60 protein-coding genes, 1 pseudogene, 1 riboswitch and 1 other annotated feature (1 of these 63 running past the window's edge) are annotated in these 57,671 nt (G+C 39.5%); of the genes and pseudogenes, 8 read left to right on the top strand and 53 right to left on the bottom strand.

The genetic code is table 11. The features are described 5' to 3' along the window. From pyrR to MLE14_RS09655, 36 genes are all read right to left on the bottom strand, one after another. Nucleotides 1-45, bottom strand: the start of a protein-coding gene (gene pyrR / locus MLE14_RS09830; RefSeq protein ID WP_243298196.1) for a bifunctional pyr operon transcriptional regulator/uracil phosphoribosyltransferase PyrR. It extends 495 nt beyond the left edge of the window; the window shows 45 of its 540 coding nt (coding positions 1-45); the start codon lies at nt 43-45; the stop codon falls past the left edge of the window. A gap of 210 nt (nt 46-255) precedes the next feature. Continuing rightward, nucleotides 256-1,167, bottom strand: coding sequence for an RluA family pseudouridine synthase (locus tag MLE14_RS09825; protein ID WP_243298195.1), 912 nt, complete (start codon nt 1,165-1,167; stop codon nt 256-258). After that, nucleotides 1,136-1,636, bottom strand: coding sequence for a signal peptidase II (lspA, locus tag MLE14_RS09820; RefSeq protein WP_243298194.1), 501 nt, complete (start codon nt 1,634-1,636; stop codon nt 1,136-1,138). The genes MLE14_RS09825 and lspA overlap by 32 nt, the downstream gene beginning before the upstream one ends. Nucleotides 1,637-1,742: 106 nt before the next feature. After that, nucleotides 1,743-4,499: an isoleucine--tRNA ligase gene (gene ileS, locus MLE14_RS09815; protein WP_243298193.1), complete on the bottom strand. Its 2,757-nt coding sequence runs from the start codon at nt 4,497-4,499 to the stop codon at nt 1,743-1,745. Between the two features lie 116 nt (nt 4,500-4,615). Then, nucleotides 4,616-4,836: a binding site (T-box leader), on the bottom strand. Nucleotides 4,837-4,897: 61 nt separating this feature from the next. Next, a complete protein-coding gene (locus tag MLE14_RS09810) occupies nt 4,898-5,398 on the bottom strand; it encodes a DivIVA domain-containing protein (RefSeq protein WP_243298192.1) in 501 nt (166 codons plus the stop codon). 158 nt (nt 5,399-5,556) lie between these two features. After that, entirely contained in the window at nt 5,557-6,339 is a 783-nt protein-coding gene (locus tag MLE14_RS09805) for a YlmH family RNA-binding protein (RefSeq protein ID WP_243298191.1), read from the bottom strand. Nucleotides 6,340-6,406: 67 nt separating this feature from the next. After that, a complete protein-coding gene (locus tag MLE14_RS09800) occupies nt 6,407-6,667 on the bottom strand; it encodes a YggT family protein (RefSeq protein WP_243298190.1) in 261 nt (86 codons plus the stop codon). After that, a complete protein-coding gene (locus MLE14_RS09795) occupies nt 6,668-7,117 on the bottom strand; it encodes a cell division protein SepF (protein WP_243298189.1) in 450 nt (149 codons plus the stop codon). Beyond that, nucleotides 7,114-7,806 carry a YggS family pyridoxal phosphate-dependent enzyme gene (locus MLE14_RS09790; protein ID WP_243298188.1) on the bottom strand — a complete coding sequence of 231 codons (693 nt, stop codon included), beginning with the start codon at nt 7,804-7,806 and terminating at the stop codon, nt 7,114-7,116. Before MLE14_RS09790 ends, MLE14_RS09795 begins: the two co-directional genes overlap by 4 nt. Before the next feature lie 7 nt (nt 7,807-7,813). Beyond that, complete coding sequence (gene pgeF, locus MLE14_RS09785) at nt 7,814-8,632, bottom strand: peptidoglycan editing factor PgeF (RefSeq protein ID WP_243298187.1); 819 nt, start codon at nt 8,630-8,632, stop codon at nt 7,814-7,816. Between the two features lie 70 nt (nt 8,633-8,702). After that, nucleotides 8,703-8,969 (bottom strand): YlmC/YmxH family sporulation protein, encoded by a 267-nt coding sequence (locus MLE14_RS09780; protein ID WP_243298186.1) that lies wholly within the window; start codon nt 8,967-8,969, stop codon nt 8,703-8,705. A gap of 253 nt (nt 8,970-9,222) precedes the next feature. Then, nucleotides 9,223-10,002 (bottom strand): RNA polymerase sporulation sigma factor SigG, encoded by a 780-nt coding sequence (gene sigG, locus MLE14_RS09775; RefSeq protein ID WP_097159505.1) that lies wholly within the window; start codon nt 10,000-10,002, stop codon nt 9,223-9,225. Between the two features lie 164 nt (nt 10,003-10,166). Beyond that, entirely contained in the window at nt 10,167-10,883 is a 717-nt protein-coding gene (sigE, locus tag MLE14_RS09770) for an RNA polymerase sporulation sigma factor SigE (RefSeq protein ID WP_243298185.1), read from the bottom strand. 137 nt (nt 10,884-11,020) lie between these two features. After that, the gene (gene spoIIGA / locus MLE14_RS09765; RefSeq protein ID WP_279326438.1) at nt 11,021-11,932 is read right to left on the bottom strand and encodes a sigma-E processing peptidase SpoIIGA; all 912 of its coding nucleotides are present in this window, start codon (nt 11,930-11,932) and stop codon (nt 11,021-11,023) included. A 282-nt stretch (nt 11,933-12,214) separates the two neighbouring features. Further along, nucleotides 12,215-13,360: a cell division protein FtsZ gene (gene ftsZ / locus MLE14_RS09760; RefSeq protein WP_243298183.1), complete on the bottom strand. Its 1,146-nt coding sequence runs from the start codon at nt 13,358-13,360 to the stop codon at nt 12,215-12,217. A 40-nt stretch (nt 13,361-13,400) separates the two neighbouring features. After that, nucleotides 13,401-14,684 carry a cell division protein FtsA gene (ftsA, locus tag MLE14_RS09755; RefSeq protein ID WP_243298182.1) on the bottom strand — a complete coding sequence of 428 codons (1,284 nt, stop codon included), beginning with the start codon at nt 14,682-14,684 and terminating at the stop codon, nt 13,401-13,403. A 111-nt stretch (nt 14,685-14,795) separates the two neighbouring features. Next, nucleotides 14,796-15,158 (bottom strand): small basic family protein, encoded by a 363-nt coding sequence (locus MLE14_RS09750; RefSeq protein WP_243298181.1) that lies wholly within the window; start codon nt 15,156-15,158, stop codon nt 14,796-14,798. 14 nt (nt 15,159-15,172) lie between these two features. Then, nucleotides 15,173-15,883, bottom strand: a complete 711-nt coding sequence (locus MLE14_RS09745; RefSeq protein ID WP_243298180.1) for a DUF881 domain-containing protein — start codon at nt 15,881-15,883, stop codon at nt 15,173-15,175. A 50-nt stretch (nt 15,884-15,933) separates the two neighbouring features. Further along, the gene (locus tag MLE14_RS09740; RefSeq protein ID WP_243298179.1) at nt 15,934-16,641 is read right to left on the bottom strand and encodes a DUF881 domain-containing protein; all 708 of its coding nucleotides are present in this window, start codon (nt 16,639-16,641) and stop codon (nt 15,934-15,936) included. Continuing rightward, nucleotides 16,613-17,449: a cell division protein FtsQ/DivIB gene (locus tag MLE14_RS09735; RefSeq protein WP_243298178.1), complete on the bottom strand. Its 837-nt coding sequence runs from the start codon at nt 17,447-17,449 to the stop codon at nt 16,613-16,615. Before MLE14_RS09735 ends, MLE14_RS09740 begins: the two co-directional genes overlap by 29 nt. A gap of 226 nt (nt 17,450-17,675) precedes the next feature. Then, nucleotides 17,676-18,584, bottom strand: a complete 909-nt coding sequence (murB, locus tag MLE14_RS09730) for a UDP-N-acetylmuramate dehydrogenase (RefSeq protein ID WP_390628598.1) — start codon at nt 18,582-18,584, stop codon at nt 17,676-17,678. A gap of 355 nt (nt 18,585-18,939) precedes the next feature. Further along, the gene (gene spoVE, locus MLE14_RS09725) at nt 18,940-20,043 is read right to left on the bottom strand and encodes a stage V sporulation protein E (RefSeq protein ID WP_243298176.1); all 1,104 of its coding nucleotides are present in this window, start codon (nt 20,041-20,043) and stop codon (nt 18,940-18,942) included. A gap of 49 nt (nt 20,044-20,092) precedes the next feature. Further along, a complete protein-coding gene (gene murD / locus MLE14_RS09720; protein WP_243298175.1) occupies nt 20,093-21,445 on the bottom strand; it encodes a UDP-N-acetylmuramoyl-L-alanine--D-glutamate ligase in 1,353 nt (450 codons plus the stop codon). Beyond that, nucleotides 21,442-22,419, bottom strand: a complete 978-nt coding sequence (gene mraY / locus MLE14_RS09715; RefSeq protein ID WP_243298174.1) for a phospho-N-acetylmuramoyl-pentapeptide-transferase — start codon at nt 22,417-22,419, stop codon at nt 21,442-21,444. The genes murD and mraY overlap by 4 nt, the downstream gene beginning before the upstream one ends. A 124-nt stretch (nt 22,420-22,543) precedes the next feature. Further along, entirely contained in the window at nt 22,544-24,007 is a 1,464-nt protein-coding gene (locus MLE14_RS09710; RefSeq protein ID WP_243298173.1) for a UDP-N-acetylmuramoyl-L-alanyl-D-glutamate--2,6-diaminopimelate ligase, read from the bottom strand. A gap of 233 nt (nt 24,008-24,240) precedes the next feature. Then, on the bottom strand, nt 24,241-26,163 hold the full coding sequence (locus MLE14_RS09705; protein ID WP_243298172.1) for a stage V sporulation protein D: 1,923 nt from the start codon (nt 26,161-26,163) through the stop codon (nt 24,241-24,243). 297 nt (nt 26,164-26,460) lie between these two features. Beyond that, a complete protein-coding gene (locus MLE14_RS09700) occupies nt 26,461-28,737 on the bottom strand; it encodes a penicillin-binding protein (protein WP_243298171.1) in 2,277 nt (758 codons plus the stop codon). A 2-nt stretch (nt 28,738-28,739) separates the two neighbouring features. Then, nucleotides 28,740-29,105, bottom strand: a complete 366-nt coding sequence (gene ftsL / locus MLE14_RS09695; protein ID WP_243298170.1) for a cell division protein FtsL — start codon at nt 29,103-29,105, stop codon at nt 28,740-28,742. 19 nt (nt 29,106-29,124) lie between these two features. Beyond that, on the bottom strand, nt 29,125-30,060 hold the full coding sequence (gene rsmH, locus MLE14_RS09690; protein ID WP_243298169.1) for a 16S rRNA (cytosine(1402)-N(4))-methyltransferase RsmH: 936 nt from the start codon (nt 30,058-30,060) through the stop codon (nt 29,125-29,127). Between the two features lie 46 nt (nt 30,061-30,106). Further along, on the bottom strand, nt 30,107-30,538 hold the full coding sequence (gene mraZ, locus MLE14_RS09685; RefSeq protein ID WP_243298168.1) for a division/cell wall cluster transcriptional repressor MraZ: 432 nt from the start codon (nt 30,536-30,538) through the stop codon (nt 30,107-30,109). 255 nt (nt 30,539-30,793) lie between these two features. Then, nucleotides 30,794-32,422, bottom strand: a complete 1,629-nt coding sequence (bshC, locus tag MLE14_RS09680) for a bacillithiol biosynthesis cysteine-adding enzyme BshC (RefSeq protein WP_243298167.1) — start codon at nt 32,420-32,422, stop codon at nt 30,794-30,796. A gap of 111 nt (nt 32,423-32,533) precedes the next feature. Next, nucleotides 32,534-32,923 (bottom strand): DUF3397 domain-containing protein, encoded by a 390-nt coding sequence (locus tag MLE14_RS09675; protein ID WP_243298166.1) that lies wholly within the window; start codon nt 32,921-32,923, stop codon nt 32,534-32,536. Next, entirely contained in the window at nt 32,920-33,801 is an 882-nt protein-coding gene (locus tag MLE14_RS09670) for a 2-dehydropantoate 2-reductase (protein ID WP_243298165.1), read from the bottom strand. The genes MLE14_RS09675 and MLE14_RS09670 overlap by 4 nt, the downstream gene beginning before the upstream one ends. Nucleotides 33,802-34,018: 217 nt before the next feature. Next, nucleotides 34,019-35,527 carry an acyl-CoA carboxylase subunit beta gene (locus MLE14_RS09665; RefSeq protein ID WP_390628616.1) on the bottom strand — a complete coding sequence of 503 codons (1,509 nt, stop codon included), beginning with the start codon at nt 35,525-35,527 and terminating at the stop codon, nt 34,019-34,021. Nucleotides 35,528-35,611: 84 nt separating this feature from the next. Continuing rightward, complete coding sequence (locus MLE14_RS09660; RefSeq protein ID WP_243298163.1) at nt 35,612-35,821, bottom strand: biotin/lipoyl-containing protein; 210 nt, start codon at nt 35,819-35,821, stop codon at nt 35,612-35,614. A gap of 20 nt (nt 35,822-35,841) precedes the next feature. Beyond that, on the bottom strand, nt 35,842-37,185 hold the full coding sequence (locus MLE14_RS09655) for an acetyl-CoA carboxylase biotin carboxylase subunit (protein WP_243298162.1): 1,344 nt from the start codon (nt 37,183-37,185) through the stop codon (nt 35,842-35,844). A gap of 212 nt (nt 37,186-37,397) precedes the next feature. Between MLE14_RS09655 and MLE14_RS09650 the strand changes: the two genes are divergently transcribed. After that, nucleotides 37,398-37,862 carry an N-acetyltransferase gene (locus tag MLE14_RS09650; RefSeq protein ID WP_243298161.1) on the top strand — a complete coding sequence of 155 codons (465 nt, stop codon included), beginning with the start codon at nt 37,398-37,400 and terminating at the stop codon, nt 37,860-37,862. Between the two features lie 63 nt (nt 37,863-37,925). On the opposite strand, the gene MLE14_RS09645 is transcribed toward MLE14_RS09650, so the two are convergent. From MLE14_RS09645 to MLE14_RS09630, 4 genes are all read right to left on the bottom strand, one after another. Then, nucleotides 37,926-38,477, bottom strand: a complete 552-nt coding sequence (locus tag MLE14_RS09645) for an RsfA family transcriptional regulator (protein ID WP_243298160.1) — start codon at nt 38,475-38,477, stop codon at nt 37,926-37,928. Nucleotides 38,478-38,585: 108 nt separating this feature from the next. Continuing rightward, nucleotides 38,586-39,359 carry an enoyl-CoA hydratase/isomerase family protein gene (locus MLE14_RS09640; RefSeq protein WP_243298159.1) on the bottom strand — a complete coding sequence of 258 codons (774 nt, stop codon included), beginning with the start codon at nt 39,357-39,359 and terminating at the stop codon, nt 38,586-38,588. 458 nt (nt 39,360-39,817) lie between these two features. Next, the gene (rpmF, locus tag MLE14_RS09635; protein WP_097159476.1) at nt 39,818-39,991 is read right to left on the bottom strand and encodes a 50S ribosomal protein L32; all 174 of its coding nucleotides are present in this window, start codon (nt 39,989-39,991) and stop codon (nt 39,818-39,820) included. Nucleotides 39,992-40,023: 32 nt separating this feature from the next. Further along, entirely contained in the window at nt 40,024-40,557 is a 534-nt protein-coding gene (locus MLE14_RS09630; protein WP_243298158.1) for a YceD family protein, read from the bottom strand. A 501-nt stretch (nt 40,558-41,058) separates the two neighbouring features. Continuing rightward, nucleotides 41,059-41,169: riboswitch (SAM riboswitch) on the top strand. 172 nt (nt 41,170-41,341) lie between these two features. On the opposite strand from MLE14_RS09630, the gene MLE14_RS09625 reads away from it, so the two are divergent. The 4 genes from MLE14_RS09625 to MLE14_RS09610 all read left to right on the top strand — a co-directional run bounded on the left by MLE14_RS09625 (nt 41,342) and on the right by MLE14_RS09610 (nt 46,309). Then, the gene (locus MLE14_RS09625) at nt 41,342-41,791 is read left to right on the top strand and encodes an OsmC family protein (protein ID WP_243298157.1); all 450 of its coding nucleotides are present in this window, start codon (nt 41,342-41,344) and stop codon (nt 41,789-41,791) included. A gap of 106 nt (nt 41,792-41,897) precedes the next feature. Continuing rightward, nucleotides 41,898-43,280, top strand: a complete 1,383-nt coding sequence (locus MLE14_RS09620; protein ID WP_243298156.1) for an LLM class flavin-dependent oxidoreductase — start codon at nt 41,898-41,900, stop codon at nt 43,278-43,280. A gap of 82 nt (nt 43,281-43,362) precedes the next feature. Then, nucleotides 43,363-44,883: a sodium:solute symporter family protein gene (locus MLE14_RS09615; protein WP_243298155.1), complete on the top strand. Its 1,521-nt coding sequence runs from the start codon at nt 43,363-43,365 to the stop codon at nt 44,881-44,883. 202 nt (nt 44,884-45,085) lie between these two features. Further along, on the top strand, nt 45,086-46,309 hold the full coding sequence (locus tag MLE14_RS09610) for a nucleotidyltransferase (protein WP_243298154.1): 1,224 nt from the start codon (nt 45,086-45,088) through the stop codon (nt 46,307-46,309). A gap of 10 nt (nt 46,310-46,319) precedes the next feature. On the opposite strand, the gene MLE14_RS09605 is transcribed toward MLE14_RS09610, so the two are convergent. Beyond that, a complete protein-coding gene (locus tag MLE14_RS09605) occupies nt 46,320-47,342 on the bottom strand; it encodes a SepM family pheromone-processing serine protease (RefSeq protein WP_243298153.1) in 1,023 nt (340 codons plus the stop codon). After that, a complete protein-coding gene (locus MLE14_RS09600) occupies nt 47,339-48,127 on the bottom strand; it encodes a patatin-like phospholipase family protein (protein WP_243298152.1) in 789 nt (262 codons plus the stop codon). Before MLE14_RS09600 ends, MLE14_RS09605 begins: the two co-directional genes overlap by 4 nt. Nucleotides 48,128-48,257: 130 nt before the next feature. Here MLE14_RS09600 and ylbJ point away from each other — a divergent pair, with 130 nt between their 5' ends. Continuing rightward, a complete protein-coding gene (ylbJ, locus tag MLE14_RS09595) occupies nt 48,258-49,514 on the top strand; it encodes a sporulation integral membrane protein YlbJ (protein WP_243298151.1) in 1,257 nt (418 codons plus the stop codon). Between the two features lie 61 nt (nt 49,515-49,575). Here the strand turns inward: ylbJ and coaD are convergent, their stop codons facing one another. The 4 genes from coaD to MLE14_RS09580 form a co-directional block, all read right to left on the bottom strand. Continuing rightward, nucleotides 49,576-50,058, bottom strand: a complete 483-nt coding sequence (gene coaD, locus MLE14_RS09590) for a pantetheine-phosphate adenylyltransferase (protein WP_243298150.1) — start codon at nt 50,056-50,058, stop codon at nt 49,576-49,578. Between the two features lie 10 nt (nt 50,059-50,068). Beyond that, entirely contained in the window at nt 50,069-50,623 is a 555-nt protein-coding gene (rsmD, locus tag MLE14_RS09585; RefSeq protein ID WP_243298149.1) for a 16S rRNA (guanine(966)-N(2))-methyltransferase RsmD, read from the bottom strand. Nucleotides 50,624-50,709: 86 nt separating this feature from the next. Then, nucleotides 50,710-50,835 (bottom strand): hypothetical protein, encoded by a 126-nt coding sequence (locus MLE14_RS22450; protein WP_279326369.1) that lies wholly within the window; start codon nt 50,833-50,835, stop codon nt 50,710-50,712. A gap of 123 nt (nt 50,836-50,958) precedes the next feature. After that, nucleotides 50,959-52,359 carry a hypothetical protein gene (locus MLE14_RS09580; RefSeq protein WP_243298148.1) on the bottom strand — a complete coding sequence of 467 codons (1,401 nt, stop codon included), beginning with the start codon at nt 52,357-52,359 and terminating at the stop codon, nt 50,959-50,961. Between the two features lie 116 nt (nt 52,360-52,475). Here MLE14_RS09580 and MLE14_RS09575 point away from each other — a divergent pair, with 116 nt between their 5' ends. Further along, nucleotides 52,476-52,868: a DUF7147 family protein gene (locus tag MLE14_RS09575; RefSeq protein ID WP_243298147.1), complete on the top strand. Its 393-nt coding sequence runs from the start codon at nt 52,476-52,478 to the stop codon at nt 52,866-52,868. A 64-nt stretch (nt 52,869-52,932) separates the two neighbouring features. Here MLE14_RS09575 and MLE14_RS09570 read toward each other — a convergent pair whose 3' ends face one another. From MLE14_RS09570 to MLE14_RS09545, 6 genes are all read right to left on the bottom strand, one after another. Then, nucleotides 52,933-53,208, bottom strand: a complete 276-nt coding sequence (locus MLE14_RS09570; RefSeq protein ID WP_243298146.1) for a YlbG family protein — start codon at nt 53,206-53,208, stop codon at nt 52,933-52,935. A gap of 186 nt (nt 53,209-53,394) precedes the next feature. Continuing rightward, a complete protein-coding gene (locus tag MLE14_RS09565; RefSeq protein WP_243298145.1) occupies nt 53,395-53,841 on the bottom strand; it encodes a YlbF family regulator in 447 nt (148 codons plus the stop codon). 541 nt (nt 53,842-54,382) lie between these two features. Beyond that, nucleotides 54,383-54,628 carry a YlbE-like family protein gene (locus tag MLE14_RS09560; RefSeq protein ID WP_243298144.1) on the bottom strand — a complete coding sequence of 82 codons (246 nt, stop codon included), beginning with the start codon at nt 54,626-54,628 and terminating at the stop codon, nt 54,383-54,385. Nucleotides 54,629-54,645: 17 nt separating this feature from the next. Beyond that, nucleotides 54,646-55,053 (bottom strand): YlbD family protein, encoded by a 408-nt coding sequence (locus MLE14_RS09555; RefSeq protein WP_313897745.1) that lies wholly within the window; start codon nt 55,051-55,053, stop codon nt 54,646-54,648. 92 nt (nt 55,054-55,145) lie between these two features. Next, a complete protein-coding gene (locus tag MLE14_RS09550; RefSeq protein WP_243298142.1) occupies nt 55,146-56,048 on the bottom strand; it encodes a CAP domain-containing protein in 903 nt (300 codons plus the stop codon). A gap of 353 nt (nt 56,049-56,401) precedes the next feature. Beyond that, nucleotides 56,402-56,839, bottom strand: a complete 438-nt coding sequence (locus MLE14_RS09545) for a CBS domain-containing protein (protein ID WP_243298141.1) — start codon at nt 56,837-56,839, stop codon at nt 56,402-56,404. 192 nt (nt 56,840-57,031) lie between these two features. Between MLE14_RS09545 and MLE14_RS09540 the strand changes: the two genes are divergently transcribed. Then, the gene (locus MLE14_RS09540) at nt 57,032-57,391 is read left to right on the top strand and encodes a YugN family protein (RefSeq protein WP_243298140.1); all 360 of its coding nucleotides are present in this window, start codon (nt 57,032-57,034) and stop codon (nt 57,389-57,391) included. 109 nt (nt 57,392-57,500) lie between these two features. Here the strand turns inward: MLE14_RS09540 and MLE14_RS09535 are convergent. After that, a pseudogene (locus tag MLE14_RS09535) lies at nt 57,501-57,671 on the bottom strand (group II intron reverse transcriptase/maturase); the annotation flags it as partial.

Below are 57,671 nucleotides of genomic sequence, written 5' to 3'. Positions count from 1 at the left end.
TGCTCGGTTAATTGCTTGCGCATCCATCACTTGTGCTTTTTCCATACTGAGATGTCCTCCTTGTCAGCTTAATTAATGAGAGGTACGAAAAAACCTCTCACTCCGGGAAAGTGAGAGGTTTGGATAGACGATTGGTGCTTATACGTGCGCCAATACTCGCAGAATTTGTCCTATTCCGTTACCTTCTCAGTCTCACGGGACTGTCTTTAAAGGTCTTAAACACTATACAAAGCATATCTATCTTTACGTTTTTTGTCAATCATTTTTTCTGAGATAGTCGATTAGTTTCTCGAATTCATCCGGGAGTGGTGCACTAAATTCAAGGTATTCCCCAGTGCGGGGATGAGTAAACCCAAGGACTTGGGCATGTAATGCCTGTCCCTCAATATCTAACGTCTTTTTCGGTCCATACTTTGGGTCTCCGGCTAACGGATAGCCAATATACTTCATATGAACACGGATTTGATGCGTTCTTCCTGTTTCAAGCTCGCATTCTACAAACGTATAGTTTCTGAATCTTTCCTTAACTCGAAAGTGAGTTACGGCATGTTTTCCGTTATCAACAACTGTCATCTTTTGCCGGTCTTTTGGATCTCTTCCCAACGGGGCATCAATCGTTCCGACATCATGGGGAATCACACCATGAACAATGGCTAAATACTTTCTTGTTACAGTTTTTTCTTGAAGCTGTTTAACTAGCCTCTCATGGGCTAAATCATTTTTTGCAACCATTAGCAATCCTGATGTATCCATATCAATCCGATGAACAATCCCTGGCCGTAAAACTCCGTTTATCCCTGATAGATCCTTGCAGTGATATAGGAGTCCGTTGACCAATGTCCCCCGTGTATGTCCTGGTGCAGGATGTACGACCATTCCGCGAGGTTTATTGACGACTAAAACATCTGCATCCTCATAATAGATATTTAGGTCCATTGGTTCCGGTTCAACATCTAATTCTTCTGCTTCCGGTATCTCTATCGTAATCGAATCGCCAGAGGCAACTTTATAATTTCTCTTTACAGTATCCCCGTTGACTTTTACTGCCCCTGATGTGATCCAGTTTTGTATTTGACTTCGGGACCATTCTTCATTAAGAGCAGATAGAACTTTGTCAATCCTCTCCCCTGCTGTATCACTCTGTATGCTGTACTCCATCGTTTCCATCAATTGATTTCTCCTTTTTAGCCATTCGCTCCTCGATAAACATCCAAATCATCAATAAAATCACACCAATTACTAAGCTTGAGTCGGCAATATTAAAGATTGGAAAGTCATAGCCAAAAATATACACATCTATAAAATCTACTACTTCCTTTCGAAACACACGATCAATGAAATTGCCAATTGCTCCCCCTAGCATAAGAGCCAGGGCGACACTTGCCATTATTTTGCCCTTTGCCCATTTTTGCATGTAATAAACAATCCCAATAATGACAACGACTGTAATGATGTAAAAGAACCACATTTGCCCTTGAAGAATGCCCCAGGCCGCTCCTTGATTGCGATGGGATGTTATATAAAGGAAATTTGGAATCACTTCAATACTTTCGCCCAGTTCCATTTGTTTGACAATGATCCACTTCGTCCATTGATCTAACAATATAATGAGCACGGCAAGCAGGTAATAGATCACAAACTTTACCTCCGATTTAAATTTTATGTATAGATTTTAGCATACTTTGAATCCTTTGGAAAAAGTAAAAGGGCTCCCCCAAGGAAGGGAAGGAGCCGATTATGACTTAATAATAATCTCTAACAACAGTGGCACAACGATAACATAGAGTTGGATGTTCGTGGTCGCCTCCCACATCAGTGGTCACATTCCAGCACCGCTCACACGTTTCTCCTTCTGCTTTTTCTACAAGTACTGTTGCCACATCTAATTTTAACGCTTCATTTGCTGCTTCACTCTCGTCCTTTACTGTAACCTGAGAAACAATGAATAATTGTTTTAAATCTTCTTGAATCGAATCAAGCAGAGATTTCGTTTCATCCGTAACATACAGGGTCACGTGAGCCGCTAATGATTTACCGATTATTTTTGCATTCCTTGCTTCTTCTAAAGCTTTCAATACATCATCTCTTACTTCAAGGAACGCATTCCATTTTTGCTCGATGCCTTCACTGTTATCAATAGCCATTTCCTCAGGCATGTCAGTTAGCTGAACACTTACTTCCTCAACCCCTGGGATATATGACCAAACTTCATCAGTCGTATGAACAAGAATTGGCGCCATGAGCTTAGTTAAGGCTAAAAGGCTGTCGTAAATAACGGTTTGCATAGCACGGCGATCGAGACTGTCCGGCCCTTCTACATATAAAATATCTTTACCATAATCTAAATAGAAGGCACTTAAATCAAGAGTAAAGAAGTTATTAACCGCATGGTAAATCGTAGCATACTCGTAATTTTCGTAAGCGTTGCGTACGGTTTTAATCAGCTTATTGAGCTTAACAAGCATAAATCGATCTACGTCACGCAGGTTTTCAAGGGCAACACGGTCTTTGTCAGGGTTAAAATCAGCGAGATTCCCTAACATGAAACGGAAGGTATTGCGAATTTTTCGGTAAACCTCTGACACCTGTTTAAAGTTATCCATAAATACTTTGACATCTGATTTATAGTCAACGGATGCAACCCAAAGCCTTAAAATGTCTGCTCCGAACTGCTTGTTGATTTGGTCTGGGACAATGACATTTCCCAGTGACTTGGACATCTTTCTGCCCTTTTCATCAACCGTAAATCCATTCGATAGAACAGACTTATATGGTGCCCGGCCATTCACCGCTACACTTATAATTAAACTAGAGTTAAACCAGCCGCGGTATTGGTCAGAACCTTCTAAATAAATATCAGCCGGATACTCAGCATCTTCGCGAACTGCAAGCACCGCATAATGAGAAGAACCTGAATCAAACCACACGTCCATGATGTCAGTTTCTTTTGTAAACTTGCCATTTGGACTGGATGGATGGGTAAATCCTTCAGGCAGCAAATCTTTCGCATCTCTTTCAAACCAAATATTCGAGCCGTGCTCTTTAAATAGGTTCGAAACATGTTCAATCGTTTCATCTGTAATAATTGGATCCCCGTTTTCCGCATAAAATACCGGGATTGGCACTCCCCATACTCGCTGACGGGAAATACACCAATCTCCTCTGTCGCGGATCATGTTGTAAAGTCTTGTTTCTCCCCATTGAGTCGCCCAATTTACATTTTGGATCTCTTTTAATAATGTTTCACGGATTGGCTCAATAGACGCAAACCATTGCGGCGTTGCCCGGAAAATCGTTGGCTTTTTCGAGCGCCAGTCATGCGGGTAAGAGTGCGTAATAAATGTAAGCTTTAATAGCGCTCCCACTTCATTTAATTTTTCCGTAATGACTTTATTAGCATCATCATAAAATAATCCTTCAAATCCAGGAGCCTCACTAGTGAAATTTCCTTTATCATCAACTGGGCTAAGAACGTCCAAACCGTATTTTTGACCGATGTAGAAGTCATCTTCCCCGTGTCCAGGTGCGGTATGAACGCAGCCTGTACCGGATTCAGTCGTAACGTGTTCCCCAAGCATGACAAGGGAATCCCGATCATAGAATGGGTGTCTGCAAAGGATGTACTCCAAATCATTTCCTTTCACTTCTTTTACAACTTCAGGTGCTTCCCAGCCAACCTCTTTAGTTACACTTTCTAAAAGATCCTTAGCTACAACATATTTCTTGTGATTTTCTTCTACCACTACATAAGTAAGTTCAGGATGAACAGCGATTCCTAAATTTGCAGGAATTGTCCATGGTGTGGTCGTCCAAATCACAATCTCCGTATCTGTATCCAAGACGCCCTTTCCATCTTTTACTTTAAAGCCGACATAAATAGATGGTGATCTCTTATCCTGATACTCAATTTCCGCTTCAGCCAAAGCAGACTCATTGGATGGAGACCAAAATACAGGCTTTAATCCTTTATAGATGTAGCCTTTTTTCGCCATTTCGCCAAAAACCTTGACCTGTCTTGCTTCGTATTCTGGGTGCAAGGTTAAATAAGGATTTTCCCAGTTTCCGCGAACGCCAAGACGCTTAAACTGTTCACGCTGATTATTAATTTGACTTTTTGCATACTCTTCACATAGCTTTCTAAACTCGGCCACACTCATTTCTTTCCGATTCACTCCGTCATTGGTTAGCCGCTGTTCTATCGGCAGTCCGTGTGTATCCCAGCCCGGAATATACGGAGCATCGTATCCGCTCATAGATTTATAGCGTACAATAAAGTCCTTTAACACTTTGTTAAGGGCGTGGCCCATGTGAATATCTCCATTGGCATATGGAGGTCCATCATGCAGAACAAATCTTGGACGGCCTTTTGTCCGCTCCTGTACGAGTTTGTAAATATCAATTTCTTCCCATTTTTTTTGAATTTCCGGTTCTCTATTGGGAAGGTTTCCTCTCATTGGAAACTCTGTTTTTGGCATAAGTAACGTATCTTTGTACTCCATGTTCCCATTCATTCCTTTCAAATCACTCTGTTCATGTAATAAAATAAAACATTCTAGCTCAAAGTATGGTCAAGTTATCCTCCTGATAGACGAAAAAAAGCTTCTCCATCCCCATAAAAAGGGACGAGAAGCTTGCAATTCCCGCGGTACCACCCTAATTGACTAAAAAAGTCCGCTCATAGTAAGTCGTAACGTGACTGTACGCTAAGGTCTACTAATTATGTTCAACCTTAGAACTCAAGGGTGATCTTCCATACCATTTTCTATCAGGCTTCCACCATCCCTGACTCGCTATAAGATGTTTTCTGGCACGTACTGTCCCTATCATCGTTTTTACTTCGTATTATTTTAGTATTATATTAAATAATAAAGAAAAAGGTCAAGTAATTAAAGAATTTCTACTCTTTGATTGAAATTAAATCTGTCGCGTCTACGTCATATTCTAATAGTTCATCCCAGTCATCTGCATTAATTAAATCTAACTGGGCTTCAACCAGCATACGGAAACGATTTCGGAAAACCTTGGATTGTTTTTTCAATTCTTCTACGTCTAAAGCAATTTTTCTTGCTTTCGCCAAAGATTCATTTACAATTCGATCCGCATTTTTTTCTGCTTCTTTTACTATAAGCTTTGCCTCTTTTTGAGCATTTCTTTTTACTTCTTCTGCAGCTTCCTGTGCAATCACAATGGATTTATTAAGGGTTTCTTCAATATTAGTAAAATGGCCAAGCTTTTCTGATAAATCCTTATATTTTTGCTCTAATTCTTTTTTCTCGCGTAACAGAATTTCAAAATCTTTAATGACTTGATCCAGGAATTCGTTTACTTCATCTTCGTCGTACCCTCTAAAACCTTTTGTAAATTCCTTATTATGTATGTCCAACGGTGTTAATGGCATAATAGGCACCTCCACATCATTTATGTAGTCGGCCCGTATTTAGAGACAGTCCTGTTTCAAATCAGGCAATGAGTGTCTGTCCTCTAAAAAGGGCAAAGAATCGTTTTCTTCTATTATACATGGATTCGACAATTTGTGGTGATTTTCCTCTAATTTCGTTAACTTTTTTGAATGAAAAGTATGCATTTCCATTTATTCTTTTTCGTTTGTCCCTCAATGCTTTTCATCATTATTCTCCCAAAGCCCCGAATCGAAAATATATCACCCTGCTGACATTCAAAACTGGGGTGTTCGACGACTTTAAAATTAACTTTCACCTTTCCTTGCTGAATCCACTGCTGCACCTTTTCGCGTGAGTAAGGAACTGCCTGAGCCAATATCGTGTCAAGCCGTAAAGAGGAGGCTGTTACTTGTTTCTCAATGCCGTCCTCACGTTTTTGAATCGCCTGTTCAAATGCAATTGATTCAATTTGAATCTTTGTTCTTCCAATCTGGTCAAAATTAAATTGTAAATACTCACTGACTTCCCCGCATGCATAAAACTGGGCCGCTCCTTCCGTTTGATCCATTAGAATGTCTCCAAATTTTTCGCGTTTTAACCCTAGTCCCATCAGACTTCCCAATATCTCCCGATGCTCAAGGGTGACAAACTTTTTAGGGTAGCGGATATTCCACAGAACGATTTCATAGTCTTCGGATGTGGGGGTAAAATAGTCAGGATACAGAAGTGCTCTTTTCCGTTCTGTGTTATCTTTACCTCCAAAAAAAGAAACCAGAACGGTCCCTTTTGTTCCGATAATTGACTGCAAAATGGTTTGCTGTCTTGGATCTAAAAAATCGGTTCTTTTGTAAGAATAGGTATCCTCGACATATTTTTGCCAGGTTAATATCTGGTCGATAAATTCTTTCTCTTCTGGCCGAAAGTGCTGATAAATACTCATGAATTGACTCCTTTTTCAATCATCAAAAAAGGAACCATTTCTTATACAGAAGGCTCCCTTTTTAGGTTTATACAAATTGACTTAAATAATAAATTCCACGCTGTGCTAAATTAAGAGTAATAAAAGCCACAATTGGTGAAATATCAAGCATCGCAATTGGAGGTATGATTTTACGGAATGGTTCTAAATAGGGTTCACATATTTTGCCTAAAAACTCTCCAACAACTGAATCCCTGGCACCAGGAAACCATGAAAGTAAAACATAAATAATTAATGCGATGGAATAAATATTAATTGCGTAAGCTAAAATCCCAAGCAATGTATCCATCTAAAGCCACCTCACATCTTCAGATTCCTGGTAGTGACCAGGTTCACCTAACATTTCAGAAATACTGCCTGAAACTTCTACATTATCAGGCGTACATAGAAAAATCTTTGTTCCAATCCGCTGAATATCCCCGCCGATGGCATAAACGGTACCACTTAAAAAATCAACAATTCTGATTGCTTGTTCATGGGGGATCCGCTGAAGGTTCATGACAACTGCCCGTCTGTTTTTCAAGTGATCAGCAATCTCTTGTGCTTCCGCATACATTCTCGGTTCAACTAAAACGAGTTTAGAACTTTTATGGGCACTTGGAAGACTTACTATGTTAGAACCCGATTTAGTTTGATACCTGGTTTGCCTTGTCAGTCCTTCTTCTTCAGCAATTGCTTCATCATCACTTTCATCTTCTTCATAGAAGAAATATTGGCGCAGCTTATTCTTTATGCTCATTTTTCCACCTCACTATTCTCATTTCCGACTAATGCAGTTCCTATCCGAACGAAGGTGGCTCCTTCTTCAACGGCAATTTCATAATCGTTGGACATCCCCATTGAAAGCTCAGTACAAGGAGCATAGGATAAATTTAGTGATTGGATAGATTTTTGAATGTCTTTCAGCTTTCGGAAACAATTTCTAATTAATTTTGTATCTTCAGTCAATGGGGCCATTGTCATTAGACCAACGACCTTAATATTCGTTAGAGATTGAAGCTGATGAATGAATTCAATTGCTTCTTCCGGAGCAAGTCCATGTTTGCTTGCTTCACCAGAAGCATTTACTTGAACAAAGCATTTGATTTCTTTTTGGGCACGTTTATTGATCTCCTTGGCGAGGGAAAGTCTGTCTAATGAATGTATAAAATCCACATAATCAATAATTTGTTTTACTTTTCTCGATTGCAAAGTTCCGATAAAATGCCAGGTAGGCTTGTCCCCAAGGGCGTTCCACTTTTCAAGAAAACCGTCATCGCGATTTTCTCCTAAATGCATCACCCCAGCCTCAAGCGCTTCCTTCGCTCTATCTATGGAAACATATTTTGTGACTGCTATAATATGTACTTCGTTTGCGCTTCTTCCTGCTTTGTCGCACGCATGCTTGATTCTTGACTTAATGACTTCATATCTTTCTTTTACACTCATGCTCGTCTTAGTCCTCCCTCCAGCCAATAAAACTAAGCATACGTCCGGTTATGCCTCGATCTCTTCTATGCGAAAAAAACCAATCTGAATCACATGAAGAGCAATAGTTAGTAACGGCTATGTTGGATTCCTGGATCCCTGCTTTTTTTAATAGCTGAAGATTTAGTTGCTTTAAATCCAGTTGATATTGGCCTGTCTCTACCTCATTATATGGCTTTTCATCGTTTTCTTCCAGTAAATCTCTGACAGCATCCACCACTCGATCATCAACAATATAACAGGTTTTACAAATAGAAGGGCCGATTGCTGCCTTCAAATTAGAAAGAGAGACACCTTTTTCCTGAAGCATCTTGACCATTTTTCCTGCGATATTCCTTGTCGTGCCTTTCCAGCCCGCATGTGCAACACCAATCCATTTTGAGACTGGGTCAAAAAAATAAACCGGAACACAGTCGGCATAACACAATGTTAAAAGGACTCCTTTTTCATTTGTGAGAAGTCCATCCGTTTCCCTGATACAGTCATCCAGTGAAAATGCACCTCTGCCGCGTGTCTCCCTTGATACTGTTTGAATCTTTGTATCATGAACCTGCTCGGTACTAACCCAATAATCAACAGGAAAGTTTAGTAATTCACTCAATTTCTTACGATTAGATTGTACATCATCTAAAGTGTCTCCGACGTGGAATGCGAGATTCAAAGATGCTTTTGGAAATGGGCTGACTCCATTTTTCCGGGTTGTAAAGCCTGCAACTAACGAAGAATCAATGTGGCTCCAAGGCCTGATTATAAAATATTCTTCTGTTTGTAACTGAAAGGGTTCCATTTTACTCTCGCCCTTCTGATCTGTTTTCATAAGCCTTATTTTACCACACTCTTCTCACGCCGTCATGACACTACTGTTCATCGTCCTCATACGATGCGGAATTTCCTTTATGTCTGACTAAAATCACATCCTCACCGATTTTGACAATGTTCTTCCATGGCACGACGATGTCTTCATCCCTGCCGAAAAAACCGAGCACTCTCGTCGAACTCGCCACTACAATCGCTTCGATTTTACCCGTTTGCACATTAATCTCAATATCGGTAATATTGCCAAGCTTTTTTCCATCTGCCACCGTCACAACATCTTTCACCTGAAACTCTGATATTCGAACCATTCACTTCTCCCCCGTCTCCTTTTATCTCTAAAGTATATGAAGACAGATGCTGATTTCATGAGTAGAACGGGAAATCATTTGAGCGTTCAACCTACTCATTTTTAGTAAGGCTGTTTTTCATACTTTGTTGTTTTTTTTGGAAACAAACATGTTCGTTCCATTTCTCTGTAGTTTAAAACATATATTCAGGCAGCAGCAATCTAAGCGAAAACAGTCTTTAATAAAAATTAAAAACTGCCGGCTTGCGGCAGTTTTAGGATTGGATGTTTTTATTCATTTGTTTAATCGCAGCCTTTTCTAAACGGGATACTTGAGCCTGGGAGATACCTATTTCCTCGGCAACCTCCATTTGTGTTTTCCCTTGGAAAAATCGTTTTTTCAAAATTAGTTTTTCTCTGTCGTTTAATCTTCTCATGCCTTCTTTTAAGGCTAACTCTTCAATCCAATTGGAATCTTTGTTTCGCTCATCACTTAACTGATCCACTACATAAATTGGGTCTCCGCCGTCATTGTAAATCGGCTCAAATAAGGAAACGGGATCTTGTATAGCATCCAAAGCAAATACAATCTCTTCTTGGGAAACATCTAATTCTTTTGCAATTTCTTCCGGAGTCGGTTCCCTTGAGGTTTCACTGATTAATCGTTCACGAACCTGGAGAGCTTTATAGGCGATGTCTCGCAATGACCTTGACACACGAATTGGATTATTATCACGTAAATAGCGTCTGATTTCTCCAATAATCATTGGAACGGCATACGTAGAAAACTTCACATTCTGGCCAAGATCGAAATTATCAATGGATTTCATTAGTCCAATACAGCCAACTTGAAACAAGTCGTCTACAAATTCGCCTCTGTTGTTAAATCTTTGAATCACACTTAAAACAAGCCGTAAGTTTCCGTTAACTAGCTTTTCTCGTGCTGACAAGTCGCCTTCATGCATTTGCTTAAACAACTTGCGCATCTCCTCATTTTTTAAAACGGGAAGTTTAGAAGTATCTACACCACAAATTTCAACTTTGTTTCGAGTCAACCCTTTTCCCTCCTAACAGGAGCTGCTGTTCAAAAATAAGTATCTCCTGCGGAAGGAAAAATATGCACAAGCTTCATGGGAACAAGTGTTCTAAAAACCCTCAATACTATGATACGCTTGAAATTATTATGCTAGAAAAATTTTTTTAAAAAATTTTAATGGACTTAAACCATCTTGTTAAATTCTTTTTGTAATCTTTTGATGATCCTTTTCTCTAATCTTGAAATATAGGATTGGGAGATTCCCAGCATATCAGCAACATCTTTTTGAGTTTTTTCTTCTCCTCCCACAAGGCCAAAACGAAGCTCCATGATTTGTTTTTCTCTTGCTGAAAGCTGATGTAAAGCTTTTAGTAAGAGCTTTCGGTCAACGCTGGCCTCTAAATCCTTCGTGATAATATCTTCTTCTGTACCAAGGACATCCGATAACAGCAACTCATTGCCATCCCAATCGATATTAAGCGGTTCGTCAAATGATACCTCTGATCGGATTTTGTTATTTCTTCTCAAGTACATTAAAATTTCATTTTCAATACATCTCGATGCATAAGTAGCCAACTTTATTTTTTTCTCGGGATTAAAGGTATTAACCGCTTTAATCAAGCCGATTGTTCCGATACTTATTAAATCTTCAATGTTGATGCCCGTGTTTTCAAATTTACGTGCTATATATACAACAAGACGGAGATTTCGCTCAATTAAAAGCGATCTTGCCGCTTTATCCCCTTTTGGCAGTTTTTCGAGCAGCATTTCTTCTTCTTCTTTCGTAAGTGGAGGGGGAAGAGCCTCACTGCCGCCTATGTAATATATTTCATCCGTTTTGATGCCTAATTTAATCAGTAATTTGTACCAGTAATATTGAAGTCGTAGAAAAAGTTTCAATCCTGCTCCTCCTTTTTATAATTAGACTAATCAATCTTAAGATTAAAATAGTTCATATAGCCCTTGTCTTAGCGAATTATTAACACAAAAAAGTATAAAATTTAAAGATCCACAGTATAGTAGAAGTAAGCTCTCATCTATGATGCAGGGATAACGGGTAGCTTTGTCATCATTTTAGGATGAATAATACAATCAAACATACCTTCAGACGACAGGGAATGGCTGGAGAATGCGATTAGTCCTTTTGGTTCAATTTGGCCAGCTTTTGTTTCAATTACGATCTGATCTGGTTTAAAAGCGACTAATAACTCACCAGATTGCCCCACAGTCCGAGCTGGTATCATCCGCAGCCGATAATCCCACCCTTGCGGAAGTAAAATGCTGCCATTCAAGTATTCATCCGGATTTTGCGAAGTTTTAAGAATTTCTGATGGAAGTTCATCTTTTAGCTGATTGGTGGAAACAATCATAACCGGAAGCTTGGTAATCGGATCGTATAATTGGTTTCCGCTATCAACGAGACCGGTGAAATTCCATTTCATACCCATCATTTCAACATATACCTTCACCGTTTCATTGAACCGAATTTTGCTCATCTCCCATTTTTCTGATTGTTTCGTAGAGATAAACCATATTACTGGAAAACCGATTATGACAAAAACCCAGCTAATCGGATCTCCAAATCCTTTTACACTCGCGATTAGTAACGATTTTGAAAATGGGGATTCATATTGAAAGAAATAATGAAGCCCAATCAGTCCTCCGCCTAAAATAAAAGTAGTGATGTAAAAAGTAATGGTAGCCTGCCAAAAAAACTTGAAACGGCGATAACCAAAAGCCATCCATACAATGAAGAAAGATAGCACTAATTTAATGAATGGATGCAATAGAAAACCGAAAAATGGAAAGACATATCCAAAAACGGAGAAAGAGGCTATTCCCCCTGCAGCTATAAGTCTCCACCACGAAATTTTTGTTTTTAATAATAATGCTGTAAATTGGAGGAGAAGTACATCAAAAAGGAAGTTCAACAGCCATATAACATCCATGTAAAATGTCAGGTAGATCCCCCCTCCGCGTATTAGCTTGGCTAATCTGCTTTTATAAAGTATAACGTAGGCATTCTATGGAAGTGTGTCAGTTTCTGTCAGCGAAAGGCCAGAAATTTTTAGAGATTTTTGCGGATTTTGTCTGTAAAATGATGGTTGTTTTTTATAGGATAACTTACCACGCGATTATTCAAGCAACCTCAAAATTCTTTCAAAAAAAAGCTGTCTTTGAAAGGGCTAAACCCTTTCAAAGACAGCCTATTTTTTACTTAAAACCATCCATTATCGTCTTCTATTCCGATTTCTTAAGAATGTTGGAATATCGAGTGCTTCTTCAACTTGCTGGGATGAAGTTGCAGAACGCGGAGGTTCAGGAGTGTACTCCTCTTTGCGCTGCTGTTCACGTCTCGGCTGTACATTTGAACTTGGCTTCATTTGTCCAAATGCCGGACGGCTTGGTTTCGGATGAGAAACTTCCTCATTAAAGCCAGTTGCTATAACCGTTACAACGATTTCATCCTTAAGATTTTCATTGATTACAGATCCAAAGATCATATTGACGTCCTGATCAGATGCAGAAGCGACAATATCTGCTGCTTCTTGGACTTCATACAGACTGAGGTTTGAGCCGCCGGTAATGTTCATAAGAACACCTTGCGCTCCGTCAATCGAAGTTTCAAGTAACGGACTGGAGATTGCCTTTTTCGCAGCTTCTGCCGCTCTATTTTCACCAGTAGCCACCCCAATTCCCATTAACGCAGAGCCTTTGTTAGACATAATTGTTTTTACATCAGCAAAGTCAAGGTTAATGAGTCCAGGCACAGCGATTAAATCTGAAATCCCCTGTACCCCTTGGCGCAGTACATTATCTGCTTCACGGAACGCCTCAAGCATTGGCGTGCTTTTATCAACAATTTCAAGTAAACGGTCATTTGGAATAACAATTAAGGTATCCACTGCTTCCTTCATTGCTGAGATACCGCCTGCGGCTTGAGTCGATCTCTTTCTGCCTTCAAAAGTAAATGGTCTTGTGACTACACCAACTGTTAAAGCTCCGAGATCTCTTGCAATTTGGGCAATGACAGGTGCTGCACCAGTTCCTGTTCCGCCGCCCATACCTGCCGTAACGAATACCATGTCAGCACCCTTTAGTACTTCCTCAAGCTGCTCTTTGCTTTCTTCAGCGGCTTTTTTTCCGACCTCAGGATTTGCTCCAGCTCCAAGCCCTCTTGTCAGCTTTCCGCCTATTTGCATTTTGACTTCTGCTTTTGAAAGATTTAGTGCTTGGGCATCTGTGTTGACTGCAATAAATTCAACTCCTTGAACCCCATGCTCGATCATTCGGTTAACTGCATTGTTTCCGCCACCACCGACACCGATTACTTTTATCGTAGCCAGTTGGTCTAAATCAGTTTCATATTCAAACATGACAAATCCTCCTAAATTTCACTTATTTCCATGAAGAGTTTTATTCGAAGAAATAACCAAGGAACTTCTTCATCTTTGATGACATTTTATCCTGGGATTCATTCGGTGCTTTTGATTTTCCTTGAGGTTTAGAAGGCTGTCGTTTTTCAACCACTTCAACTGGAACTGGCCCTGTACCGACATTTCTTCCTAGTAATCTAGCACTCTTATAGGCATACTTTATTAAACCAACTGCTGTTGTATATTGTGGTTCTCTTACACCGATGTAATCAGGAATGGCAACTCTTACTCGATTTTGAAAAACTACTTGAGCAAGCTCTAGTACTCCTGGTAAGTTCGCAACCCCGCCAGATAAAACGTATCCTCCAGGCACATCCCGAACGCCCATTCGTCTTAAATCATGCTGGATCAGATCAAATATTTCTTCTAGTCTCGCTTCAATAATATCAGCAATTTCCAGCTGATTAAACTGCTGATGCTGGTCACTGCCGATAATAGGGACAGTAAATACTTCATCTTCTGATGCGTCATCGTAAAAAGCATGTCCATACTTAATTTTAATTTCTTCTGCAGTTTCAGTCGTTGTTTTAAGACCTATAGAAAGGTCCTTTGTAATATGGTCTCCTCCAACTGGAAGGACAGAAGTGGCTGCAAGACTGCCATTCTCAAAATAGGCAATCGAAGTAGAACCGCCACCAATATCTACTAATACAACACCCATGTTCTTCTCATCTTTTGAAAGAGCAAGTGCGCCTGCAGCTAATGGCTGAAGGACGATATCAACGATATTTAACCCCGCTTTTTCCACACATCGCAATAAATTATGTAATAACGTTTTTGAACCGGTAATGATGGTGCCTTCCATTTCTAGACGAACACCAATCATGCCACGCGGATCGTTAATTTCATCAAGTCCGTCAACAATAAACTGATTCGGAATTATGTTGATAATTTCTCTCTCAGGCGGAATCGAAACGACCTGAGCTGCATCCATTACTCTTGAAATATCCTCATTTGTAATTTCACGATTTTCACTTGATACTGCAACTACGCCATGTGATTTTTGCAGCATCACATGATTTCCAGAAATACCTACTATGACATCACGAATGGTCATTCCAATCATTCTTTCAGCCTGTTCGATAGCTTTTTTAATTGAATGAACGGTTTCATCTATATCTACAATCGATCCTTTACGTAGACCTTCAGATTTTACATGACCAACTCCGATAATATTTAAAGAGTCATTCACCATCTCGCCAATAATGACTTTTACGGTGGATGTACCGATGTCTAAGCTTACATAATATTCATTGCTGTTCATTCTAATGGCACCTCCTTAACTCCTAATCTATGTTAGAACAACAATTGATTAATGAATTACCTATTATTCTTAAAATATTCGTCAAATAATGGAATTTCCCTCTACAACTATTTAATTTTTTTCATTTTTTTCACGTCTGCTTGCCCAGTTATTAATGAGTATACGTCTAATGACTGCTATATTTTGGAATAGTCGGACACCAAACGCAAATATAGCTGCTAAATACAAGTCTACACCAAGATGGACACCTAGAAAAGCTAAACTTGCAGCAAGTAATATATTGAAAAAAAATCCAGACACAAACACCTTTTCATCGTATACATTCTGCAGATGTGCACGGATTCCCCCGAATAAAGTATCAAGAGCCGCCAGCACTGCAATTGACAGGTAATTGGCATATTCTTCCGGTATTTTTATGTCTGTTAAAAAACCAAGTACAACCCCGACAATCAGAGCAAATAGGGGAAGCCACATACGATTTGTCCTCCTTATTCCTCAACAGGCTTCATGTTTCCTATCTCAATTGAATCCAGATAGGCTGGTAGCTCTACTTTATCCATCACATTTGAAACTGAAAATTTAAGATCTTCTACAAAAAACTCATCCTCCAAGCTGGAGGCTTGAATCCGGTTATATACTTTTTCAGCTAGCTCTTCGTTTTCAGCAACGACTTTAATCTCTATCGGGAAACGGTTAAGCGGCAATCCGTCCACATGGGTTTCATTATTAATATCTCGAATTACAGACGAATTAATCAGTCTTTGCCCTTGGATCGAAATATGCTTTGCTCCGTACATATACAGGTCGTTGACAAGTTTACTTAACATTTCTGGAGACAAAACGACAGCATCCTGGCCAAGTTCAATCCCCTGGAAATAAGGAGAGATGGATATAATCAATCCAGGTCCGGAATATTTAGTTAAGCCTGCCTCTACTTTAAATTCTTCTAATGTCGAGTTTAACACTTCTAATTCTTCCTGTGCTTGAGTTTCTTGATACTGGGCTAATTTCTCCTCAATTTCCCTAATCTCGCGGATCAATTCAGATTGCAGTTCTTTCTCCTGAATAATAAGCTCCCGGACTTCCCAAATATCCCTTGTATCCCTTTGGTCAGGCTCCTGAACACTCCTAAATTGAATGGCAATCATAAAACCGATTAATAGGGTAACAAGCGAAAATATGACTATACTTTTCTTCAAAATAATCATCCTTCATTTTAACTGAACGAATGTAGCAATATTAATACCGATTAGCTGCCAAGAATTGGATCCATGACTATACGATCAGCTTTTTCGAGAGTAACCACGATGTTTTCCGATGCGAGCACATCGATGACGCCTCCATTTAAATTTAAAGCGGAAAATAGAGTATCAGCATCACCAATTGCCGTAATTTTAAATGGAGCGTTAAATTGCTTACCGTCTACAGTGATCACCGGTCCATCACAGACAATATAAGAATTAGCCTTAAGTCTTTGCCCATTAATAGCAACAGCCTGAGCACCCGAGATATATAGTTCACTAATTACCCTGAAAACTTGTTGTTCGTGAACAATATAATCACTGATGTTATCGGTACTGGGATTATAGCTGGCATCTTCGAGAGTGACTTGGACACCAGGACCTTCGACTTTGATTTTCCCTAGAAACATCCGGTATTTTTGAATATCCTCTGCCAGATTCGAGTATACGATCGCTTTGTTGGACAATTCTTCTTCTATTTTTACGACCTGCATTTGTTTTTCATCCAATTCTTGCTGCAGCTTCCGATTGACTTCTTCAAGTTCAACTAACTCATTTCTTAAGTCAAGTTCCCGTTCCCATTGACTGGATGAGATGGGTACAGTCTCACGCTGATTTTGTGTTTGGTCATATGAAAAAGCCAGTATGTAGCCTAACACTAACGTAACCAGAGAAATAATGACATGCCTACCCTTCACTTTCATCTTCTTCATCATTCCCCTCTTGACTTGCTTCATTTTCATTTAAGATTAACTCTTGGTCCTCTCCTTCTGTTTCATCTGTCTCATAAGGTCTGAAATAAGCACCTACTGTCAAATCGACATAGCCTTTAATGGAGGGGTCTAATTGGCTGACAATAGAGGGATAATGAACCATTTTTTTTGAAAAAGTACGAATTGTCGCTTTTACTTCAAACCCATCATTCATATAGACTGTAAGGGAATAGGAATCCGTGTCAGTTGGTGTTAAATAAATTTCAGAGATAGACCGGACTACTTCCTGGGGAAGTTTAATTAATTCCCGTACCATCATTTCTAAGGCTTGTCCTCCGTCAAATTCAAATAGGATGGGAGCGTGCACCGGTATCGACTCTTCTTTTTTATTAAGCATTTCGCCATTTTCTAATATAGGGAAAAACTCAAGATCATTTTTATAATATGCCACCCTTCTCCATTCAGAGATATCAATTGTAATATTGTTTGGCCATTTTATCGTTACAGACACATTTTCAATCTGATCGATTTCTTTTATTTTTTTCTCAATTTCTGTTTCATCAATAGTCCAAATATTAACCTTGCTGGACAATCCAGACTGGGCAATAATTTCCTTCTCGGTTACAAGGTCATTTCCGTTCACTTCAATCGTTTGAACATGGCTCAATGGAGATTGAAAGTAAATAATACATCCGATAAGCAAGAAAAACATCGTGATAATAAAAATCATTTTTCTATTTGCTTTTCTTCTTCTTTCTTTCTTAATCTTCGGGATTCGATCTTCAATAGAAACAACCTTGGACTTATCCACAGGTACCACCTCATAGGTATAAATCAATCAATACAGCTGTAATGAGCAAAAATCCACGAGAGTGGAAAAACGAGCAAAACCGAAACCGAGGAGGTTCGGGATTATTGTAATAGATCCTTTAATAAAAACAAGAAAGCAACGGCACGAAACGTGTGCCGTTACACTTGTCATTTTTCGATATGAAAAAATTATATCATAGGGAGTAGTGATTGAAACCAATTATCCCCTAATTTTTACCGATTATTTCAACCTCAGTTTCCATGCTGATTTTAAATTTATCATAGATCGTATCCTTTACGTGCTGAATCAGGGCTAACACATCTTCTGCGGTTGCATTTCCCGTATTCACAATAAAATTGCCATGAAGTTCCGAAATTTGCGCACCACCCATTTTGTGGCCTTTTAAACCGGCTTCCTCAACAAGTTTGCCTGCATAATTCGGTAATGGATTCCTGAATATACTTCCAGCACAAGGAGAATTCCAAGGCTGCGTATCTCTTCTGTAATCCTTGAATTTTTTCATTTCTTCGAGTGCCTGTTCTTTACTTCCTTCTTTCAATTGAAATACAGCTTCTAGTACAATACCCGGACGTTTTGTTTGCAAAACGGAAGTTCTGTAGGAAAATTCCATTTCCTTATTAGAAAGCCATTCAATTGTGCCATCCTCAAATAAGATTCTTGCTTTTACTAGAATCTGTGAAATATCCGATCCATGAGCACCAGCATTCATGTAAACAGCACCGCCAACCGAACCTGGGATTCCCCCAGCGAATTGGATCCCATGCAAACCTTTCCGGCTTAATTGTGTAGCAAGTGAGACTAATGAGAAGCCTCCTCCAACTTGAATCGTATGTTCATCTAGCCACTCGAGCTGATCGACACCCTTCCCAAGCTTGATAACCACACCCTCGATTCCGCCATCTCTTACTAAAAGGTTTGAGCCTCTGCCAATCGCTCTCCATGGCGATTTATGTTTCTGTATAACTTCCATTATTTTATCTAATGATTCAATATTGGAAGGCTCAATAAAAATTTCAGCTGGCCCGCCAATTTTAATCGTTGTATGCTTAGACATGGGTTCATCTATTTTTACATTTCCAGCCTGGAGTGCTATTAACTCATCTAGTAGTTTCATCAACTTTCACCTCATAATAAGCTTGTATCATATATACATCGATCATCTGATTTCCATTGTTATCCGTTTTCTCACTATAGAACATTCGCCTATATTATCATACGGCATTAGCCCTATACTGTGAAAGGTTTGCTCGTGTTTATTTTACACCGGTCAACAAATCTTAGAATAACGGAAAAGACATTTTTGCACTACAATTTTACTGCAAATTATGTACAAAATAAAAAGCGAGAAATAAGGAATTTCGATTTACCCCTTCTCGCTTTTTCTATTTTACTATATTTTTTAGTTTCGAGTAGTCTTTGTACCCTGATTGTCATTAAAATGTAAAGTAACCTATATCTAATTAGCCAGTTTAATATCTCGAGTATCTGCTCACATTTAATAATACGCCAACTGCCATTAACATAAGGGTTAGAGATGAACCGCCATAGCTTAAAAATGGAAGTGTAATGCCTGTAACAGGCATCAGCCCCGTAACGACTCCGATATTGATCATCACTTGAATCGCAATCATCGCAATAATTCCGACAGCCAAAAAGCTGCCATACAAGTCCGGAGCACCTAAAGCAATTCGCATGCCTCTCCATAGCAACAAGGCAAATAATAGGATGACGAACGAGCCGCCGATAAAACCAAGCTCCTCAGAAATAATGGCAAATATAAAATCAGTTTGAGGTTCAGGCAAATAGAAGAATTTCTGCCTGCTTTGCCCTAAGCCTAATCCAAATAATCCCCCAGGACCGATGGCATATAAAGATTGGATAATTTGAAATCCGCTGTTTTGCGGGTCTGACCAAGGATCTAAGAAGCTTGTAATTCTTTGAATCCTATAAGGAGCAGAGGCTATCAGTGCAACAAATCCAGCTAGTCCCATTAACCCTAAAAAGATAAAATGACGGATTCTTGCCCCTGCAATAAAAATCATCACGACACAAGTTCCAACCATAACTGTCCCCGTACCGAGGTCTGGCTGAAGCATGATTAACGCAAATGCCAGGAAAACTAACCCCAAGGACGGAACTAGTCCCTGTTTTACGGTTGTAATATAGCGCTGGCGATCCGTTAGAAATTTGGCTAAAAAAACAATCATGGCAAATTTCATAAATTCCGATGGCTGAATCGAAAAAGCACCCACGCCTATCCAGCTTCTGGAACCATTCCTTTCCATACCTACGCCAGGAATTAATACCGCAATCAGCAGCACAAAACAAACAATTACCAAGATTTTAGCCCAAGATCTCCAATTCCAGTAATCTATATTCATAATGAAGAACATAGCGACTACCCCAACCCCAGCAAAAAGCAGCTGTCTTTTGGCAAAAAAGAAAGAGTCGTTAAATTTATACTCTGCCCAGACAGCACTCGCACTATAAACCATGATTAAACCAACTGCGAGTAAAGATAAAGTAACAAGTATTAATAAAAAATCTGGTGTGGATTTTTTCAACGTTGGCAATGCGAACACCTCAACAGACGCTTATTAGGGCGTCGAAAAGGACAAGCCCTTACTTAAGCTTATGCACAGCGTCTATAAAAATGTCTCCGCGTACCTCAAAAGTTTTATATTGATCCCAACTGGCACAGGCTGGAGACAGGAGAATAACGTCTCCTTCGGACGAAATCTCAAACGCTGCCGGAACTGCTTTTTCCACATTATCGACACGTTGAATACATTCTATTCCTGCCTCTTTTGCGATTCTTTCAATTTTGGGGGCGGTCTGCCCAAAGGTTATAATCGCTTTAACATGTTTCAAGCTTGGAATCAACTCATCAAATTCATTGCCACGGTCTAACCCGCCAGCAAGCAAGATCGTCGGTTGCCTAAAAGCTTCTAGCGCCTTTTGAGTCGCTAAAATATTTGTAGCCTTTGAATCATTGTAAAACTTCCTGCCAGCAATCGTATCAATGTATTGAAGGCGATGTTTCACCCCATAGAAGGTTGTCAGTACTTTGTGAATGGCTTCTTTACTTACTCCATGCAATCTTGCAGCACTCACACTGGCTAATATATTTTCAAGATTATGACTCCCAGGTAAGACAACATCTCCATACTTCATAATTGCTTCGCCGCGAAAATATATCCATCCATTTTCTACATATGCTCCATCCTCAACCTTGTATTTAGTTGAAAATGGAATAGGTTTCGCCTTGCTGTTTTGAGCAATAGCCAGGCATTCGTCCTGATCCGAATTAAAAATAAACCAATCATTTTCGGTTTGGTTTTTTGTAATATTAGCTTTTGCTTCCCAATAAGCTTTTAATGAATGATGGTAGTCCAAATGGGCCTGATAAAGGTTTGTCAGCACTGCTATTTTAGGCTGAAATTGTTGAATTCCCATCAGCTGAAAAGAAGATAACTCGATTACAATAGTATTATCACTAGTCGCCGCTTGCGCCACATCTGACGCGACGGTACCGATATTCCCTGCTATTAGAGGCTGCTTTTGATCAGCCTTTAACATTTCATAAATTAAAGTAGTCGTGGTGGTTTTACCGTTTGTACCTGTAATGGCAATAAACGGCGCCTCTGACACGAGGTAAGCCAATTCTACTTCAGTAATAACGGGAATGCCCCTCTTTATTGCTCCTTCAATCAGCGGATTCTCATATGGAATCCCTGGATTTTTAACGATGTATTCAAATCCCTCATCCAATAATTCAATCGGATGACTGCCGCAGATCACTTTAATCCCCTCCTGCAAGAGGCCTTGTGCTTCCGGGTTTTCTGATAATGGTTTAAAGTCATTAACTGTTACGAAGGCACCTAGTTTATGTAAAAGAGATGCAGCACTGACTCCGCTTTTTGCTAACCCTAGTACAAGAATCTTTTTATGAAAAAACGTATTTACTTTTCTCAACTCATCCACACCTCAATATAGACGCCAAGGGCTGCACATAGCAGACCTACGCTCCAAAATGTAACAACGATTCTCCATTCCGACCACCCGACTAATTCGAAATGATGATGAAGGGGGCTCATTTTGAATATTCGTTTGCCTGTTGTTTTAAAGGAAGCTACCTGCAGAATAACGGATAATGTAACAATAACGAAGACACCGCCAATTAAAACAAGCAATAATTCCAGTTTCGTAATAATCGAAATCATCGCAATCGCCCCGCCAAGTGCCAATGAACCTGTATCCCCCATAAACACCTTTGCAGGGTGGGCATTAAATACGAGGAACCCTAATACCGCTCCAACTACGGCTACAGAAAAAATAGCGACCTCCATTTGCGATTGATTCCACGCCAGAACTGCAAAGGCACCAAATGCAATGGCAGTTGTACCAGATACTAAACCATCCAGCCCATCCGTTAAATTCACCGCATTCGAGAATCCAACGAGCCAAAAGATAATAAATAATGCATACAACCAGCCTAGCTCAAACTCAATATTTGTAAATGGGATTTCAATCTCCGTAGAAATACCATTATCTTTCATAATCCAAAAAACAATAATGGAAATAATAATTTGTCCCAATAATTTTTGTTTGGATGTTAAGCCAAGATTTCGTTTTAAAGCAACCTTAATATAATCATCTAAAAATCCAAGTAAACCAAAGCCTATTGTAACCAACAATAATAATAAAGTGATAAAGGAAATCTCGCTAAATTTCGCTGTCATAACCATAGTCGATATCACAATCGAAAGCAAAATTATGATTCCGCCCATCGTCGGTGTGCCCGATTTTTTCTGATGAGATTTAGGACCTTCATCACGGATACTTTGACCAAATTTTAGTCTTCTTAAAAATGGTATGAATAAAGGGGACAATAATACTGTAATTGTAAATGCCATAATAATCGTAAAAATAATCACTTTCTCTAGCATGACAGTCCCCCTCCTTTTTTATAAGACTCATACAAATACTCAGAATATTGATATGCCTGTTTACAAGTAATCAGACGATTTTCATAATAAAATAGGTCTTTAAACATAGTAATCACTCTTCTTTTTAGATTGTTTCTACCGCTTTTCTTGCTACTTCCCGATCATCAAAATCATTGACGGCATCACCGATAATCTGATAGGTTTCATGTCCCTTGCCAGCGATTAGAATGACATCATCTTTTTTAGCATGGCGGACAGCATAGTTAATGGCTTCTTCTCTGTCAATAATGACCTGGTAGTTTGTATAATCTTTGACACCTTCAACCATATCATCAATTATCGCTGCAGGATCTTCACTTCGCGGATTATCAGAAGTAAAAATTGCATGCTCGCTTAACTCACACGCAATCTTTGCCATAATTGGCCGTTTTGTCCTGTCACGGTCTCCGCCACATCCAACGACAACCCAAACCTCCCTCTGTTTAAATTGCTGTATCGTCTCAAGCACATTTTCCAGACTGTCTGGGGTATGGGCGTAGTCAACAATGATTGTGAAGTCCTGAGGACCGCTCACCAGCTCAAACCGGCCTGGAACGCCTTCGAGTTTTTCAATCGCTTCACAAACCTTTGCAAATGGTGCACCCGCAAGCAGGCAGCTTGAGGCAGCAGCCAAAACATTATAAACAGAAAATAATCCTACCAAAGGAATTTGCACCTGTTTTTCTCCATAAGGAGATGCAAACAGAAATTGCGTTCCATTATGATTAGTCGTTATATCTTTGGCCATAAAGTCAGCTTCATGTTCAATGCCATATGTATAAATAAAGGCAGGTGTAACAGTCTTATAATACTCCGTTGCCGCTTCGTCACTATTTAATAAGGCATACTTTGGCCGTTTTACATCATATTTGTTTCCAAGCTGGGCAAATAGCAGCCCTTTTGTAAAACGGTATTCTTCCATAGTACCGTGGTAGTCGAGATGATCTTGCGTCAAATTCGTAAACACAGCAATATCAAAGTCAACCCCGTATACTCTTCCTTCTTTTAAGGCATGTGAAGAAACTTCCATGGCGCAAACTTCAACTTCCTCATTTTTCATCGTATAAAAGGTTTGCTGAAGTGATAAGCTATCTGGTGTCGTATTTTGGGTAGGAAGAATGGTTTCTCCTACCTTGCGATACATCGTACCGATTAAACCTGTCTTTTTTCCGCAATACTTCATAATTGATTCAACATAATGGCTAGTCGAGGTTTTCCCGTTAGTTCCAGTGATCCCGATCAGCTGAAGCTCAGATGATGGATGCTGATAAAATGCATCTGCAATGACAGCCATTGCTCTTTTTGTATCTTTTACTACGATAACAGGAACCTTGACATCAAGCGGGCGTTCAGCCAGTATCGCTTTTGCTCCGTTTTCAACGACCTGATTTGCAAAATCATGTCCATCGAACCTTAATCCTTTAATACAAATAAATAAACTGCCTTCCTGAACCAATTGGTGATTTTGTTCGATTGATTTTATTTCTATATTCGGAAGTTCCTGCAGATTTGGAATATGTAAATGTTCTATTAATTGCTGTAGCTTCATTGAAAATACCTCTCTTTACTTGAATCTTAGATGCAGAGCACTTCGCTGTCCCGTCTGGAAAGTGTCAAAAGTCATATCCATTTTACATGAAACATTCCCTTTTCGCTATTTGTTTCATAAAAATCGCTTCATTTCAGGATGGGAAAATATTCTTCAAGTGTGAGAAATAACCCATGCTGGACTAGCCTTCAAAAAAAGGGCGGTTATGCCAAAAGCAATCCGCCCTTTTGTTATTAAGGATTTGAGAAGTATATTCTGATTGTAGATCCCTCTTTTACTTTAACTCCTGCTCTTGGTGCTTGCTCCACAACTACATTTCCTTCTCCGCTTGACTCTAGATTAAGTGTATAAGGGGCCTGAATGATTTCACTTTTAGTCATCCCCACTAGATCTGGCACTTCAACTAAAGGAGTGTCGAGCCAGGTTCTTTCTTTTTCAATTTGATTCTTTCTAGGCTCGACTCCTAATAACGGAAGTGCATCTCTCATAATATTTCCTACAATCGGTGCAGCAACGGTTCCCCCAAATTGAACGGTTCCTTTTGGATTATCTACAGCCACATATACAACGATTTGCGGGTCATCAGCAGGAGCGAAGCCCATAAACGATACAATATAATTATTCTCTAAGTAGCGGCCATTTTGTGCTTTTTGGGCGGTACCTGTTTTTCCTCCGACACGGTAGCCATCTACAAAGGCATTTTTCCCTGTGCCTTGGGCAACTACACTTTCTAACGCGTATCTAATCTTTTCTGACGTTTCTTCAGAAATAACCCTTCGTTTGGCTTGAGGGGTATTACGGCTGACGACTTCTCCCGTTTCAGGGTCAATGAATTCCTTTGCAACGTATGGAGTATAAAGGACTCCTCCATTAATAGCGGCGGAAACAGCTGCTACCTGCTGGATCGGGGTCACAGCAACCCCTTGTCCAAACGCTGTTGTGGCTAGCTCAACAGGGCCGATTTGGTCTTCCCTGAAGAGAATTCCTGTCCCTTCTCCATGAAGGTCAATCCCGGTTTTCGATCCAAATCCAAAATCCCGAATGTATTCAAATAGAGTATCTTCCCCTAGCCTCATACCTAATTCAACAAACCCTGGGTTACACGAATTTTGCACGACCTCTAAGAAGGATTGGCTTCCGTGGCCTCCACCCTTCCAGCAATGCAAGTGAGCACCGGAAACTTCTACCTCGCCACTGTCATAAAAGTGATCATTTTCCAAATCAACCTTACCTTCCTCCAGTGCAGCAGCTAATGTGATAATCTTAAAGGTTGAACCTGGTTCATACGTACTCCAGATCGGGAGGTTTCGGTTGTAGATCTCTTGAGGAACTGCTTGGAAATCAGCCGGGTCGAACGTTGGACGAGAGGACATTGCTAAAATCTCACCATTATTCGGGTCCATCGCAATGGCAATAATCCCGTCTGGATTATATTTAGCCTCGGCAATATCCAATTCTCGTTCGACAATGGTTTGGACAGTGGAATCAATTGTTAATTTCAGGTCAAGCCCGTCAACAGGAGGTTCAAATTCATCCGCCAGGCCTTGCATTTTTTTTCCTTTGGCAGAAAGATATAATTCAACTGCCCCCTTCTCACCGCTTAATTGTTCATCATAATATAGCTCAAGGCCCATTAGACCTTGATTGTCAATACCAGCAAACCCTAATACATGGGACAAATAGCTGCCCTCAGGGTAATGTCTAATGGAATCATTTCCAATATAGACTCCTTCGAGATTAAGCTTTTTAATTTCATTTGCCTTTTCATTTGATATTTTTTTGCCTTCAGGTGTAATCGTTTCAATACTTGTCTGCGCTGTAACATGCTTATAGGCTTTTTCAACCGACATATCCAGAACCGAAGCTAGTTTTTCAGCAGTTTCAGCGGGATTTTCAATCTGTCTTGGTATGACAAAAACAGTTGGTGCACTCTTATTGGTAGCGAGAACAACCCCATTTCGGTCGAGAATTTCTCCCCGTTCAGCCTGAAATGGGACATTGCGGCTCCACGAATCTTGTGCCCGAGTGGTCAGCATATCTCCCAGAACAAACTGGACATAGCCTAACCTGAGATCAATAATAAAGAAGATAAAAATTCCCGCAAATAGTGCAATCGTTAATCGTTTTCGAACTGTTACTTGGGATACGCGCTTCAACTTAGGAACCTCCTCAAATTTAGGCTCGTTCCAATATATGCTTGTACACTAGTCAGATAGAACCTAAAATTCCCTCGTGTGACGATAGTGAAATTGTCTAAAAAAATTTCCTGAAACGCCCGGTTGGCCGCAAGTAAAGGTGCGGATATCCTATAATTTTTAAAAACGGCTGTTTTTCCAAACATAACGGAACTGATGTCTGCAAACCCATGAAACCCGCGGGAAACAATTACTTGAGGACATACGATCCACGAAAAATTCCCCTCAAGAATAATCCTGAGAGGAATCTATACGATACTATGTTCCTTCTACTTCTTCTAATTCTTCCGTTTCATCTTGTTCTTCGGTAGTACCTTGTTCTTCAGCTTCTCCATCTTCTTCTGCAACTTCTTCTTCGGTCTCTTTATACGCTTTGGAAGGAGGTTCCAGCTCTACCACTAGAATATCTGAATCTGTTAATTCAGAACCGGCAGGGAGACTTTGACGGATTACATAGCCGCTTCCGGAATTATTTAATTCGATGTTTGTAATTTTCACGAATTTCATTACATCCTGAAGAGACCATCCTGTCATGTCTGGAACTGTTTTTGTCCCATTTGTAAGCAGCAGAACCCTTTCCCCCGGCAAAAGCATCGTACCTGCTAATGGCACCTGATCGATAATGTTGGTACCTTCCCCGATGACTACAGGGGTGAGCCCCATTTCTTCAAGCTTAGTAATAGAAGTTTGGCTATTTTCTCCAACAAAGTCAGGAACCGCAGTAGGCTCAGGCTTTGGTAGATTATTAGGCTCTATCTTCAAATATTGTAAGCTGCTTTTCATAACTGGGTTAAAAATCATGGAAACAGGAACAGATCCGCTCTCGTATTTCTCTTCATCTAATTCAGGCTGCTGAATGGCGACATACATAATTAATTCCGGATCGTCCTTAGGGGCCATACCTAAAAACGAGTATACAAAGTCATCGTACCCATCTAAATATCCGCCATTTTCCGGATCTGGAATCTGTGCAGTTCCAGTTTTCCCTGCCACACTGTAGCCCTCAATTTGATAACGGTTACCCGTTCCCTCTTCAGCCGTAATAACTGTTTCCAATATATCTAGTACTTTTCTGGCCGTTTCCTTTGAAATCGGCTGTCCAACTACTTCTGGTTCGGTCTTTTCAATGACTTGCCTTGTATTGCCGTCTTCAATCTTCTGTACTACATACGGCTTCATCATTTTTCCTTCATTGGCAATAGCGGTAGCTGCCTGAATTTGCTGAATCGGAGTTAAGGTGGTCCCTTGTCCGAAAGCAGTTGTGATTTTTTCAATTTCATAGTCATATAGAATTTTGCCTGCAGCTTCCCCAGGCAGTCCAATACCGGTTGGCTTGCCAAATCCAAATTTATTTAAATACTCTAACAGCTTGTCATATCCTAAATAGTCTCTGGCCAATATTCCAAATCCCACGTTGGATGATCGCTGAACCCCTTCTAAAAAGGTGATTTCTCCCCAGCCTTGACCCCAGTTGTGGTCATTGACTGTATTTGGACCGATTTTTAACCGGCCGGATTGAAATTTAGCATTTGGATTGAATGCGTTCTCCTCCACCGCAGCTGCTAAGCTAAAGATTTTCATGGTCGACCCCGGCTCAAAAGCCGATTCAATTGCTAGATTATGCCAGGTTTCGTCGAGGCCCTCCCTTGTTTGCGGATGGAAAGTTGGCCGCTGCGACATTGCTAAGATTGCACCTGTATCCGGGTCGGCTACAATCGCAATCATCTGTTTGGGATTGTATTGTTCCTGCACCGTAGTCATTGCATCTTCCAGAAAGGTCTGGATTTTTGTATCTAAAGTTAAATAAATGGTATCCCCATTTTGCGGCGGAATGACCTGTTCTTTACCATCGGGCAAAAGAATGCCCCATGCGTCACTTTGATATTGAATTTTCCCATCTTTTTCTTGCAAGTACTTCTGATAGCTCTGCTCAATCCCGAGCTGACCCATCATTGTTTCCGTTCCGTCTTCTTGTTTTTCAACCTGCGTAAAACCTACTAAATGCGAAGCAAATATTCCGTTCGGGTAAAATCGTTGCTGTTCCCGATACAATTCAATTCCCGGCAATTCCAAAGCCTCAATCTGCTCTTTAACACTGTAAGAAATCGATGAACCGGCTGCCCCAAATTCTACTTGCCAGAGGTCTGGATTGTCCTGATTTAATCTATTATAGATTTCTTCTTCAGACATAGGTATAAATTCAGACAGTTTTTCAGCCGTCATTTGCTTATCTACAACGTGTCGGGGATGATCTTTATCCTCTGTGGCTTTTTCCGAAATGACCGCTACCAGTTTAAAGGTCGTTGTATCCTCTGCAATAACCTGACCATTTCGATCCAGGATATCTCCCCTTGAAGCTTCGACTGAATTTTGTTTAGTATATAATCTTATTGCCTCTTCAGATAGCGATTTCCCTTGAACCTCACCGACAGATTGCAAATATACAAACCGGCTGAGTAAAAGCAAAAAGAGCAGTCCAAATCCAAAAAAGAGAAGAACCGCTCCTTTCGTCATGGTGGGCTGCTTTTTGATCATGTCTAGTGCCCCTCCACAAGCTTTACATTGTTCTCGTCAAGCTTTAATCCAAGCTCCTTCGCTTTTTCCATAATCCTTTCGTATCGGCTTAGCTCACTAACTTGATTCTCTAAATCCTGATTCTTTCTTTCCTGCTGGATAATTTCCGATTCCAATTGTCCGATATCTTTATTGATTTGATATAATCCCGCGGAACTGGCAATCAACTGAGCACTTAGGACAGTCAAAAATAAGGCAAAAACTAAACCAAGAATTTTTTCAACAGGCGTAAGTTTGCCAGGACGAATTTTTTTGGATGGCTGATGCTTAGGCTGTGGCTGAACGTGGATTTGTTGCTGCTGTTGTAATTTGCGTGCTAAGTTACTCAAAATGTCTCCTCCTAGTCGTTCAAGATTTCTTTTCCGCAATCCGAAGCTTTGCAGATCTTGCACGGTTATTTTCTTCTAATTCCTCCTCTGAAGGAAGGATTGGTTTACGAGTGACCAGTTTTAATATACTTGGTTCATCTTCAGGTAACAGAGGAACACCTTTAGGAATGGGTGGTCCCTCACTGTACTCCTTGAAGATTCTTTTACAAATCCGGTCTTCTAACGAGTGGAACGTGATAACACTTATACGCCCACCCGGTTTTAATAGTTCAATGGCAGCTTCTAATGATTCCTCAAATGCATCTAATTCCTCATTCACTGCAATTCGAATGGCCTGAAATACTCTTTTTGCAGGATGTCCGCCTTTTCTTCTTGCCGGGGCTGGAATCCCTGCTTTAATAATGTCCACCAGTTGCTCTGTCGTCTCAATTGGTCCTTTTTCCCTTGCTTCGATAATTTTTCGCGCAATCGATTTAGAAAACTTCTCCTCGCCATAGCGAAAAAAGATTCGTATTAAATCCTCAATCGGCCAATCATTCACAACTGTTTTCGCTGTAAGAGCTTGTCGCTGGTCCATCCGCATATCTAATGGTGCATCATGCTGATAGCTAAATCCTCTTTCAGGGGTATCAAGCTGGGGGGATGAAACTCCCAAATCGTAAAGGATTCCGTCTACCTGGTTTATTCCAAGTGCAATCAATTCTGGTTTTATGTAGCGGAAATTACTCTGAACAAAAATAACTCGGTCACTGTATGGGGATAGTTTCTCTCTTGCATGCTGCAATGCTGTCTCATCTTGATCAAAGGCAACTAACCTGCCTTGAGCTGATAATCTCTTTACAATTTCTTCCGAATGTCCTGCTCCGCCTAATGTGCAATCTACGTATGTCCCATTTTCCTTAATATTTAATCCGTCTACCGCTTCATGCAGAAGCACTGTTTTATGAGAAAACACTATATTTCACCTTCTTATTCAAGATGTCTTCAGGTCTAGTTTGAGTTTATATGTCAAAATCAATCATATTCTCTGCAATTTCAGAGAAAGATTCTTCAGAAGCAGCGAAATATTCTTCCCAAACAGGCTTGCTCCAGATTTCGATTCGGCTTGAGACACCTACCACTACACATTCTTTTTCAAGCTTGGCGTATTGCAGCAATGTTTGTGGAATATTGATTCGTCCTTGCTTATCAATTTCACATTCGGAAGCGCCAGAGAAAAAGAAACGAGTAAACGCACGGGCATCTTTTTTCGTTAATGGGAGACCTTTCATTTTTTCCTCCATCGCTTTCCATTCTTGCTGAGGATAACCAAACAAACACTGATCGAGACCGCGAGTCAATACGAATGCTTCCCCGAGATCCTCACGGAAACGAGCTGGAATGATAATTCTTCCCTTTTGATCAATGTTATGATGATATTCCCCCATGAACATACCCGCTACCCCCACTTTCTACCCTTAATGTACCACAATCCCCCACTTTCCACCACCCGTTTTTTTATATTTTCTCTTTTTGTTAAAAATCCCCTTTAAAAACCGTTCTATTTATTTCTGCCTGATTCGTTAATTTTCATCACCTTGGCCATATATTCTTGTCGCCATAAACAGAAAAATGAAAAAGCCCGCCAAAAGGCGAGCTTTTTATTCTTTATTTTATGAACGATGTAAAAAAAACGAAGTGTTTTTAACTTAAAAGGAAATCACGTAATGGTTGGCTCCTGATTCAAGCTCCAGCGCCATTACTTGTTTAAGCCAGTCAAAACCATATTGATTTATAAAATAACAAACGTTCCAAATCCGCTCCTGCAAACCGCCAAACGGATGCAGAAACGCATCCAGTTCATCGAAATCCGACAGCACTTTTTGATTTCTTTTTTCAAGCTGTTTCCATATAAATTCTTCAAGGAAATGAAGCTGATCAATCACAAATTTTTCATTCTTGTGGAGAATAGGCAGCAGACCTTTATCAAATTCCTTTACTTTTCTGACAAGTTCTTCATATTTACTACGAATCTGATTTGATGTTTCTTCAACTGATTCGAATAAATGAATAGGGGATCTTTCCTTTAAATATTCAGCTTTTATTTCTTTCATACCTGTACGAATGACTTCTTCATAACTAATGCCATATTGATGCAACTTTTTCACAACGGAACTTTCCATATAAGTAATCTGCATTCTTGGAATGACAGGTGCCATGTCCATCTCAAATCGTTTAAAGACACTTCTTAATTCGCACCAATACGCAATTTCACCTGGTCCGCCAATAAAACCTAGCGTTGGAAATAATAGCTCCTGCGATAGTGGCCGCGTTGCTACATTATTGCTAAAATGCTGGGGATATTGCTCAACATGCGCTAAAAGCTCCTCCTTATTCCATTTGACTGAACCGCTTTTGGTAAAATAAAGCTTTTGTTCCTGGTCATAGAATAAAAGCTCCCGTTCTCCATGAAGCGTAATAAATAAATGGATTGTTTGGGGATCCAGTTCCAATGAGGGTTTATAACCCATATTCACTATTTCCGCCTGGTCTTTGGCAATATCAAGGGCAATTTGAGGACCTTCTTCTACAATTTTTACAAACAACGGCTGTTCGAGCTTTCGTAGAGTCGGATGACATGCATCAATTAACAGTAACCCATAATCTTTAAATAGGGAATGAATAAATGCCGTAAAAAATTCTGTAAATGTTTTCGCCTGCTGAATGCAGTAATTTAGGGTGGCTTGCAATTCAGAAGTATAAGGGGTTTCACCTAATTGTCTCAAAACCTCTTTTACCCACGCTGCGCTAACCGGTTGATTTAATGGTATGTCACTAACCATTGTTTTCTTTAGCAATTTTTCCGGATAGACTGATTTGTTCCATTGATGCTGATTTCGGATGAACACATGGTTGACCTCTTCATAATCATGGTCTTCTCCGGCAATCCAGAAAACGGGCACGACAGGTTTTCCCAATTCTTTTTCAGCCATTTGAGCATGCTTGATTAAAGCAACAATCTTATGTATGGTGTACAATGGACCGCCTAATAAACCGGCCTGTTGCCCCCCTATTATAACGGTTGCATCTATGTTTTCAAGTTTATGTAAAGACTGTTCGATTTCTGGAGTTAATCCGAATGGCTCCATATAGTCTTGGATTGCTAATTTAATATCATCTCTGGGATAGGAACGTCCTTTTAACGATTCCCATCGCTTCAGTAACACATCATTTTTACAAAAATGATAAGGAAATAGGGAAAGGACAGACTCTTTTTGGTTCATATAATCTTGAGCCAATTGATTTCCGGCAATCCCCCTGTGTAGGATGTACTGCATAAATAACTGCTCCTTTTGCGGATAATCTAACTGTAATGAGTATAGCACTGAAAAGTAGGAAAACAAAAAATATTGCCTCACAGGATTTAGAGGCAAAATTGCTGCAAATAATTAGGTTACTGTATGTAAAACACTTGTGGTTAACCCATATAACAAGAAGAAAAAATACATAACGAAAAAAACAATAAACTGAATTCTCCAAAGCCCTTTCAGAAGCTTGCGATACTGAATCTCCACATTCCCCTTCCAATGAAAAAATGAAAAAATAATGGCTAACACTAAAATTCCGATATAGAAAAACCAAATATATCCGGCACCCCAAATTTCTGCAATCATAAATTGAATACATATAAATAAGAAGAATGTAGTAATATCAATGGAACTGCGAACAGCTCGTTTATGATCTCTGGTAATCGATTTAACGATCACAAAAACCAGTATATAAGAAAAGAACGGTATCATGATAAATATAGCGAGAAGACTTGAAAAAAAGGATATCATCTATGAGGGGCCTCCTTCCCTTTAATAGACCTATATAAAAACTCAAGAATGGGGACCTCTACATGATGTAAGGAAGCTTGCTTGAGGGCTGGACCCACAATCGCATCAATTTCTGTTTTTCTTCCTAACTGTATATCTTTATACATGGACGAATGGTTTTTTTCGGTTTTTCTGCAAATTTCTTTAACCTTTGTTAATAAATCTTCATGATTGGAAAGCCGAAGAGCATGAACCGTTTCATTAAATGTTTGCAAAAACAATTCATAATAAAAAGGATTATCCAATAGCTCTCCATTAGGAACAGCCAGTAAAGCGGTAAGCGGATTAATGATACAGTTGGCCAGAAGCTTTTCCTTTAACATTTGGATGGGATCCTCAGAAAATACAAAAGGAAAAAAAGGAGTCGCCAGGCTCTCAAGCTTGTGCATCGGCGTTCCTTTCCAAACTCCGTAACGGGTTTGGCCAATTCCTGTGTGGTGAACGGTTTGCTCATCTAGCCGTACCGCACCGTGCTCTACAACTCCTACAAGAATCGTTTTGGCTTCGAGGTTTTCTAGAAGGGAGAGGTGACCCATTCCATTTTGCAAGAAGAGGAATGCAGAATGATGGAAGCTTTTAAAAGACGGCATAAGTTCATGTAAATGGTATGATTTAACCGCTATAATAACAAGTTCTTCTTCCCCTTTTACTTGAGTAAAAGGGTAGGCGTGAATTGGTAATGTTTCCGATTTATTATTTTGGATTAGGACTACACCTTTTTTGCGGATACACTCAGCTTGCCTTTCTGTTCTTGTATAAAGTGTTACTTCATGCTTCTTGGCAAGGTGTGCCGCATACAATAGGCCGATAGCCCCACCTCCCATAATTGCAACCTTCATAGAATCCCCTCTAATAAGTAAACTTTTCCTATAATGTTATCAAAAGTAAGTGAGTTTGTACAAAGGAACATTTTGAAAGGGAAGGTCTGAAAAAACACATTTTCATGTTTCTCTCTATGCCTTCCTAATTGCCTCTATTAAGGACATTCTTCCTGTTTCTTATTTCCACATAAAAAACCCCATCTCCTCCTTTGCGAGCTGGGGCCATGTATTCAAATTACACCGGATATACAGCGTGTTTGCGGTCTGTAAAAACAACATCCTTCGTATCGAAATAAGCAAAACGCTTCGATAAAATCTTTCTTAGGTCGTTTGGCTGAACAATCTCATCCACGATTAATTCTGAGGCTAATTTATAAATATCAATACTTTCTTGGTATTCTCTTTGCTTCTCTTGGACAAATGCGATTCTTTCTTTTGGGTCTTCGATTGCTTGTATTTTGTTAGAATAAACGGCATTTACGGCAGCCTCAGGGCCCATTACTGCAATTTGCGCAGTCGGAAGGGCTATGCAGCAGTCAGGTTCAAAGGCTGGGCCGGCCATTGCATATAAACCAGCACCGTAAGCTTTTCTTACAATTACCGATATTTTAGGAACTGTACTTGAACTCATCGCAGCAATTAATTTGGCACCATGCCGAATAATTCCCGCTCGTTCAACTTTTGTGCCAATCATGAACCCGGGTACATCTGCAAGGAATAATAATGGAATATGAAATGCATCGCATAGCTGGATAAAACGGGCTCCCTTATCAGCTGAATCGACGAATAGGACGCCGCCCTTTACTTTGGGCTGATTGGCAATAACCCCTACCACTTTCCCATCAATTCTCGCAAATCCGGTAATCAACTCTTGAGCAAAAAGCTTTTTCATTTCATAAAAGCTGCCATCGTCAATAAGGGCTTCAATACACTCAAACATATCAAATGGCGCATTTTGATTAGCTGGAATCACATCTTCCAGTTCTTTTTTATAGTTTGGTTGGATCGCCTCGATTACTCTTGGCTTTTCCTGATAATTGGCAGGGAAATAGGACAAATATTTTTTCGCTGATTCAATCGCTTCTTCTTCACTATAGGCGAGTACATCTCCTACACCGCTAACAGAACAGTGCATACGTGCTCCGCCCATTTCCTCAAGGGTAACTTTTTCACCGATTACTTTTTCGGCCATGCGCGGTGAACCCAAATACATTGATGCATTTTTATCGACCATGATAACCACGTCACAAAAAGCAGGAATATACGCACCCCCGGCAGCCGATGGCCCAAATAAAATGCATACCTGCGGGACCTTCCCTGAAAGCTTGACCTGATTATGAAAGATTCGGCCTGCACCGCGTCGATTCGGAAACATCTCGAGCTGATCCGTAATTCTTGCTCCAGCAGAATCGACTAAGTAAAGAATAGGAACCTTTAATTTGTCAGCAGTTTCTTGAATTCGGATAATTTTTTCAACCGTTCTGGCACCCCACGAGCCTGCTTTTACTGTTGAATCATTTGCCATAACACAAACGGTCTGGCCATTTATTTTGCCGATGGCGGTAACAACCCCATCTGCAGGAAGATCTCCTGCTTCAAAGTTTGCAAAAAGTCCATCTTCTTCATAGTCTCCATTATCAAATAAAAGATTTAACCGATCCCGGACAAACATTTTATTTTGAGCTTTTAACTTTTCGTGATATTTAGGATCTCCACCCTGTAAAACTTGATTCTGCCTTTCTATTAATTCAGCGGAACTTTTCTTTGTTGTTGTCACTTGCTTTTCCTCCTCTACGAATGATTAAGCACCTGGACCTTAGAAAGGAGTTTACTCAATCGTAATAAGGACATCGCCTTCGTTTACAAAATCACCAGCTTGAACATGCACTTCTTTCACTTTTCCAGCTCCAGTACTTTCAATAGGAATTTCCATTTTCATAGATTCGATCATAATCACTTCTTGGCCTTCCTTAATCATTTCATCTTTTTCAACCAAAACAGTCAAAACTGTTCCGGCCATTGTTGCGGTTACTTGCATTTTCTTTCCTCCTATGTAGGTTATTTTTTTGCGGGTAATAGTGACTGTAAAGATTGGGTCGTGTAGTCTCCCTTTTCAAACCAATCTGACTCAACGATTCTCTGCATTAGCGGAATATTAGTTTTGATCCCTTCTATCACTGTTTCACTGAAAAATGTTCGTGCCTTATCGATACATTCTTTCTTTGTCTCGCCTACTGCGATATATTTAGCAATCAATGGATCGTAAAATGGCGTTACCTGATTTCCTTGCTTATACCCATAATCAAGTCTGCTAGATTCATAATTCCCCCACTTCAAAGTGGTGATGACACCTGGAGATGGCAGTAAAGTATCTGGGTTTTCGGCATAAATTCTAAATTCAATTGCATGGCCATGCTTTCGAATTTCTTTTTGCTTTAAAGGAATTTCTTCTCCATTTGCAATTCTGATTTGCCACTCCACTAAATCAATCCCTGTCAATTCCTCGGTAATGGGATGTTCCACCTGCAATCTTGTATTCATCTCTAAAAAGTAAATATTTTCTTCAGCATCAACAATAAATTCAATCGTTCCAGCATTGACATAGTTTACATATCTCGCCGCTTGAATCGCATACTGGTACAGCTTTTCTTTTGTTTCTTCCCGGAGCATTTGGGCTGGAGTTTCTTCGATGACCTTTTGATTTCTGCGTTGCAAGGAACAATCCCGTTCAAACAGATGGACAGTATTTCCGAAAGAATCTGCTACAATCTGAACTTCGATATGTCGTGCTTTTTCTATATATTTTTCAATAAAGACATCGTCATTTTGAAAATATGCCTTTGCTCTTGTTTTAGTCGAAGAAAATATCTTGTGAAGCTCTTCTTCATTGCGGCAAATAGCTAATCCGACTCCGCCCCCTCCTGCACTCGCCTTTAACATAATCGGAAACTTAATCGTTTTGGCAAATTCTAAAGCTTCTTCAACATCCTTAATGCCCGTTTGGTTACCAGGTACGACAGGGACACCTGCTTCAGACATGACTTTTCTGGCAGCAATTTTTTCCCCCATTAAAGAAATCGTTTCAGGAGAAGGTCCAATCCAGGTAATGTTATGATCCTGGACCGCTTTACAAAAGGCAGCATTTTCGCTTAACAAACCATATCCCGGATGGATGGCATCCACATTTTCTTTAGCTGCAATTTCTAAAATTTTGGCTTGATTTAAATAGGATTTTTGTACAGGACCTTCGCCAACCAAATAGCAATGCGTCGCCTCTTGTACAAAAGGAAGGTCTTTGTCTGCTTCTGAATAAATCGCTACTGTTTCAATTCCTAGCCTGCGTGCGGTTTTGATGATCCTCGAAGCAATTTCTCCACGGTTTGCAATCAAAATTTTTTTCATTTCAATCCCCCTTCGCTGTTAGACCCCTTTACACGCTCCATACCATCAGTTCGACATTGTTTTTCAAAAATCCTTCTTTTTTTGCAATCGCTTACATATTTTTGGCTGGAGAATCTTTCGTAAATATATTGTATAATAAAAATATCAATTATGAGAATCAAGTAAAATCATGAAAGCGGATACCATTAATTGCCGGTAAAGGGGGAGTTTTAGTGAGCTATAAAGTTGAAAGACTGAAAGTTAACTATAAAACATTAGAAGAATTTAAAAAGTTTAAAGAATACGGGATTCAAGAGCTTTCCATGCTTGAGGATCTTCAGGAAAATATTATTGAAAACGATAGTGACTCTCCATTTTATGGGATTTACTTTGCTGACACTCTTGTTGCCCGTATGAGTTTATATCAGGTTGATGCTAAATTTGACCGTTATTTTGAACCTCAGCAAACTTACTTAGAATTATGGAAACTTGAAGTACTCCCTAATTATCAAGGTAAGGGCTATGGTAAAGCACTTGTTGACTTTGCCAAAAGTTTTAACCTTCCCATCAAGACAAATGCAAGAATGAAATCACAAGGCTTTTGGGAGAAAATGGGGTTCCAGGCATTGTCTTACGATATGGCAAGAGATTTAAGTGAAAACCCGCTGGTTTGGCAGCCTGAAGTAAAAAAGCAATAGTACACAAAAATCGATACAAAATATAAAACGAACCTGAAAACGGTTCGTTTTTTTTGGAAGGTATTATGACCCTCTCCCATTTTTGGCTTTTTTCTTGACCACTTCCTCTTCTAGATAAACAAGCTTTCTTGCCTTTTCCATTACCCCAAGTAAAGCTCTATATTCTGAAAGCCAATGATCTCTTTCTTTCTTTAGGGCTTGGTTTTCATTTTCTAATAGACTCACACGTTTATGTAAGTCAGCATGCTGGCTCCTTTCAAGCCATTGTTTCTCTAAATGCTCCAAAGAGATGATAATGTTGCGAATTGGATTCAAGTCTCCATCCTCTGTCTGGTTAACTCTATTTTCTTCAAATCTGCTATTTTTTGTAATTAAACTCTTCTGTTTCTTTAATTCTTTTCGCTGTTTTTTGGCCAGTTCGATCCCAGACTTGTATTGCTTTCTGACAAGTGAGTTCCAGCGAAACCCACATGCAGCTGGTGTTCGGGATAATTTTTTACCTACTTCTTCAAAGGCTTGCAGCTGTGTACCGCCTTCTCGAATATGGCGAAGGACAACTTCGGCGAGAAGTACATCTTCGTCCTTGGTCCAAGCATCCTGCCTAGTAGTTGTCATCGGCACCCCTCCTTTAAAAAATTCATGGATACCTATATATATGCAACTACTAGAATAGATAGACGGATTCAATGCCAGTTTAAATATATTTTATCCATCAACAAGTGATCATTTCGTTTTTCTATTTTTATCTAAAAACAGATGAACCGCCTCATGATGGGCCTCACTTTCCCACAAAACGGAACAATTTTGGGATTCAGTCAGCATCCGCTCTAATAGTGTAGGAAGATTGAATTTTTGTAAAAGCAATTGTTTATAGCTTCTTAACACTTCAGACTGATTGTTAATCATCGAATGACACTCTTTCTCAAAAAACGCAAAGGGATCTTCTGAAAAAAGATTATTAAAAAACCGATCGTTCTGCCAGTCAAAAGCAGTTCTTTTTTCTCCCTTGGCTAACCATTCCAGCGCGATATGAGGCGGAAATTTTTCAAGAAGTAATGTACCGCCGCCCCATCCAGTCGTTATAGCAAGACTTGCTTGGATAAAACCATATTTCCCCTTTTCATTGGCATAGCGAATATCACATGCTGCTGCAATCTCCATGCCGCCGCCAACGGCTGATCCATTGAGCAATCCTACGACTGGAACAGGTAAAGTGGCGAGATCGTATAAGATATGAGTCATCTTTTGCAGCATTTGGAAACTTTGTTTAGCAGTATGCAATGTATGAAATTCACGAAGATCCCCTCCTGAGCAAAATGCTTTTTCACCTTCACCTGTTATAACGAATAAAGCATATTCCCGGTCTTTTTTAATCAGATCACACGCCTCTTTAAGACCCTCCATCACGTTATCATTCACAGCATTGAGCACATGTTCTCTCGTAATAGTAAAAACCAAAACGTTTTTATTTAATCTTTCAATCTTGTAATCCTCCATGTCAGCACCTCGTTTTTGCAATGCTATAATAAATGCTTAAAAAAACCGGTTCCCCCTATCTGATAGGACATAGGTTCCGTTATTTCTCCAAAAAACCTCAGTTTTGCAATCGAATAGGTCATACGATCCGTTATTTGCCAATTTTCATTCACAAATCAATTTTCCCTCCAATAGCGGAACTAGTGTCCTATATTTATGGGAAACCACCGAAATTACAACAAATAACGGAACCTAAGTCCGTCATGAAATGAAGCACGCGTTTTGGGCAAGACGTAACAGAATCACATAGTAAAGCGGAAACGCACATCATCCGGTAACTCCTCTTTACTCAGTACGAATGCCTGTTACACGGAAACTTTTCTTCTCATAGTAAAGGTTTTATGCATTCTTAAAAGAATAATAAAAAAACGCAAAGAGAGTAGTCTAGCAGCCATCTCTTTGCGTTCTTTCATCATTCATTATTTATTAACAACTTCTTTTCCTTTGTATGTTCCGCAAGCTTTACATACGCGGTGAGCTAATTTCATTTCGCCGCAGTTTGGGCATTCTACCATACCAGGGACTTGAAGTTTGAAGTGAGTACGACGTAGTCGTTTTTTAGTTTTAGACGTTCTTCTAAAAGGTACAGCCATTCTTCCCACCTCCTTAAAAGATGTATCAAAAGCTAATCTTGATCCTTGTCAGTTTGAAGGAGCTTGGATAATTCAGCCAAACGCGGATCAATCTTGTCTTTTTTTTGCTTTTCACTGATGAATTCCCAGCCTTGACCTGAAGGATGAAAATCATCTTCATTTTTTGCTTCTTCACTATAAACCTGCATTGGAATTTCTAATACAATTAATTCCACAATGACAGGCGTTAAGTTTAATACATCCCCTTCTAGCAGATGTACTTCGTCCGATTCTTCCTCGCTGTCATATCCATTTGAATTCAATAAAAAAGTTTCCTTTGATTCAATATGGTAAGGATAATGAACATCCTTTAACGTTCTCGAACACGGAAGGGTTAAGGCACCTTCAATCTTTAAATGGAAGGTAATCCTTGAAGAACCTATATCAGCTTTACCTGTCACATGGACAGGCGCAGCCCCTCTAATTTGAGAGTCTACTCTTTTCAGTTCTTCTTCTAAGTCCATTGTTTCATTAAGCTCCAGGCCTTTATCCCGAAGTTTTTGCAACTGATTAATAGACCATTTCAAAATATATCACCTCAAGGCAACAAAGCTTATTATAGCTATCATAAAGTTAAATGTCAATGTTTTTTCTTTACAAGGCTACTTCATAGAAATTACTTCTTGAAACACATCCAGATATAACTTCATGCAGCCTTGCGACGAGCTGAAGGTTATCTTCTTCGAATAGACTATGGCGCAGGAGCACAAGACCACCAAACTTCATCAAGAAGGCGGCGTGCAGCCTTGCGAAGAGCTGAAGATTATCTTTCTCGAATACGCGATAAAGAGCAGGAATTCAGGACTGTTAATTTTCATCTTTGAGGACATTTCCGCTTCAATCTCACCTAAACTAAGCCTGTTTTTTATGTAAACTCTTATCTTTCAACACAGGGAGCAAACACTCTATTAAGCTCATTGTTCGCATTGCTATCATAATTTATACAGTCCAAAAAGAATACGAAAGACCTATAGACGATTTTAAAAATGCTATTTAGAATTAGGTCAAAATTAAATAACAACGCAACACTCTTATACAGAGAGGCGGAGGGACTGGCCCTGTGAAGCCTCGGCAACCTTTGAAATTATTTCAAAAAGGTGCCAATTCCAGCAGATTTGATTAAATCTGAAATATAAGAGGTTCGGTAAAGACACATATTCTTTGTTTAACACGACCTCTTACATCTCGGAAGAGGTCGTTTTTATTTTTATCATGAATCTGACTAGGGGTGATGCCTTTCTGCGCAAGAAAAACAGGCGAGTTTAATGAACAAAACCAACACTATAAAAAAATCGAAGGGAGAAAAGATCGATGAACCTGCAAACATTTAAGGTTAAAGCATCATTAAAAGAAAGTTATTTAGTGGAGACAGAAACGAGAGGCCATAAAGTAATGGTTGACGAGCCGAAAAATTTAGGCGGTACGGATAGAGGAATGAATCCGGTTGAACTCATCCTTTCAGCTTTAGGCGCATGCCAATCTATCGTAGTACAAACCTACGCAAAACAATTTGGCATTGACTTTCAGGATTTTTGGGTTGAAATAACAGGAGAACTTGATTTAGATGGCTTTTTTAACAAAGCAGATGTGCGGCCAGGCATTTCAAATGTTCATTCAACTTTCCATATCACCACAGATACCCCAAACGAAAAGTTAGAAGAGTTCTTCAAGTTTGTTGCCGCGCACTGCCCAGTTGGCGATACCATCGCAAATCCTGTCACTCTCTCTTCTGCCTATGTTGTTGAAAATCGTGTAGAGTAAAATTTTAATATTTTATAAATTTCTTTCAACATGTGTAATCATAAAACCAACTATTCCAATTTGAAAACTAGATATATAACAAAATAAAATGGAGTGATAACTTTCCATGAAAAAACAAATTCATTTAAATGGGTTTATTCAAAACTCCCCTTCCCCCCATTCAACCGGATTATGGAAGCACGAAAAGAATCAGGGACACCAGCATAATCGTTTGTCTTATTGGGTGGAAGTGGCACAAACCTTAGAAAAGGGGAAATTTGATGCCCTCTTTATTGCAGATGTTTTAGGTACTTATAGCGTTTATAAAAAAAGTTACAAACCAGCAGTTGAAAATGCTGTTCAAATTCCTGCTCATGACCCAATGCTTCCCATTTCAGCCATGGCCCTTGCGACTGAACATCTTGGATATGCTGTTACTATTTCAACAACCTATTCTCAGCCGTATGCATTAGCCCGGCAACTATCTACACTTGATCACCTGACAGAGGGAAGAATCGGCTGGAACATTGTCACTTCCTACTTGGAAAGTGAAGCCATTAATCTGGGACTTTCAGGTCGTTTGCCTCACGATCTGCGCTACGACCGGGCAGAAGAGTTTTTAGAAGTCGTGTATAAACTGTGGGAACATAGCTGGGAAAGCGATGCGATTGTCTTTGACCGTGAAAATGAAGTGTTTATTGACCCTGATAAAGTTCATGCGATTCATCATAAAGGAGAATTTTTTTCTGTTCCAGGTCCGCATTTACTGGAACCATCACCCCAGCGGACTCCCGTTCTCTTCCAGGCGGGGTCTTCTCCAAAGGGCAGAAGATTCGCGGCACAACATGCAGAAGCCGTTTTTACAAAAAATCATTCACTTGATGGCTTAAAAGCCTACACCGAGGATATTCGAAAACTTGCTAAGGAATATGGAAGAGATCCAAAGCAAATTTTAATCTTCCCATTAATATTGCCGATCGTCGGATCTACAGAAGAAGAAGCTTACACCAAATATGAGGACCTTAAAAACCATGTCAGCTATGAAGGAACCCTTGCCCTCTTATCCGGACATACAGGCATCGATTTTTCGGCCTATGATCCAGATCAGTATATAAAAGACATGAAAACAGAAGCCGTTCAAGGTAATTTAGATCTTTATGCCAAGGATCCAAATAAAAAATGGACATTGCGGGAAGCCGTCCTTAATCATGGGCTGGGGAATGGAACGGTTAAATTTATTGGCACTCCAGAACAAATCGCAGACAAAATAGAAGAATGGGCGATTGAGGGAGACGCTGATGGTTTTAATATTGCACAAACTTATTCGCCAGGAACCTTTCGGGAATTTGTTGATTATGTAGTCCCCGAACTGCAAAAACGCGGAATCTATCGAGAGGAATACGAAGCCAAAACATTACGAGAGAATATGTTTGGCAAAGGTGCTGTTTATTTGCCTGATCATCATCCAGCTAAAAAGCTCAATATCTTCAGCGAACAATCATTCATCTGATGCAATTCACAATTCCTAAATATTTACATTCAATTAAGCAAGTAAAAATTCAACTTCATTTCATCTTAGGAGGGAAGGGAAAATGACCGAACTCGAAATCTATATTTGGGCAGGAGTTTCTCTATTTATGGCGGTTATGCTGGCTTTAGGATTTATCAGCAGCAGAGGAATGAAAAGCGTAAGCGACTTCGCGATTGGCGGCGGACAATTGGGACCTTATTTGCTGGGATTATCTTTTGCGGCAACATATTTAAGTGCTGCCGCATTTCTAGGATATCCCGGCTGGTCCTATGAATGGGGATACTCCAACCTATGGCTGTTTTTGGCCATTTTGGGCGGAGGTCCTATCGGTGCACTGATGGCAGCGAAAAAGGTAAGAAAAATCAATTCCTTTCAAAAATCCCTTTCTCTCTCTGATTGGTTAGGAGATTTCTATAAGAGTGATATTTTACGGGTTGGAACCGGGATCATCTTGCTGTTTAACATTTTCTATATTGCTGCCCAATTTGTTGCCGGAGCAAGAATTTTTGAATATTTACTCGGAATGTCCTACAGCAGTGCTTTAATTTTAAATGCAGCGATCGTGATTATTTATGTATTCGCCGGCGGCACATTAGCTGATGTCTATACAGATGCTGTTCAAGTAGTGCTAATGGCAATTGCGGGTATATTTGTATTTGTTTCAGGTATCGTTCTTTTTTGGGAGGGAAGCATTACAAATACATTTGCAGCCATTACAGCGAAATTAAATGCACAGGACCCCCATTTAACTCATGTATTTAATCCAGAGTCTGCCTATTTTAATTCAATCACTGCTGTAATTGGAGCGATCCTTATTCAATGGGCATTTGCCGTCTCAGCTCCACATCTTTTTAATAAGGTATTAGGTTTAAAAAAAGAAAAAGATGTTGGGAAAATGATTTTGGTCTATGTTGTAACTATGATCTGTTGTGTAGTCGTGTTTTTTGGCGGGATTTATAGCCGAGTGGCTCTTGGCGATCGTATTCCAATGAGTGATATGGCCCTGATGGAATATATTGTACAAGTGTTTCCTGCCATTTTAGCTGCATTTATGGTTGTTGTCATATTAGCAGCAGCTTTATCTACAACAGATGGATTATTTGTTTCCATCTCTACCATTTTCGCCAATGACATTTTTCTAAAAGTACTGGTTAAAAGAGGGATTATTAAAACTAGCCGTGAAAAAGCCGAACGGGTCGCCCTGCAGATTAGCCGTCTGTCTGTAATTGGCGTTGGGATCCTTGCCTTTCTGATTGTATTAAAACCGCCTCAATACATGGGAGACATTATGTGGATCGGGATTTCCGGTGTAGCAGCCGGTACCGTAGGACCTGTATTATATGCGATCTACGGAAAGAAAAAAGCATCGCCCAGAGCAGCTGAACTTTCTATGGTAATTGGATTATTGTCCTATCTTCTCCTCTATTTTAGCGGTTGGGAAACAAGTACAATGGCGGCCGGTGCGTGGGCTACCCTGATTGGGATCGGTGTTATGTTCTTCTCGGCTCAGATTTTAAAAGCTCCTGAATCAAACAAGAACGTTGATGATAAAATCTCAGTTAACGAATATAAGGCAAAATAATAAAGGGTGAAATGATATGTTGATAAATCCAATGCTTTCCATTTGGTTTTTTGGATCTCTATTCTTTATGCTTATCATCGGATTTTCATTGTGGAAATTTTACTTTAAAGATTGAAAATGTTTTGGCGCCTGTGCGTACGGTTATATATAATCGAATAAAAGATATAATTTGACCCCATATCAGGATCTTACGGAGGAAACCATGAGAAGTGCCGGTGTAATTGTGGAATACAATCCGTTTCACAACGGACATTTATTCCATTTAAATGAAACTAAAAAAATAACAAATGCGGATGTCATTATTGCAGTCATGAGCGGAAACTTCCTTCAGCGGGGAGAACCTGCTCTTGTATCAAAATGGGCGCGAACCAAAATGGCTCTGCGGGCAGGGATTGATATTGTGGTTGAGCTCCCTTACCAGTTTGCCACGCAACATTCTGAAATATTTGCGAATGGAGCGATTTCAATCCTTGAAGCCCTCCGATGTGATGCCTTCGCATTCGGCAGCGAGTCAGGGAATATTGATAGTTTTATCCATACGATTAAAATGGTAGAGAAAAAAGATCATCTGCTTCAATCTTCTATTCATGAAGAAGTAAAAAAAGGGTCCAGTTATCCAAAATCAGTGGCCGCTGCCTATGCAGCTGCGTTAGAAGGAGAAAATACATTGGAACTCTCCAGGCCAAATAACATTTTAGGATTTCATTATATTAAGGCACTGCGGGAGCAAAAAGGGAAAATGGAAGCCTTCACGATTTCCCGCAAAAATGCTCAATATCATGATGAACACTTTGCGTCCGCCACCATTGCGAGTGCAACAAGCATCCGGAAACATATTTTTGAAAGTCCAAACAAAAACACAGAGGGTGTTTCTCAATATGTTCCTTCCACTACATTTGAAGAATTGCTGAGCTATCATAGTGAAACAGGTATTTTTCATAGCTGGGAGCTGTATTGGCCATTTCTTCAGTACCGTATTCAAACAGCATCTTATGAGGAGCTCAGTCACATTTATGAAATTGAGGAAGGGATTGAATATCGCATAAAAGATACATCCGCCAAGAGTTCCAGCTTCCATGAATTTATGAAAAAATTGAAAACAAAAAGATATACATGGACCCGACTGCAGCGAATGTGTGTTCATATATTAACCAATACCTTAAAAGATGAAATGTCGAAACATAATCGGCTTGCTTCATATATTAGACTGCTGGGTATGAGTGAAAAAGGACAACAGTATCTTAATGTACATAAAAAACAGCTGGAACTCCCTCTAATTGCCAATGTCAAAAAAGAACACGCAGGTTTACTGCAGCTCGATCTAAGAGCAGCTAAAGTATATAATCTTCCCTTGCAGCACAAGAATACCAGAATTTTGCTGCAAGATTATTTACAGCATCCTGTTTTACTAAAAGAAGGTGAATAGCCTTTAGCAGCTATTCACCTTCTGGTTCCAGTTTTTCCAAGAACTGTATGGCATCTTCAAATGATTCGACCGGAACTATTTTCATATCCGAATTGATTTGTTCTTTCACTTTGATTGCTTCTTCATAATTGGATGATCCTTTTATCTTCATACTAGGCGCAAAAAAGATATCTACCCCTTTGTTATCCGCTGCCACAATTTTATGTTCAATTCCGCCAATTGGCAGTACTTTTCCATCTTCTGTAATTTCACCTGTTCCTGCAATTTCATAACCTTTTGTCCAGTCCTCTTCTGTAAGCTGGTTATAAATTTCAAGACTAAACATTAGTCCGGCAGATGGCCCCCCGATCGAACCCGAATTAATTTCAACAGGAGGGTCCGTAATAACCTCATAGTCATCAACGAGTTGAATTCCAAAACCACGCTGATCAGGTTTTTCAGGAAATGGGGCTGTCTCAATTTCAGCAGTTTTGGTTTCACCCTCGCGAATAAAAGTAATCGTGATTGGATCCGTTGCATCTTTAACGTAGCTGGCAAATTCGTCTGATGACTCGAACTCTAGGTCATCAACTTTGATGATTTGATCACCTGGCTTTAATACCTCTTCTGCAGGCATACCTTCTATAATATCTAAAACATAAATCCCATGATATTCATTTTTGACAGGAATTCCTGCATACTCATAAGCTGTATGTATTGCACTATACTTGGAATGATCCATTAAAAAAAATTGAAGCTTATCGAATTCTTCTTGAGTCTCTCCCTCTTCTAGAACATCCTCCTGAGGAACAATTTCATAAAATGGCCTAATCTGAGCCCATAGGTAAATGAAAATATTAGGCTCTAATCGGCTGACAGTGGTTAGCATAAAACTTCCTTCTTCCCTGTCAGCTGCCCCCTCTACTTCTATCAATGGTTTCAGTTCTGTAGCCGATCCTGGCCGATACACATAATAAGGGAGTTTATAAAATGATAAGATCATAACGATGATAAATACAGCGATTAATAGTCTCTTAAACGTTTTACGGCTCATACGTGTCGTTTCCTCCAGCGATCGATTAGTTCCATTAGATTTGGTAATTGTTGTCTTGCTGCTTCTTCTCCTATGTTAATGATTTCTTCGATATTTGTAAACGCTCGGCCACTATACATCTCCACATTTGGCTTAATCATGAGGTCAGAGGTCTTTTCTCTGTGTCTACCGATTTCCATTTGCATAATATCGTAGCTCTGCATGATGACATCATAAATGGTCGTGACATCTTCATTCATTTTTACACTCGAGACATCCACCCCAATTACAAGATCAGCACCCATTTCTTTGACAACGGAAACGGGAACACGATCAACGACTCCTCCATCTACTAAAAGTCTGCCCTGATATCTTTCGGGGACAAAAATTCCGGGGATCGCAATACTGGCCCTCACTGCTTCAGCAATCGGCCCCTGTTTGAAAATAACTTTTTCGCCTGTTTTAATATCTGTTGCGACCACTGCAACAGGAATCGGCAAATCTTCTAAATTCATATGATGGGTAAACAAGCGAATAAATTCCTTGATTCTCTTACCGGCGATAAACCCCATTTTAGGAACGGTGAAATCAAGGTAATACTTTCTCCTAAAAGCCTTTGAGAGTGAATAAAGTCTCTCCATTGAGTGGCCAGCACTATAAAAACAGGCAATGATTGAACCCATACTGCTACCGGCTAAAAAATGAATAGGAATTCCTTCCTGCTCCAAGATTTTTAGCACGCCTAAATGAGCAAAGCCCCTTGCCCCGCCTGAGCCTAAAGCAATCCCGATTTTTGGATCTTTCAAGGGTATCCCCCCAACCTGTACAAGACAGAAGGTCTATTTCTTTTTTTTCAAGAGTATATTAGTATAGGCGCTCAAATAGACAAGTTGTATTTCGCCATATACCTATCTTTATGCTTTAGTCTAAGGCAACATGATAGGCAATGCCGACCAGGGAGGGAAATTCCAGTTGCTTAATCGATCCAAGTTAAAGACATTAGTTCTCGCTTTATCTGTTACATTAATGGCTATATCATTAATTGTATTTCCAGAGGAAGCCTTCGAAGCCTCCATTCGCGGATTGAATATGTGGTGGGAAATTGTTTTCCCTTCTTTACTTCCATTCTTTATTATTTCTGAGATGCTGATTGGATTAGGCGTCGTTAAGTTTATAGGAGTGTTATTAGAACCATTTATGAGGCCGCTTTTTCGAGTCCCGGGCGTTGGCGGTTTTGTTTGGGCTATGGGAATGGCATCAGGAAACCCCGCTGGAGCCAAGTTATCCGCAAGACTAAGACAGGAAAAACAAATTACAAGAATTGAAGCTGAAAGACTGGCTTCTTTTACCAATTGCTCAAATCCCCTGTTTATTTTTGGGGCCGTGTCGGTCGGTTTTTTTAATAATCCGAGACTGGGGATCATATTAGCAGCCGCTCATTATTTAGGGAATTTCTTCGTTGGACTTGTGATGAGATACCATGGCAGAAAAGAAGAAAGAGGCGGATATAGAAAGGAAAGAAGAAGAGTTTCAATCCGAAAAGCCTTAAGAGCCCTTCATCGGACAAGAATCAGCGATAAAAGACCACTTGGTCAAATTCTAGGAGATGCCGTGATTTCTTCGATTCAAACGTTACTCATGATTGGCGGCTTTATTATACTTTTCTCGGTCGTTAATAAATTGCTATTCCATTTACATATTACATCTGCTATCTCTTTTGTATTTAATCAATTATTTTCTCTGTTCCAGTTACCTAAAGAAATGAGCATTCCATTTATCTCCGGTTTGTTTGAAATAACATTAGGCAGCCAAATGATGAGTCAGATTCAGGAATCTTCCGTTTTACAGCAGGCTATCCTGGTAAGTTTTATTTTGGCATTTGCCGGCTTTAGCATTCAGGCACAAGTAGCCAGTATTTTCGCACAAACAGATATCCGTTTTAAGCCTTTCTTTATTGCTCGACTTTTACAGGGCATTTTTGCTGCTTTAATTACCATTATCCTGTGGAACCCTCTCTATAAGGGGGTTGTTCAAAAACACCCGAGTGAATCCATACCTGTCTACGGAGAATCCCAGTCTGTCTGGAACGAAATGCTATTGTCCCTAAAGCAAATGGGTCCATTATTAACGATTTTGGCTCTCAGTCTATCTTGCCTGATATTACTTGGACGAATTAGAAAAACTAGAGGTTAGTTATCGATTCTCAGGGCTAAAAATCAATGAGGGACTGTCATTCAGACAATCCCTCATATGCCTAACTCTTATATTTTTCCATTAACGCCATTTCGACTGGCGAAGGTACCAATTCTGAAATATTTCCTCCGTATTTTGCAACTTCTTTCACTATACTTGAACTTAAAAAAGAGTATTGACTTTTCGTCATAATAAAAAAGGTTTCCAATTCATCGTACAAGACCTTATTCATAGAAGTAATCTGCATTTCGTATTCAAAATCTGATACTGCCCTTAAGCCTCTGATAATGGCATGTGCACGGACCTTTTTGGCATATTCCACTAATAACCCCTGGAACGAATCTACTTTTACATTAGGAATATCCTTTGTTACTTCCTTGATTAATTCCATTCTTTCTTCAACTGAAAACAATGGCTGTTTGGATGCATTATTCAAAACGCATACATAAACCTCTTCAAACACCTTTGCTCCACGAGTAATAATATCCAAATGTCCGTATGTAATCGGATCAAATGTACCTGGACAAACTGCGATTTTTCCCATTTTCTTCCCCCTATAGTCGCTTTTGAAAAATTGTAACCCCTATCATCCCATACTCTTCTCTTTTCCAAATCGAAAATTGAGAGGTATCGGATAGTACATCTTTAGCATCATGTTCACATAAAATCATGCCAGATTCTTTTAATAAATTGAGATTTTCAATTTGTTCAACTAACTCCATATGGTTCCTTAACTTATAGGGCGGATCGAGCATAATTAAATCAAATTGAAGCTCTCTTTTTGCACAGGCTTTTAAGGCTCTTTTTGCATCCGCTTTATAGATTTCCACCTTTTCCTCACTGATTCGAAGAGCAGAGATATTTTCTTTAATAATTTGAATCGATTTTCCATTATGATCTACAAAAATACAACGGTCTAATCCTCTTGAAAGTGCTTCTATACCAAGACCTCCGCTGCCGGCGAAAAGGTCAAGTCCTAAGCCGCCATTAAAAAATGGCCCAATCCTATGAAAGACTGCTTCTTTCACTTTATCAGTAGTAGGTCTGGTATTCATCCCAGGAACAGCTTTTAAAGTATGCCCCTTATAGGTGCCTGCAATAACCCTCATAGTTGCCCCCTCTTTTAGTTCACGTCCTTCCTTATCCTACCATAATCCATTAAAAGGATGCTACTTATTTTCAGTCCGTTTTCATCTCAGTGCTCTACATCTCTTTTCTCCATTTTAAGTGTATAATGCTTCCTTTTTTGGACCATACTGATAGTAACAACATCTAGACGAGATGTTGTTGCCAACCGCGGAGAAGACTTACGTTTCCCCATAAGTTCTTCCTCCGGTTTCTCCTCTCCCTTTGCCTTCGGGTCCTCTTTTTGATAGAGGATATAGAAGGACCCTGCAGAACAAATGTCTGCAGGGCTTTTTTTATTTACAAAAATCATATTTTCTTATGGCAGATCCTTCAGACGAATCGAATCTTCATCCATTATAATTTCAAGTGTAAATAATCTTCTTAACCAGCCTTCTTCCATAAATAACTCATTATTGAAATACGTAAGTGGGTTTTGCGTAAGTACATATCTGCTGTCATTTTCAAAAATATAAGGCTGGTCAGTATAAAACTGAAAGATATGACTCTCTTTTTTGATCTCAACTAATTTTTCTTTTGGTACCTGGTTTACTTCATACCCAATCAGGTCCATCGTTTCCAAAAGAGGGTAATATCTAAGACCTTTATCAATTAATGTCAGTATTTCCTTTTCACTTTTATTCATTCCAGTCACTGGTCTTGGATCAAAAAATAAAAGCTCTCCCTTTTTTCCTTTTTCAAAATGGTCTGTGAAAAAGGTTGTTTTAAGTCCTTTAATTTTAAAAATCCTCTCATCTAACCAGGCTGGAGTGATTGTTTTGGCAAAATGGGATTTTACATCCGATTGAAGCTTTTCCCTTTCAGTTTCTGTTAGCTTATTAAGCAGCTCTTGATAGACAGATTTAGGCTGGATTTCCTCTCCTACTATAATAGAAGCAATTAAGCTTAAAAAAGATGGATCCAATGAATCATCAACCAAAAAGCTTTCTTTTATATAGGTTCTGATTAGTATTGCCTTCAGTGCTTCGCTGGTTGTCGTACTAGGGACAATCAGTAAACCTTTTTTATAATAAGCTGGAGATAAATCACTATAAACAATATTCCATTGACCGAATTGCGGGAAGCTCTGAGCCCATTTTTCGACTTCCGATTTTTCTATGGCCACGCCACTGCCAGACCCAAAAAATTGAATGGGTCCGATTGAACCGATTGGTAAAGGCTCTTCCGATCTAAATAATGGGATACTGCCTGTCTCAGATTGAAATTGAAAATAAGCAATTGTTTCCTCTTGAGTATATCCAGATGAAGGAGCAGCTGATGTCCAAAATCCTTTAAATGGAATAGGTTCAACAATTTCAACTGTGGTCTTGCTAATTTTTTCATCTGGGAATTGAACCCACTTATTTAATAAGAAGGATTTTCTTTCCAATGGAACTATGTACTGAAATTTTGCCGAATCAGTCTTTTCTAATATATTGTAATCCAGAGAGCAAGGCTGGTTTTCTTCATCAAAACAATGAAATTCCTGAACTCCATCTGGGACTGTCAGATTGAGCGTTTTCCCATTGATTCCGGAGATCTGCTGCTCTACTATTAAATTGCTTTGTTCCCTGGAAATGGATATGGTTTGGACTAATTCCGCTTCTTGAGTTTGGCCTGTTTCACTAGCTGAATTCTTATAATCAAACCACTGCATATAAAGAAATACGCCTACAAGAAAAAGACATAAGATCGTCAGACCAATAAAAAACCTCTTCATTTGCATGTTTCTCCTTATATCAGTACACTAGGCTTGCCTCAGTTTGACCCAGTTTTCACTTCAAGTTTGTATCAACCCATGTTAAAGTATGAATAGTTGTGAGAGGAGGTACTTTGATGAATCAAAGATTTATTGAATTAGGCGAAGGCTATTCAGACATATTTGAGTTACGGGAAATTATCGAAAGAAACCAAGATCGGCTTGAACATTTACTCCTTTTAAAAACAGAAATAAACGGAAAAAGCCGTTGTTCATTTGTCGTTATTTTAAAACCAACACCTACTGGAGATTTCCAGCCTCTCTATATGTGCAGAGAAGGGATCCCTTATGAAGAAAACAAGCCAAGCCAGCGGATCCAATTATTTCAAGAAACCGCTGAAAAAGCTAATAAGGAAATTATCGAGCTGCAGGTTAAATCGTCTAAAAGCTTTGCGGATGAAAAGCTCTACTATCAATATTTAATCGGAATTTTACGGATGAATCGATATATTCTACCTTTGAACTGGTAAACGGGAGCTCCCATGTTCCAGAGACTGCGAAAAAGGCTTCGAAAATCGAAGCCTTTTTTATACTTTAAAATCCTATTTTATAGTCGTATTCTTTTGCTTTATCCGGTTTCTTATTTTCATAATGAGTTTTTATCATGGATTTATATGAATGCTCCACTTTTCTGACGAATGGATATGCATGAAGCTGGTTTTCCACCCACTCACTTTCCTCCATAGAACAGTATAAAACAGCGTATTTTAACCGCTTTGATATATAATGAACATTCCCGAGTCTTCTTAGCTGTTTAGCTTGTTTTAATGAGGACAACCACACAATAAAACCTTGACGCTCTGTAATCATAATGACTCCTCTGCCGCATTTCTTTTTAATTAGTCTAGCATAATGTCCTATAAATGAGCAATATAGTAAGTGTATTATAAAGAAATCTCATAAGGATAGGCGAGATTTTAGGCGGATGACAGAGGGATGGCTGCACTTATGCTTTCTTACAATGAAAAAACTTGCACCTTTAAACAGTGCAAGTTTTTAAGCGGAACAGCTGCAGCTTCCACCGCTTCCGCAGCCCCCTCCGCAACCGCTCCCGCTTTCAAAGAACGGGTTGCCTGTAGGGACTTTAATATGTTTGGAAACTGATTGTCCAATAATGACGCTGACTTCGTCAAGCATCGTTTGAAAGCTAAGTTCTGCCCTTCGAAATTCTGCGACACGGTCATCAAGATCCATATCTCGTTTTGCCTCACGGACCTCTTTCATGACCCATTTATAATCGGGATGATATTTCCCAAATCTCTGAACCTCTTCATAACGTTCCTTGAGGTCAGTAAATCTCTTTATTTTGGCTTGTGAAACAGGATGATTCTTCATTTTAATATAAGTGCTCTTATATTCTTCAGCTAAATCAGATTGAAGAATCATTTCTGCTAACTGTTCTGCATGCTCGACTACTAATACTTTCTCTAAAGTATTAATCAAGAGGCCTCACCTCCACTTATAATAGTAACATGAATCGAGTGAGATTGAAAATAAGAGAAAATTAAGGGATAAGGACTGTAAAGCTCTTTTCTTTTATGCCTAAGGACTGATTGTCCTGGCCGACCACTTTTAAAGTAACCGTATGCTGTCCTTTCGGGATATCTTTTAAAATAAATGCAGCCCTGTGATAGTCTGTTTTTTTCTTGCCATTTATATACACAGCTAATTTTGCCCATTTTTTCTCACTTTTGCAAATGTAACATGAGGTATATAGCATTCAATGTAGAGTTGTCCATTTTTTACAAAATGCTGAACCTGCCATTCATCAGAACTTATAGCCTGAGACGATATGGTTTGGCTGACTGAAATGATTCTTTGCTGTTTGTCAATTTCGGGTTCGGGAATCTGACTGTTGAAGCCCATTAAGTTTCCAATCAAGCAAGTCCAAAGGAAGACAGATACAATACTTTGTGTAAAAATAAAAATACCCCCTTTTAAAGTTATCGTTTGCATGGACGCAAATAAATAACCAAAAAAGGGGCTATGAATTTTGAGATTGGTTCATGGCCTGAAACATACTCATCATCATAGTGGCCATCTGCACACTTTGCGAAAACTGTTCCACTTTATGAGGAATGGTTTTTCTAAAATAATGAAGGGCCGATATTTCAAAGGTTTCCCAATCATTTGGATTACGGGATAGTTTTCGATACCACATTGGCTGTTCCCGCAAAAAACGAATCCAATCTGGATTTTGTCTTATCAACTCATATAAGTCTGAACGCAAAATGGGGTTCCTCCCTTTTAATCTTTTCTAAAAGAAAAGGGATTGGCAGGCTGAGACTGATTCTGATTCGATTTGTTACGTCCATTTGCCTGAAATTGTGAGAGTATGCCTTGTACCGCTCCAATTGCTTCACTTAAGGAAGAAAGATGGTGCTGAATTTGATTGGGATCCATGTTTTTTACATTGTTCCATATTTGCATGAGAAAATCTGAACTGCTGTTTTTTTTAGTTTCTTGTTCTGTGCCATCCTCGGACTTATCGGAATTCCATCGGGAGTCTTCTTCCCCTAATAAATACCATTCTTCATAAAGATCTTGCCAAGTGGTTTTTCCATCTCGTACCTCTTTTATTAGATGAGGATGTTTCTTAACAAATTCTTTAAATTCCTGAACAGAAGGGTAAAGCTTTTTTCCCAAGTTACTCACCTCTTATAGGCATTTCCCACGATATTATATGATACTTTCTTAGAAAAGGTGATTTGGCCATAAATTTATGAAAAAAAAATAGAGACAGCTCCCTATTGTTCACTGTCTCCCGTTTCCTCATTTTCAACATCCCAAGATCTCTTTATATAGTTTTGTGTGTAGTACTTACGGTAAACACCAACACCTAAATGAGTAAATTCCTCTTCTAGCATTGTCTCACGATGGCCTTTACTGTTAATCCACCCTTCAATCACTGCTCCAGCGTCCACATATTGTGCGGCAATATTCTCACCGGCCATTTCAAATGCAACATCACGAACCTCTAACCGATCCTTTAATTCCCCATATTCAGGAGATGTGTGTGAAAAATATTCGTTGTCATGCATATCTTTACTATGTTCATAAGCAACTACAGCAGTAACTGGATCCCACTCTAATGCAGGCAGTCCAAAACGTTCTCGAATAACGTTGGTCATATCAAAAATTTGCTTTTCAATTGCTTCAGTTGCTGCGCTCCAACTATCTTCTTCAAGCGGAGGTATTTCATGAAGGGTTCCTCGATAAACCAAATCATATGGCCTAAGCTTTATTAAAGTTTCAGCGTCCATAAAACGGATACTTGAGAGCTTTTCTGTAAATTTATCAAAATATAACTGAACGAAAATATCTCCGATTGGAATCAGAGGGCGAATGTTCAAATCCTCTTCAGTCAGTTCAAATTGATAGGTGGTTCCGTCATAGTCCAGTTGAATATCGGTTGAAAGAGTAGCTAATTTAAAGATATCCTGAATAGGCTGACCAATCTCAAAAGGCTTAACATTGATGTCTTCCCCAATAATGTAAGCTGTCACAACCTTTTGATCCTCAATCCCCACTTGGAAATAATCCCCAGAATTTCCTTTGTATACCCACCAATCATAACCGTATAAAGAAGGCTCTATTCGATCTGGTGACCCGAATGTGTCCCTTACTGTTTCCGAATCCTTGCCAATCAAAGTCGCGATCCCTTGATCAGGCATCGGCAGTTCAAAAGGAGGCCCGGTTTGTTCTACATCTTGGATGTTTTCATTACTAATGTTTCCCTCTTCCTGAATAAGTGGTTCTTCAGGTGTAAAAGAATAATTAAAATAAATGCTAATGACAAAAAATGCACTAAAAATAATGAGGACTTTAAATAAAAAACGCAGTTCTATCTTCCCTCCTCTCTTCTATTAAACAAGAGGCTTTCTTTCTCCTATCATATGTTTTGAATTCTAGATTTATTATATCATTTTTGCCAATTCAAATAATAGAAATAAGGGGTGGAAAATAGAAATTGTACAGATTTATCAGTACTTTTGAATTTTTTCTATTGGAGGTAAGTAGTTTCGGTATGCTCCGATATTTCTGTTAATGCTTCCTCAGCCTCATGGTCAAATGAAGGTTGAAGGGCTACATCCCCTAATGCTAAAATGCCTACTAGTTTCTTATTCTCAACTACAGGAATACGCCGAACCTGATTCTCTTTCATTAGCTGAATAGCCTCATCTATTGAAGCATCAGGATTAATCGTAACTAGCTTATCAGACATAATATTTTCAACTTTAGTAGAACCAGGGTGCTTCTCCGCTACACCTCTTATGACAATATCTCTGTCCGTAATCATTCCTGCCAATTGCTGTTCATTATTGACTATAGGAATGGCCCCGACATTTAATTCTTTCATTTTTACAGCTACCTCATAAACATTATCGAGTAGGGTACAATAAGCTACATCTTTAGTCATCAGATCTTTTACCTTTTTCATAAGACTACCTCTCACTTCCCCTATATTATTTATATCCTTATGGTTGCCTTTACTATCATTTTTATGCGATAAACGAGGGCAAACATGGCAAAGTTGTGAACTTTTGCTACAGCGTTGCAAGACAGAAAGGATTCGTCTATTATTAAAATTGGAATAATATGCAGGTATACGCAGTTTGAGGAGGTATCAGCTATGAAATTTGAAAATACAGGAATTGAAAACCTAAAGGCAGATTTAACGAGACTTGACTCAACAATGGATGATTATGGTCTATTCAGAGGTGACCAGTGGGATTATGAACGGGTTTCTTATGACCGCAAATTTGAAATGAAAGAAGGTACATATTATTTGCGCGTTCAAGGGTATGCTGTCGAAGGAGATGTCGGCGGCCGCCATGCGATTATCCAGCTCATGACTCCAATCCTTGGCAAGCATTACTACCCGCACGGAGTGGAGTATGGCGATGATGAGCATTATCCAGATTCACTCGTAAGTCAATGTGAAAAAATCCTCAGTCAGCTAAAAGAAGAAATTCAGCAATTTGCACTTTAATCATTTTTGTTCTAATCGAGTAGGAGGGGGTGACTAACCCCCGACCTCTCACACCACCGTACGTACCGTTCGGTATACGGCGGTTCAATTATGATGATTGACGCAAAAATTAATATCGTTCCGCTAGACTTCTCAACCCTCGATTTCTCCAATAGGAGTTATGGAGGGTTTTGTTTAAGATTGGACTACAAGCGATTCTCCAGTATTTCTTCCGAGAATTCCCCCATTCGTATGCTTTATGTGGTGGAACCCCTAAGGTAATCAGTCTTTTAATCCTCGT

This window comes from Bacillus litorisediminis (genome assembly GCF_022808645.1).
Classification (GTDB): domain Bacteria; phylum Bacillota; class Bacilli; order Bacillales; family JC228; genus Bacillus_BF; species Bacillus_BF litorisediminis.
This window is presented reverse-complemented; position numbering and strand designations above follow the sequence as displayed.

Excerpts from the sequence above, each read along its gene's own strand:
- MLE14_RS09655 (WP_243298162.1), bottom strand. The coding sequence starts at position 37,185 with ATGAAAAAAATTTTGATTGCAAACCGTGGAGAAATTGCTTCGAGGATC.
- ftsZ (WP_243298183.1), bottom strand. The coding sequence starts at position 13,360 with ATGTTTGAATATGAAACTGATTTAGACCAACTGGCTACGATAAAAGTA.
- MLE14_RS09740 (WP_243298179.1), bottom strand. The coding sequence starts at position 16,641 with ATGATGAAGAAGATGAAAGTGAAGGGTAGGCATGTCATTATTTCTCTG.
- MLE14_RS09645 (WP_243298160.1), bottom strand. The coding sequence starts at position 38,477 with ATGACAACTACTAGGCAGGATGCTTGGACCAAGGACGAAGATGTACTT.
- MLE14_RS09605 (WP_243298153.1), bottom strand. The coding sequence starts at position 47,342 with ATGAGCCGTAAAACGTTTAAGAGACTATTAATCGCTGTATTTATCATC.
- MLE14_RS09825 (WP_243298195.1), bottom strand. The coding sequence starts at position 1,167 with ATGGAAACGATGGAGTACAGCATACAGAGTGATACAGCAGGGGAGAGG.
- coaD (WP_243298150.1), bottom strand. The coding sequence starts at position 50,058 with ATGGGAAAAATCGCAGTTTGTCCAGGTACATTTGATCCGATTACATAC.
- mraY (WP_243298174.1), bottom strand. The coding sequence starts at position 22,419 with ATGCTAGAGAAAGTGATTATTTTTACGATTATTATGGCATTTACAATT.
- MLE14_RS09810 (WP_243298192.1), bottom strand. The coding sequence starts at position 5,398 with ATGCCATTAACACCGTTGGACATACATAATAAGGAATTTACAAAAGGT.
- MLE14_RS09675 (WP_243298166.1), bottom strand. The coding sequence starts at position 32,923 with ATGATATCCTTTTTTTCAAGTCTTCTCGCTATATTTATCATGATACCG.
- murB (WP_390628598.1), bottom strand. The coding sequence starts at position 18,584 with ATGAAACTACTAGATGAGTTAATAGCACTCCAGGCTGGAAATGTAAAA.
- MLE14_RS09570 (WP_243298146.1), bottom strand. The coding sequence starts at position 53,208 with ATGATTACAGAGCGTCAAGGTTTTATTGTGTGGTTGTCCTCATTAAAA.
- rsmD (WP_243298149.1), bottom strand. The coding sequence starts at position 50,623 with ATGAGGGTTATTGCAGGCACCTATAAGGGGCATACTTTAAAAGCTGTT.
- MLE14_RS09575 (WP_243298147.1), top strand. The coding sequence starts at position 52,476 with ATGAATCAAAGATTTATTGAATTAGGCGAAGGCTATTCAGACATATTT.
- MLE14_RS09610 (WP_243298154.1), top strand. The coding sequence starts at position 45,086 with ATGAGAAGTGCCGGTGTAATTGTGGAATACAATCCGTTTCACAACGGA.
- rpmF (WP_097159476.1), bottom strand. The coding sequence starts at position 39,991 with ATGGCTGTACCTTTTAGAAGAACGTCTAAAACTAAAAAACGACTACGT.
- mraZ (WP_243298168.1), bottom strand. The coding sequence starts at position 30,538 with ATGTTCATGGGGGAATATCATCATAACATTGATCAAAAGGGAAGAATT.
- MLE14_RS09625 (WP_243298157.1), top strand. The coding sequence starts at position 41,342 with ATGAACCTGCAAACATTTAAGGTTAAAGCATCATTAAAAGAAAGTTAT.
- MLE14_RS09790 (WP_243298188.1), bottom strand. The coding sequence starts at position 7,806 with ATGAGTGTAAAAGAAAGATATGAAGTCATTAAGTCAAGAATCAAGCAT.
- MLE14_RS09545 (WP_243298141.1), bottom strand. The coding sequence starts at position 56,839 with ATGAAAAAGGTAAAAGATCTGATGACTAAAGATGTAGCTTATTGTACC.
- MLE14_RS09670 (WP_243298165.1), bottom strand. The coding sequence starts at position 33,801 with ATGAAGGTTGCAATTATGGGAGGTGGGGCTATCGGCCTATTGTATGCG.
- MLE14_RS22450 (WP_279326369.1), bottom strand. The coding sequence starts at position 50,835 with ATGGGGAAACGTAAGTCTTCTCCGCGGTTGGCAACAACATCTCGTCTA.
- MLE14_RS09700 (WP_243298171.1), bottom strand. The coding sequence starts at position 28,737 with ATGATCAAAAAGCAGCCCACCATGACGAAAGGAGCGGTTCTTCTCTTT.
- MLE14_RS09620 (WP_243298156.1), top strand. The coding sequence starts at position 41,898 with ATGAAAAAACAAATTCATTTAAATGGGTTTATTCAAAACTCCCCTTCC.
- spoIIGA (WP_279326438.1), bottom strand. The coding sequence starts at position 11,932 with ATGGATGTTATATGGCTGTTGAACTTCCTTTTTGATGTACTTCTCCTC.
- MLE14_RS09580 (WP_243298148.1), bottom strand. The coding sequence starts at position 52,359 with ATGAAGAGGTTTTTTATTGGTCTGACGATCTTATGTCTTTTTCTTGTA.
- MLE14_RS09540 (WP_243298140.1), top strand. The coding sequence starts at position 57,032 with ATGAAATTTGAAAATACAGGAATTGAAAACCTAAAGGCAGATTTAACG.
- MLE14_RS09615 (WP_243298155.1), top strand. The coding sequence starts at position 43,363 with ATGACCGAACTCGAAATCTATATTTGGGCAGGAGTTTCTCTATTTATG.
- MLE14_RS09750 (WP_243298181.1), bottom strand. The coding sequence starts at position 15,158 with ATGTGGCTTCCCCTATTTGCTCTGATTGTCGGGGTTGTACTTGGTTTT.
- MLE14_RS09640 (WP_243298159.1), bottom strand. The coding sequence starts at position 39,359 with ATGGAGGATTACAAGATTGAAAGATTAAATAAAAACGTTTTGGTTTTT.
- ileS (WP_243298193.1), bottom strand. The coding sequence starts at position 4,499 with ATGGAGTACAAAGATACGTTACTTATGCCAAAAACAGAGTTTCCAATG.
- MLE14_RS09805 (WP_243298191.1), bottom strand. The coding sequence starts at position 6,339 with ATGAGTATTTATCAGCACTTTCGGCCAGAAGAGAAAGAATTTATCGAC.
- MLE14_RS09780 (WP_243298186.1), bottom strand. The coding sequence starts at position 8,969 with ATGGTTCGAATATCAGAGTTTCAGGTGAAAGATGTTGTGACGGTGGCA.
- MLE14_RS09795 (WP_243298189.1), bottom strand. The coding sequence starts at position 7,117 with ATGAGCATAAAGAATAAGCTGCGCCAATATTTCTTCTATGAAGAAGAT.
- bshC (WP_243298167.1), bottom strand. The coding sequence starts at position 32,422 with ATGCAGTACATCCTACACAGGGGGATTGCCGGAAATCAATTGGCTCAA.
- pgeF (WP_243298187.1), bottom strand. The coding sequence starts at position 8,632 with ATGGAACCCTTTCAGTTACAAACAGAAGAATATTTTATAATCAGGCCT.
- MLE14_RS09800 (WP_243298190.1), bottom strand. The coding sequence starts at position 6,667 with ATGGATACATTGCTTGGGATTTTAGCTTACGCAATTAATATTTATTCC.
- ylbJ (WP_243298151.1), top strand. The coding sequence starts at position 48,258 with ATGATAGGCAATGCCGACCAGGGAGGGAAATTCCAGTTGCTTAATCGA.
- MLE14_RS09710 (WP_243298173.1), bottom strand. The coding sequence starts at position 24,007 with ATGAAGCTACAGCAATTAATAGAACATTTACATATTCCAAATCTGCAG.
- ftsA (WP_243298182.1), bottom strand. The coding sequence starts at position 14,684 with ATGAACAGCAATGAATATTATGTAAGCTTAGACATCGGTACATCCACC.
- MLE14_RS09660 (WP_243298163.1), bottom strand. The coding sequence starts at position 35,821 with ATGCAAGTAACCGCAACAATGGCCGGAACAGTTTTGACTGTTTTGGTT.